Source organism: Chthonomonas sp., from assembly GCF_035294505.1.
GTDB lineage: Bacteria > Armatimonadota > Chthonomonadetes > Chthonomonadales > Chthonomonadaceae > Chthonomonas.
This window is the reverse complement of record NZ_DATGKU010000187.1, coordinates 1-42,711: the sequence shown is the minus strand read 5'-3', so window position 1 is coordinate 42,711 and position 42,711 is coordinate 1. Positions and strand designations below refer to the sequence as shown.

Below are 42,711 nucleotides of genomic sequence, written 5' to 3'. Positions count from 1 at the left end.
TCACTTGACACAACAAACACTCCTATGATATACTATAAACGAAGGTATCCTTCTTTCTCGTCCTCAATTGAAGTGTACCCAGGTGCGCGGATGCCACTTGCGGTGCTGCCCGGCTTCAATGGCGAAGCCGGGCGCTTTTTTTCTGTTGGCAGGGAAACTCTCACCGGATGGCCAATTGTAGATTCTAAGGGAGTAAACCGAAATTGCCACTACACCCAAATCTTGAATCGAGGAGTTTCCTTTATGAGCGTGTTCACCCCAGAAGACTTGGCGTTCTTTGAGGAGAACGGCTACGTCATTGCCCGAAATGTCGTGCCTGTGGAGCTGTGTAATGCTGTGGTCAACGCCATCTTCGAGTTCCTCGGTATGGACCCCAATAACCCCGAGGACTGGTATCGCCCACCCCTAAAACCTGGCGGTATGATCGAAATGTACCAGCATCAAGCTCTGTGGGATACCCGTCAATATCCTCGTGTCCACCAGGCCTTCTCCGAAATCTTCGGCACCCCGAAACTCTGCGTCACCATAGATCGTGTGAATATGAAGCCGCCCCGTCATCCCAACCATCCGGAATACGATCACAAGGGCTTTATCCATTGGGATGTAGATACCTCTAAACTACCCCTTCCCTTCGCAGTCCAAGGCGTTCTGTGCCTCACCGACACAACAGAAGATATGGGAGGTTTTCAGTGTATCCCCGGCTTCCATAAAGGACTTGAAGAGTGGATCGCCACGCAACCACCGGATAGGAACCCTCGCGTCCCCGATCTCAACGCCCTCCCACCAGGCAAAAAGGTGGTGCCCATCCCCGCAAAAGCCGGTGACCTCATCATCTGGATCAACACCCTCGCCCATGGCAACGGGCATAACGTATCGAACCGCCCCCGTTTCTCCCAATATATCTCGATGTTTCCCGCAGAGCGACTCACCGAGGAGCAGCGCCAACATCGCATACACTGCTGGAAGAACCGCCTCCCACCTGGTAACAGCGTCTTTCCAGGCGACCCTCGCGAGATAGAGCAAAAGTACCAAAAAACGGCCGAACTCACCCCTCTCGGGCGTAAACTGCTTGGTCTCGATCCGTGGGATTAGGCAGAAATTCGCACACTTACGCTTGCCCCCTCGCCAGCATTGCGAGGGGGCCTATCTCTAACTCAGCACGAGCTAAGGCTTCTGCGTTTTCTGCGCCCTCACCAGCTCCGGCACGGCCATCAACGCTTCAGAAAGCTTGGAAGGATCCCGGCCGCCGGCCGTGGCAAAATCGGCCCTTCCTCCGCCACCACCGCCCATGATCTTAGCAACCTCTCGCACCAAGTTCCCTGCATGATAGCCCTGCTGAACCAGATCGGTTGTAACTTTGGCAGCAACCAGTCCCTTCCCTTCCACTACAGTCCCCAGCACAACGATCGCCGTCTTCAAACGCTTGGCGATCCGCTCCACTAAGTCGCCCAACGTTTTGGCATCTACTCCCTCCAACGAGGTGGCCAACACGGGGATTCCATCCACCAGCGTCGGTTCCAACGTATCGAGACGCGCAACAGAGTGCTCCACCAGCAACTGACGATTGCGCTTCTCCAAGTCCTCCTTCTCCCTCATAAGACGCTCTACCGCTGCCGGCAGCTCCTCCACGCGGGTTCGCAGCAACGTCGTCAGTTGCTCGATCGTCTGTTCGCGTCGCAGGGTATACTCCCAAGCCGCCCGGCCGGTTACCGCCTCAATGCGTCTTACTCCCGAAGCGATGCCGGTTTCGGAAACAATCCGGAAAAGCCCCACTTGGCTCGTTCGCTGTAGATGCGTTCCGCCGCAAAGTTCAAGGCTAAACCCCGGAATCTCAATCACACGCACGCGATCCCCATACTTCTCTCCAAAAAGAGCCATAGCACCTCTCGCCTTGGCCTCCTCAAGGGGCACATCCCAGTGAACCTCTAGCTCCACATCGTTAAGAATTTCGGCATTCACCAGCTCTTCTACCTGTCTCAACTCATCGGGAGTCATTGGAGCGGTGTGGGTAAAGTCGAAGCGCAGCCGGTCCGGTGCTACTAAAGAGCCTTTTTGATATACATGGGTACCAAGCACCTGCCGGAGGGCCGCCTGCAAAAGATGGGTCGCCGTATGATTTCGCATGATGTCGAGCCGGCGCATTCGGTCAACCGTCGCATGAACCTCCTGCCCTACTCGCAACTCCCCTTCCTGCACTATTACAGAGTGGAGATAGACACCTAATGGATTTTTCTGGGTATCGCACACCTCGGCTCGCAGCGCGCATGTGGTCTCTCCCTGCGGTGCCACCAATGTGCCTGTGTCACCAACCTGTCCGCCCGCCTCTGCGTAGAACGGAGTCCGGTCGAGCACAACTGTCACCTGCTCGCCGGCTCGTGCAAACTCCACGGGCTGCTCTCCTACATAGATGGCCAACACCTTCGCCACCGCTTGCAGTGTATGATAACCGAGAAACTCCGTCGGAGGCAGATCGGAGCCGATGACGCCCTTTAGCACAGAGGCCGAAAAGACCTCTCTATCCATTTTGCTCGACTGCTGTGAGCGCACACGCTGTGTCTCCAACTCCGCCTCAAAACCCTCCAAATCAACCTCCACGCCCGCCTCTGCCGCCAGCTCCTGGGTAAGCCTTAGAGGAAAGCCGTAGGTATCGTAAAGGCGAAACACATCGTGGCCGGGGAGACGTTTCGTCGCCTGAACCTCCACCGAGTGCAACATCTCTGTCAGAATGCGCATGCCTCTATCGAGAGTGCGGCGGAACTGCTCCTCCTCCGTCCGTATCGTTTGGAGAATTAGGGCACGTCGCTCCTCAAGCTCCGGATAGAAATCGCGCATCTGCGCGATCACATGAGGGGCTACCTCATGGAGGAAGGGTGCGTCGAATCCTAAGGCCATTTTGCCGTAACGCACGGCACGCCGCATAATGTAGCGCAGCACATACCCGCGTCCCTCATTGGAGGGCAAAATGCCATCGGCGATGCAGAAAACCATGCAACGCGTATGTTCGGCAACCACCCGAAAAGCGAAATCGGTGGGCGACATGCTGCCCTCATATCGCAATCTGGCTAATTTCTCGATAGCCTCCAGTGTAGGGCCGAACAGATCGGTCTCGAACACACTGCGTTTCCCCTGTGCGATATATGCGATGCGATCAAGGCCGGCGCCCGTGTCGTTGTTTTTTTGTGGAAGGGGTGTTAAAATCGGCTTGCCATCCGTGTCTGTGCTGCGGTTGTACTGGGTAAACACATTATTCCAAATCTCTAGCCACCGCCCTTCCGCCTCATCTTTCAGAAAGCGCTGCGTCGGCGTCAGCTGGGGGTCGGAGGTTAGCTCTTCTACCGGCACAAGGCGATAGTAGACCTCCGAACAGGGGCCGCAAGGCCCATCTGGGCCTTCGCTAAGAACGTTGGCAGGCCAAAAGTTCTTGTCTTCATCGAGGCGATGGATGCGATCTTCAGACAGGCCTATCTTTTCGTGCCAAATGGCATAGGATTCCTCATCGTCCTTGTAAACTGTTGCGCAAAGGCGTTCAGGCTCAAGCCCGACCACCTGGGTTAAGAACTCCCACGTCCACGGAATGACTTCGGATTTAAAGTAGTCGCCAAAGCTAAAGTTGCCTAGCATCTCAAAGAAGGTACAATGCGAGTAGTCTCCTACGCTATCAATGTCGCCGGTGCGCACACATTTCTGAACCGTTGTAATGCGTCGTGAGGGCGGGGTGGCAACCCCGGCGAAATAGGGTTTAAACTGCTGCATTCCCGAACCGGTAAAGAGGGTCGACTCGTCAAGATGGCCGAGCACATCTATGGGAATCAGCGGCGCTCCTGGCAAATGCAGATGCCCCCGCTCTTTAAAAAACTCGATATAGGCCCGTCGCAAAACATGGGCTTGCATCTTCTGCTACCTCTTTCCTTTCCTACGTTCTAAGCATAAGTATACAACAAGAAAAGAAGAGGGCAGCCACAAGCCTATGTTGTCTATCACCTCGTTTCCAGAACTGAACTAATCAGTTTCATATCCTCATGTATGTACTCAACTAATGTATAAACGCAACTGCAGAATTTATGGTAGATTGATAACAATATTGTAGGTCAATACTGTCTGGGCAATAGCTCCTGATCCAGAGCCTAAACCTTGTCCACTCACGATGGCATCATCCCGCAGATCCCATGAGAGAGTAAAGACTAATTCCCCAGCACTGCCGGCCGATGTGGAGTAGGTAGCCGCATCGGATATCGGCCAATCATAGTTATACTGAAAACCACCGGGTGGTGGACCTGAATAACTGAATGAAAGATAGGGAGGTTCATCCCTTAATTCGGGTTCAGAAGGTATTGGCTGCTGCAAAGTCGCATGCCTACACTGGGGTGTATCTCCAGGCAGGAGCAGATTCCATTGGGTTCCCAAAATGGAAGTCGCTGTACCAGAATTCCCAATGTAAGGAAAAGCATAGACCTGATCGCCCACAGTGTCTTTAATATCAATTGATCGGTTCCAAGAGATATTGCCACTCGGAGGCAGGGAAGGATCACCCTGATAATCGGGCATCCATTCCCAATAGACTGTAAGTATAACAGGAGAACCAGGATTAGGAGCATATCGATCTGCACTGCAAGACCAAGCAAAAGAATCACCGTTTGGCACAGTCTAAGAACTATGAGAAATCTGCAGTTGAATTTGAGCTGTGTTCCCATCAATAGAGGTCACCGGCAACAGCTGTGATAAGTTAATCGAAAAAGGCCCATGAAAAGTAACGGAGTTAATCTGTACTGATGACTGATCCCACGGAGCATTACCGACTTCTGCATCACCATATACGATACCATCATATACAACTGTTATATGCCAATGTCCAGCTAGAGCCTTCTGTGGCACTCCGAGAAAAACTACTACTGCAAAGAGACTGTATGCACAGATGTACCTAAGACCTGTTATCATGGTGATTTCTCCTCGCTTCTCGTCTAAAAGTTTGTAAGCATATAAGCACAGTGCTTATCTATAATAATAGAAATTTTATCGGTTGTCAATCAGCCAGTAAGAGATACTATCCAATTGCTCCTACTCTTTGAATTCTCTGTTTATAGAAGAGATTGCATCTATGTGATCTATTTTCTGTTCAGTTTATTTTTCATGCGTTTTGCCTGTGTATTCGTGCTTTAGGAAAGCATATAAACCTACTTGACAGTCACTGTCGGGCTTTGCATCCGATTCCTCCGCTAGGACTTTACAATCGGTTTCCCCATTATGACTGAGGATTTTCTCATCGCCCCATGTTGAAGCTGGTATTATTATAACATGCTAACTTGTGCCCAAGGAGCCGCCCATGCAGATAGAACTGCCTAGCCATCTGTTCACCTTCCCTGAAGTGCCTCTGCCTACCGTCTGGAGAGTGCGCCAAATAGAACGCACTCCAGCCCTCTCCCAAGAGCAGATTGAACACCGCACCCGTGAAGCCCTCGAGACCCTGCTTGCATCTCGGTCGCTGCCTCGCCGCGCCTCGGTTGCCGTCGGCGTTGGCAGCCGTGGTATTGCCAATCTCGCCCTCATCGTCCGCACGGTCGTCGGCGTGCTGAAAGCGCACGGATATTGCCCCTTCATCGTGCCCGCCATGGGCAGTCATGGAGGAGCAACCGCTCAAGGACAAACGGAGGTGCTCCTTAGCTACGGAATCACCCCGGAAAACGTTGGTGCCGAAATTAAAGCTACCATGGAGGTCTCTCCCATCGGAGAACTCACGGAAGAGGCCGAAGGCTATAAAGGCTTCCCCGTTGTCTGTGACCGCAACGCCCTCCAGGCCGATGCGATTTTGCTGATCAACCGCATCAAACCGCACACCGATTTTACCGGCCCCATCGAAAGCGGTATCGCAAAAATGCTGGCCATCGGGCTTGGCAAACAACAGGGCGCCGAACGTATCCATCACTATGGAGCCGCGGGCCTTCGGGACCTCATGCCCCACGTAGCCCGCTACATGGCCGCACACCTTCCCGTTTTAGGCGGCATCGCGCTCATCGAGAACTCCTTGGGGCACACCAGCGAAATCCATCCGCTCCCCTCTCATGTCATTGGGCGAGCGCCCGAACAGGCGCTCCTCGAAAAGAGCCGCAAGCTCATGCCCCACCTGCCCTTTAGCTCTCTGGACCTCCTCTTGGTGGATGAGATGGGAAAAAACATCAGCGGCTCCTGTATGGATACGCATGTCATCGGCCGTGCCGTTATGCCCTCCATCCCCGAATCGGAATGGGACGGCCCCAACATCCGCCTCATCGCCGTTTTTGACCTAACCGACGCCTCTCATGGAAACGCTGCAGCCTTTGGTCTCGCCGATATGATCACGGAACGTCTTGCCAAAAAGATCGATTTCGTTGCCTCCTACATCAATATGCGAACCAGCGGCGAAGGTGGTACCCAACGTGCCCGATTGCCCCTTATCCTGCCTACCCCGGAAGATTGCGTGCGTACCGGCATCGCTACCTGTGGCCGAGGCGACCGGACAAAAGTTCGCCTTGCGCGCATCCGAAACACGGCCGATCTGCAAAACCTTGAAATAAGCCAAGCCCTGCTCGAGGAGGCAAGAAGGAACCCAGACCTCGAGGTCGCCCAAGAGGGACACCCTCTTGACCTAAGCCGACCACTTCCTGCCGGACGATAGCACGGCTTTACAAGACCGTCTTAGAAATGGATGGCCAACTGGGTGGTGAACACAGAGTTGCCTGTAGAGCGCGAGGTGTCTAACAGAGGAGAGGAGCTGTTCCCGTATTGATAAAGCAGCTGCAACATGGCATTGCGGGTGAGGTTTAAACCGGCTCCCAACGTGATAAACTGTTGCGAGGAGAGAGAACGCCCACCTAGGCCGGAAGCGGAAGAGAGATCGTAAAAAATGCTCTCAAACCCCGCACTTAGGTGCAAGCCCGGTAACGGATCCCAGATGACCCCCGCCTGCCCACGGTACACTCCGTTCAAAACCAACTCAGAAAGGGCATCCCGACTATTTGTATTCATCAGGATTTCGCCCATCAAATAGCTTTGAAGCGAGTGAGATAGCCGTAACGAAAGACTGGTAAACGGCCCCTCCAGCAGGGTGCTGTTCGGTAGCAGAAGGCTACTTGCTAAAAGCGAGTTATTATCGAGCGCAGGCGCTACAAACTGAAAGCCCAATTCCGCACTTGCCGGCCCATTGGCATACCCCACGCGAACACGATAGGCGTTGCTCCCTAGCAAGGTATAGCTGCTCCCCTCCAGAATCGGCACCAAATTGCGCAGCGCTTCAGCTTGCAGTGTAATATTAGACAGCGGGCGATAGGTGAGGCGTGTCATGTAAGACAAGGCTCCGGGGCTAGAAGGCAGCAACGGATCGAGGGCCGTGGCATCGCCAAGCTGCATCTGCAGTTGCGCAGCGCGAGCCAGGGAGAGCTGAAGGGCAACTCCAGGGCCAGAAGCGTTGGCCAAGCGCAAAGTGTTCCCCAGTTCCGCGAGATTCAGTGTGGGAAGACTAGCTCCACCAACGGCTCTAGAGGGCGATCCGACAACCGCATTGGAAGAGGGCAATGGCGTTTCAAGGAGGGGCAGCTGAGGTTCTACATGGGTGGTCACCTGCAAAGAGGGGCTAGGTGCCGGCCCCGACGAACCGGAGCTTGTAGAATGGGAAAGAGACGCTTCCACAGCGGCAACACTCGCATCGGCAGCAGCGCGCGTCTCCCCCAGCATCTTCAACTCCGGCTCGAATTCGACCACCAAACGCTTGAGCGGCTCCATATCTTTGAGGGTCACATGCGTCGCCGAGCTAGCTACACTAAGCCTGTCCAGAGCACGCTTCAAGGCCACAGCCAACTCGTAACGAGACCGAAGGGTTTTTCCCTGGAAATAGTCGGTGGGATAGCCGGTAATCGCCCCCTCTTGTTGAAGAGTCGCCAGCGCCGCATACGCCCAGTTACCGGCAGGCACATCCTGGAAAGGATTCGTCGCCTGTTGCGCCAAGCCAACCCGTGTCACTATCAAGAGAAGCAGGACGGCTCCAAAAATCAGAAACCTATTCCATTGTAAACCCGCTCGTTTGACCATGTTCACCCTAACCTGGCACCGCCTCACCAACAGCAAGGTATTTAAAACCATTGGCAACCTTTATATATAATACTAGTGTCGCCGTCGTTCTGTCAACAGGGTTTTTTTGCCACTATCACAGCACACTTAACCCTTCAGAAAGATACGAGCACTATGTGCAGGAATCGTCACCGCACTCACCGGTCGTCTTACCAATTTCCCGGTCGGCATACCAGAAGCGGGAACCGGTCCTCCCCCCCTCGCCTCTATCAAATACTCGGTACGCCCTAAATCTATCCTTACAGGCCGAGTACCGGGGTTCACTAAAACCATCCCTCTAGTGAAGTCGCGGCGATAGACTCCCCAGGCTGCATCCCAGTTGGCCGAAATCGTCCTTGCCGGCTCTGAAAGAGGGGCACCCAGCGGCACCGTGTATTCGGGATACCACGATAGAGTGCTGGTATCGAACATGTTGATAAACGTATGCCGCCCTTTGATCAGCAGATAGGAGCCGATAACAAACCATCGCGCATCATAATCCGAATCGCGTATGTAAGACTGACAGATCACGACCTTATCGGCACGGATGAGGGCTAAAAGTCGGTTCATCTGGAGTTGCCAATCGCTCGGGGCATAATAGTTTTCCGGCCCTGCCAGTGCAAAACCCTCGTTCATTCCTCCATCCCCAACCGCATAGTTCGTGGTGTCCCAGGCATTTACTAAACCGCCCAAATTCGGCAGATAGTAAAAGTGCTCCGGCTGGTCGTGCAGTGCCTTGCAGCAATAGGCACCGTATAGGTTGAGGTTTGGAATCCAGTTCTGCTTGCATGCTTCAACATTGGAGAACCACACAAAGGGAGGGTTCACCTGGTTCATGAGAATATCCTGCGTGTAGCTGTCGGCGAACACTCCGTCGTCTTCGTTATCGCGTAGTCTTTTCAAAGCCGTTTCCACCCAATACGGAGGCCATCCGGAAACGGGTTTGCCGTTCCTAAAGAGAATGTTCATTACATCCCAATGATAGACATTTTGGGAAATGGGACTTCCGTCGGCAGTCCTTAAAAACCAGTTTGGATGTTGTTTTATATAGTCAAAATCGTTCGTCCAGCGCTCCCCATCCAAGAAAGCCGCCGTTCCGGCCCCCACAGCAAGCTGATAGTGCAGCACAATGAAATGCGGATTTAACCTGCGAATGGTCTCGGCCCAGCTACGTGTCTCCTTCTGAGTACCCGCATAATGGTCTGCGATAAAACGCCACTGAGCCTGGCTTAAGGAGGCGGCCGATGGCAGCTGATCGGAGAAGACCACGATTCTGTCGGTCGTATCGGGAAAGGGATGTGCCTCGGCACCAATAGGTGGTAAGGGGCGCGCAGCCAGCGGCCCCAAAAGCCCAACCCATCCTAGGAACACCATCGTTAAGAGACAACTTCGACGGTTCATAGGGCGTGAGAGGTATGAGACGATGTTGGAGAAACCCATTCAGTTACCCCCTCCGCGCCACTCGGCACTATCTACCCACACGATTCCCGGTGTTAAGCTGCGTTTATGGCCGGTTCTTATATCCATCATCCAGAGCGGCGTTCCCCATACCACGCGCTCGGTGCCGTCCCGATGTTTCCCATAGGGAACAAGGTCTCTATCGGCCCACATGACCTTTGTACCATCCGGTGACCACAACAAGAACTGTCCATCGGTGATCGGTTTGGCCTTTCCCGTGTCTATGTCCACATAATAGAAACCGTATAAAGGTCTCACGGTGCTGTTTCCTTCATCGCTCCACAGCACGAGATGGCTTTTGTCTTGAGGAATCTTTTGCAATCGTGCAACGCGAATATCTTGTAACGATGTATAGGCGCCCTCTGGGGTCATTTGCGAGGGCTGAAAGCGAAGCCGACGCGCTATCTTCCCATCTAATCCGACTGTGCAGATTCCCGGAACGGTCTGTCCGCTATCGTCAATATAATCACAAGCTCCTACAATCGTGCGGTTATTCCACCACACGGGACAGTCGAGATGAGTTTCCACTCTAATCTGCTGCTGGGTGGTTAGGTTAATCAGCACATCCGGCTTACCGGAGTCGGGATCGGCAGAAACATAGAGATAGCGCCTATTTGGAGAGACCACCGCATTGGGGTTTTTCTCCCAAGGTGTTAACGTGTGCTGCTGTCCAGACAACGGGTACAGCTTGCCGTTCACGATCAATGCACGGCTATCCTCAGTCCAAGAGAAGGTTAGAAAACCAAAGGAGGTGATTTTAGCGATTCGCTTCAAATGGTGTCCCCTAGCGTCCATTACATAGACAGCGTTCGCATAGGCATCGTGGCGCTCATATTCACGATCAAAAGCAATCAAACGACCATTTGGCGACCAGAGCGGGCCGGTATCGTCTGTAGAGCCATAGGTTAACTGAATACGTCCGGAGCCATCGGGGTTTATTCGATAGATATGGAAATGGCTCAACCGATGACTATGAGGCGGAAAATAGTAACGCGCCGCATACACAATGTCCCGCTCGGCTCGCGACTCAAGTCCCAAACCGATCAAAAGCAAGCCAAAAATCAGAGTGAATGCCCTTTGCATTTTCCTACACGCCCAAAAGAAGCAGGATCGGGGTGAGGTTTCTCCTCACCCCGTAGAAAGCGGATATCCGATTGTTCGAGCCGAACCTGCTAAGAACGAGAGACGCCGGTTAGATTCGTAATGGTGCTCGTTCGCACGGTTATGGCGTGGAGTTGTTCAGGAGACAACACACCGCCGGTACCGTAGGGACTGCTGCCGGGCATTCCGGGCATCGAGCTACCTCCAGCATACGGCGGTCTCCCCCCCATTCCATAGGGAGAAGAGCTACCGCCAAAGGGAGGCATGCCAGGATAGCCCCCCGGCGCCCCAGGATAGCCGCTCGGCCCACCGGGGTAGCCACCGTAAGGAGACCCACCGCCATAAGCTGGCCCTCCTACAGGAGGCCCACCGCCATAGGAAGGCCCTCCTACAGGAGGCCCCCCCGGCTTCATGCCGCCCTGGCGCCCTCGGTAAGGAGAACCCCCGTAGGGCATACCTCCATAAGGCGCACCTCCCATCGCATAGGGTGAGGAGGTTCCCCCCATCCCGTAGGGCCCTCCGGGCATACCAGGATACCCGCCTTCAGGCGGTATACCGCCCGGGCCTCCGTAAGGCATCCCATAGCTGGTAGTGGTTAGACCATTGGCTGTGGCGTTGTTGATCTGGGCAGGAGTATCTCCTTTTATCGTCAACGTGCTGACCATCTTTACAACACGCCCAGCCGTGTAGGCAAAGTAGATGTCGCGCTCGAAGTTGATCTTTGGCTTCTGAATGGGAATCCCGTTGAACATGATCGTGTCAGGCAGCTTCGCCGTCTCCGTCGTAGAGTCAAACGATTGATGAATCTTGGCTGTTGGGTAGCCGTTCTGCCACTCCAAATCTACCAGGCGACTATGCAGCGTCACTTTAGGCTGATCGCCCGACGGCAAACCGGGGATATCTATCCTCTGCTCTGGAGTTATCCATGTTTCTCCCACAGAAACGGCGGCTTCCGGCAGCGTTGGCAGGTTAAGCGCATCCAGCTCCAAAATATTGGGTTGGGCGGACATGGTAGCTCCCTGTTGGTAAGCTGCCAGCTGGCCTTGCGGCGCAGAAACGGTTTTCAAGGAGTTCGAGTCGATCTCATAGTGAATTCGCCCCAAGGTATCGAGTAGCTGGTAGACCGAAGAAGGCAGCTGATCTTGTGGATATGTGAACTGCTGTCCACCCTGCATCAGCGTTAATGCGGTAAGTTTGTCACGCACCAGCGCTTCCGGTAAAGGTTGCTCTATATCGAAAAGCAGTTTGCTTTCAACAGAGGAGAGGGGCACGTCGCTGCTGGAGCCGGTCTCTGAAAAACCTCCCACAATCACCGACGAACTGTCGCGGCTATAGTGAAACTGAAAACCCTCCGGGAACCGATAGCGCAAGCGCAAAACAGAGGGGCCATTGTGAATGATGTTGGCGACATTGACGCGAATGGAGGTCGAGCCGAGCTGGATGCTGCCGTTGGCCTGATCGGGCGCCGGGCCGAAAAGCACCAGCCGCACCGTGTGCTCACCATCCGAAACCCCCAAATCCTTTGTAGCCCAAATATAGGTGAAGGGCTTATCGGAGTTCTGTTGTGGATAGACCGCAGCGGTGAACTTTCCGTCAATGTAGACACCAACATAGCCCTCAGGCGGTATGCTGGCACGCGGCACCTCAATGGCCACGTTCTCACGAACGGTGGCACCATCCGGCGGGCGAATAATGGTGAACGGTATCCCCTGCCCTCGCGCCCACGGCGTCCCTAGAAGGCATATCATAGGGAGCAAGGAGACGCCTAAGCGCATCATGCTACGGTAGAACATCGTCAACGACCCCTCCTTCAGAAATCTCTTGCTGCTTCCAAACGTGTATTTCAGTGTATCATAGTTCCTTGTACAAGTCAAGCATCCATTTTAGCTTATACGGATGAGCGAGGATAGAGTCAATATTTGGATATTTCTATCCAAATATTGACTCTGCCTGCCCTAATGTTGGATACTATTTTAGTAGGGAAAACCGTTCGAAGGGTTCATTGCCCTTCGTCATCTAGGAGGTAAAACATGGAATACCGTGTGTTAGGAGAGACAGGCCTTAAAGCTTCCGCCGTCGGTTTTGGAGTCTGGACCGTTGCCACAACCATGTGGGGGATCAATGACGATGAGGTAGGCATTCGCCTGCTGCGTCGCGCCTTTGATCTCGGCATCAATTTCTTCGATACCGCCGATGTCTATGGCGACGGAAAGGGCGAGACGTTGCTCGCCGATGCTCTCGAAAACCATCGCCATGAGATCGTTATCGCCACCAAATTTGGCTACGATTTCTACAACTACCCCGGCGTTCAGCCCGGCCAGAGAGAAAGGCCTCAAGACTGGACGCCAACGTTCGTGCGTCGCGCTTGTGAACAGAGCTTACAACGCCTGCGCACCGACCACATAGACCTTTATCAACTTCACAACCCGCGCCTCTCCGCACTTCAAAGCGACGATCTTTTCGCCACGCTCGAAGCGCTTAAGCAAGAAGGCAAAATCCGCTCCTATGGCGCAGCTTTAGGGCCGGCACTGCGACCTGAACGACAGATAGAGGAGGGCCTCTACAGCGTTAAAGAGCGCCGCATGGCCGTCCAGATCATCTATAACATGCTGGAACAACAACTCGGCGAGCCGATCTGCCCGGCAGCTAAGGAGACCGGTGTTCCCGTCATCGTGCGTGTTCCCCACGCTTCCGGCATTTTGGAAGGGCGCTACACCACCGAAACCACCTTCGATACGAACGACCACCGCAGCTTCCGCCTCACCAACGATCAGATGCGCCAAGAGTGGCTCATCAATGGGCTAAAGAAGCTAGAAAAGCTGCGCTTTGCCGCCGAAACGGCAGGACGTACACCTGGCCAGATGGCCATCCAATGGCTGCTTGCCCAGCCTGCCATCGTGTCGGTGCTGCCCAATATCTACGACCATGCTCAGTTGGAGGAGTTTGCCAAAGCCCCCGATACTCCCTCCTTTACCCAAGAAGAACTGGACAAAGTGGCCGATCTCTATGCCAACAACTTCTACCTAGAGCCGATGGAAGCTACCTCCTAAAGAGGCCAGGTTCAAAACGCCAAACCGCCTATGTCCTCTCCGTACCCAGAGTATGGAGAAGTGGCTGAAACTTGTTGTTCGATTTGGGGTCTAAAAAGGAGGTGATGCATCGCTATTGATCGTGCTGAAGGAAGGAGCAAGGAGTTGGGCGTTACTAGATTGCGGTTTGCATGGACGCTATCTACGCGCGATATTGCAGTAAAAACGCTGTTCATTTTGTTCGGCCTGGCCTTTGCTTGGCCGGCTCAAGCACAGCTTGGCCGCTCGCGTGCATTAAGCCCTTCCAAACCGACCCAAACTCCCACACCCCCTTCTGCTCCAACTCTCAATCTTATGCCGCTGCCAAAAGTCATCTCGGCGAGCAGAAACATCAAATTGTGGGATACCAGCGGCCAACCTACTCTTCAGATCGATCCGAATACCGGCGACATTAACGCTTTGGCACTCGGCACCAAAGACGGGCAGCAGATGTTGATCTCCGGCGGGGCGGATGGTGTTGTACGCCTGTGGAACCTGGCCTCGGGTGCCCCCGGCGATACATTTGCTGTGAATCATGGCCCCATAACCGCACTGGCTCTCTCTCCCGACAACACGATTCTTGCTGTAGGCGCCGCCGATGGTTCCATTAGCCTGTGGGCATGGCAACAGGGGCGTTTGCTTGCCGCTGTGCCCGCCCATAGCGACGCGGTTACAGGCCTCCTCTATGCTCCCGATAACCATACCCTCATTAGCGCCGGCGCCGACCGACAGATTCGGGTATGGCTGCTTTTCGATAATGGGCGCAGAATCGTTTTGCGATCCAGCATCCTAGCCCACGATGCTCCCATCACCGGCATCGCCCTGCTTGCCGGAGCCACCCAAGTTGCTAGCGTCTCTGAAGATGGCTATCTGATGACCTGGAACCTCGCCACAGGAGCACAGATTCGGCGTATTTTTGTTTGCGAACGCGGTGTCACCGCCCTCGCCGCCTCCCCCGACGGTAAAACCCTGGCCACCGGCGATTCCAACGGCCATATCCGCCTCTGGAATGCCGCCACAGGAATGCCCCTTGCTTTCCAAGGGAATCTCCCTCAACCACCCCGTACCCTCCTCTGGAGTGCCGATGGCACTATGCTCATCTGCGGCGCTGCCGATAATACTCTCAGCTTCTGGAACGTAAATACAGGTAAGCAGGTCGCCTGTATCGCTGCCCATGACGGCCCGGTACGGGCGCTCATACTTGCACCTTAATTCCGATCTGCTAGCAAGGAGATGAACAATGGAAAACCGTGGCCGTACCATGGTCGAATTCGCTTTCTATAAAGTTGACCCCGCTTGGCGACGCCAACCCGATGAAGTTCGGGAAAAGGATAAGGCCGATTTCGCCTGCGCGGTGGAAGAGGCCGCCGACGAAATGATGATCCGTAGCTACTCCCTTACCGGCATCCGAGGTGACGTAGACCTCTTGCTTTGGATGGCCTCACCCGATCTCGACCTCCTGCGAAACCATGCGGCGCGCTTTCTACGAACCGGCATCGGCCGCTGGATGACCCAGCCCTACTGTTTCCTCTCCATGACGAAATCCTCCCAATATAAAGACCCAACCGCAAAAAACGAACCGGAAGGGCGTCGCCTCATCATCCGCCCCACCGGGCGCAAGTTCCTCTTTGTTTATCCTTTCGTCAAAACACGCGCCTGGTATCGAATGCCTTACGAGGAACGCCAAAAGGCCATGGCGGAGCACATAGAGCTTGGGCATAAATATCCAACGGTTAAACTCAACACCACCTACTCTTTCGGCATTGATGACCAAGAGTTCGTGGTTGCCTTTGAAACCGACATTCCGGCCGACTTCCTCGATCTTGTACAGCATATGCGGGAATCGGAGGCGAGCGCCTATACCCTCCGGGATACCCCAACCTTTACGTGCGTGCAGGTGCCGTTGCGTGAAGCACTCGATGCGATTGGCTAAAGCCGTTCCCGCTACAACATGCAGACCACGCTAACACGCGAAGAGCAGATTAAAGCCTATGCCAAAGAGCTAGGCTTCGATCTTGTCGGGATCGCGGAGGCCACCCCATCGGTCTTCCAACAAGAGTACCGCGACTGGCTCGCAAAGGGATATGCCGGTCAGATGGACTACCTTGCCAGAAATCTAGAGCGACGGCTAAACCCCCAAGAGCTTCTGCCCAACGCACGCTCTCTTATCGTCGTCGGTATGAACTACTACGCCGACACACAGGAGGGGCCGGCAACTCCCCCTGTACGTCCAAACCATGCCATTTTCGCCCGTTACGCTCGGGGAGACGACTACCATGATGTTATGACAAAACGTCTCTATCAACTTTTGGAGCACATCAAAAAACACATCGCGCCAAACGTCGCCGGGCGCGTCTACGTAGATGCCGGCCCTCTACTCGAAAGAGAGGTGGCCCAACGTGCCGGTCTGGGCTGGTTCGGCAAAAACACCATGCTGATCAACTCGCGTCGCGGCTCCTATTTCTTTCTCGGCGCTCTGGTAACCGATCTCGACCTTGAACCCGACCGGCCGGCTGAAGGCCACTGCGGGCGATGCATGCGCTGCATCGAAGCCTGCCCTACAGGTGCCCTTATCGCTCCGTATCAGCTCGATGCCCGTCGCTGCATATCCTATCTCACCATAGAACTCAAGGAGGCCATCCCCGTCGAGTTGCGCCCCGCACTCTCGGCCAACGGCAATCGCGTTTTCGGTTGCGACATCTGCCAGGAGGTCTGCCCCTTCAACCAAAAGTTCAGTACCCCCACCACAGAGCCGGCCTTTCAGCCCCGTGAGATCACCCGAAACAGCCGCTTAGTAGACTTATTGCGATTAAGCGAACCGGAGTTTCGAGAGAAGTTTCGAAAAAGCCCCGTGAAACGGGCAAAACGCAGGGGGCTGCTGCGCAACGTGGCCGTTGCCCTTGCCTATAGCGATGACCCGGAGGCCGAATCCGCACTTCAAAACGCCGCCGAACACGACCTCGACCCCCTCGTGCGCGAGCACGCTGCTTGGGCGCTCGATACATTAAGAAAGCGTAAAACGACCCCGTCACGCCCTCACCCCAAGCAGGGCTAAGCAGCCCTTTGTCTCCCTATGGTAAGAGGCCTACAATAAAAAGACACCCCCCTATAAAAACTTCCTCTTGATTTTCCTATGTGGACGTGATATAATCGCATCTAGTTTCCAGGGAACAAGTCAGAACAGGAACGAAACGGGGTCCGCTCAACGCCATTATCCTTGGTTATGATGACAATAGAACCCCGAAAAAACCTAAGGGAGACACGCATGACAATGAGCTGCTTAGAAAACAGCATCCTGGAACGTGGCATCGCCTATAAGAATGAAGGCCAATATGATGAGGCCGTCGCTGCCTTTAAAGAGGTCTTGGAAAAAGACCCCAATTCTTGCGACGCCCACCATCAACTCGGCCTCGTATACGGCTTTACAGGTCTCTTTGACGAATCGCTCGAAGAGCTTCAAAAAGCCGTGCAACTTGCTGCCGAGCGCGTAGATATCCGGCTCGACCTCGCCCTCACCTACTCCATGCTCGGCATGTACGACGAAGCGACGGCGGAGTTCCAGGAAGTGCTGCGTCTTGATCCGAATAATAAACGCGCCACCGATAGCCTGAAATTCATCAAGGAGATGCTTGGATAGCGAACGCCGCATTGTCCTACACTACCCCGCCCTCCCGCCAAGGTGTGGCTCGCTTGGACAAGTTTTCTACCTGGTTCCCGCCCGTTTTTTATCTCTTCCTTGCCGCCATTTTCCTCTACCGCACGACCTTTGTAGGGGATGTTTTTTTGCCTGCCGGGTTGCTGGGCTATATCGCGCCCTACCAGACTGCGATTCACACCAAATTGCTGCCCCCCTGGAATCCGTTGCGCTGGGATGGTATCGCCCAGTTCTATCCATGGCGGCTGTTTGCCGCCAGAACGGTTCGCTCTGGATTTCTGCCCCTATGGAATCCCTACCAGTTCTGTGGAGCGCCCTTCGTTGCCAATAGCCAATCCGCTGTTTTCTACCCACCTAACCTCCTATTCGATCTTTTTCCAACAACAATCGCATTCAACCTTAACGCCCTCTTGCACCTTACCCTCTGTGGCTGGTTCACCTACCTGTTTCTCAAACAGCTTCGGTGCTTTCCCCTTGCCTCCCTGCTTGGCGGCTGCATCTATGCCTACTCGGCCTGGCAAGTGCAATGGCTCCAGCTCCCCACCTTTCTCGCCACGTCCTGCTGGTTTCCCCTCCTGCTACGTCAGCTTTATCGGCTTCTGCGCACACCCGGTTCCTCCGGCACCTCCCTTACCTCCGCAGGAGCCTCCCTCGGTCTTATGCTGTTGGCCGGCCACCTGCAGATCGCCTTCTATGGCTTATTGGCCGCCTTTCTTTGGGTGCTCGCCCTCCTCATTCGTACGCTACAGGAACAAAAACCCATCGGAAAACTGCTTGCGCTATCTGCCGGGGTTTTTCTACTCGGCGGCCTTCTCTGCTCCATTCAGCTCCTACCAACGCTCGAGCTTTCGCGTCTCTCTCACCGCGCAACACAGGCGACACCGGCCGGATATCAAGAGTACATCGCCTACGCACTTCAACCCTACGAACTTTCTACTCTCTTTTTGCCCAATCTCACCGGCAACGATTACGATCCGCAAAACCATTATTGGGGCTTTTATCTGCAATCCGCCGGCAACTCGCTGGTGGCCGTGCGACATAACGCTGCAGAAACCGCGCTCTATGTGGGCATTCTCCCTCTGCTCTTGGCTGCCGTGGCGGTCTATCGCGCGTTGCACCGCCGTGCCCCAAACTATCGGGCGCTGTTCTTCGCCATTCTTGCCGTGTTTGCCCTCCTCATGGCGCTCGGCACCCCCTTGAACGCGCTCTTCTATTTCGGTATTCCAGGCTTCGGCGCTTCCGGGTCGCCAGCACGCATTTTGGTGCTTTGGGCATTCGCCACAGCCTGTTTGGCCGCGTTTGGGTTAGACTATCTTCTCGAATCGCCGCTCGAAAAGCGTGCCTTCCTCGCCCTGTTTGCCGCTCTACTGGCCGGCTTTGGACTTTGCCTCTTTTTGGTCTCTCAAGCGTTGACCGTTCCGCTTCCGGGTTTTGATCTGCTCGATGTACCGTCCTTCGCTCGCGCGCTCTCTCGCATTCCCTACGATTGGGTTCGGCTTGGGGCCGGTCTCACTCTGTCTGCCGTTCTCTTCTGGCGGACACATCGTCACCCCGTGTCCGGCTCCTTTCGTTTCGCCCTCGGCTGTCTCGCTATCACGATCACCGACCTATTTTGGACCGGTATGCCGGTCAATCCGGTTGCCCGCTCTACTTGGGTCTATCCGCTCACTCCAGGCATTCGCTATCTTCAAACCCACCTCGGCCATGAGCGTATATTCCCCATAAACCGTTTTTGGAGCCTTAATACCCCCCCGCCGGCCGTTCTACCCCCCAACGGGGCTATGGTCTATGCGTTGCGCGATGTGCAGGGCTACGATTCTCTATTTCCCGGCCAATTGAAAGCCTACGCCGACCGCTTTGCGCGTCCCAACCGCTTCGGCGTGAGCGACGCCAGCCCTCCAGAAGTAGGTAATATGGTGTTTTTTCAAAACCCGAACGCCCCTCTTGTTCCAACAACCGGTGCCCGCTATGCGGTGGCCCTACCCACCGACAACCCTGCCTTTGCCGATGTCACCCTTCCTCCCCAAACGCCGCCGCTGCCGCTCTCAAGCGATGACCTTACTCTCTATCCCCTATCCTCCGCACTACCACGCGCTCGCTTTGTGTCGGATAATCCCAAACTCCCAAATCCACCGGTAACGTATCTTCAAGACCTCCCTACCCGCGTATCCTTGCAGGTTACAGCTCCCACCGGTGGCTTGCTTATTCTAGCCGACGAAAACTATCCCGGTTGGGAAGCAACGGTAGATAAATATAGGGTGCCCATTCTCGTCCCACCGCCCTCTCAAGGCTCGCTGTTTCGCGCTGTGCGCCTCTCTTCGGGCGAGCATATCGTCGCATTCCGATTTCGCCCTTCAAGCTTTAACGTCGGGCTTTATCTGAGCTTAATAGGCCTTTTGTTCTTCTGCTGGCAATCATCCAAAAACCTATTCCGTAGTCGCACTAATATGTTAGGAGGTATCGAGTGTCGGAACCAATAGCATTACATAGCAAACAGTACGTCTATTTCGATATGATGGATCCGCAGCATCACCTTCACAATGCGGAATATCTTGTGCTCTTTGAGAGGGCACGATTTGAGCTGTGGCGTGCTCTCGGAGAAGGGGCTTACCCGGAAAATCCCGATCTCGATTGGCCTTATGTGGTCGCCCGCAATGAGATCAACTACCGTGCCCCGGTGGAGCGTATTCAACCGGTGGATATTTTTGTGACGGTGAGTCACCTCGGCAATAGCAGTCTTACGCTCTCTTTCAAAATGTATCGAGAAGATGGGGAACTAGCGGCAGAGGGTCTCACGGTGATCGTAAGAGTAGACCCTCAAACGCGCCGACCGCGCCCATGGTCAGAGAAGTTCCGCTCCCTCATCGCGCCCTATTGTGCAGACGCGAAAGACGCATAGATCGTTTACGTTCGCGATGGGCTACTCACGAGGCGAGATGATGATGCGTCGGTCTGGCTCCTCGCCCTCGCTGTAGGTACGCACATCGGGGTCATCGGCAAGGGCTTTATGGATAATACGGCGTTCGTGAGGAGGAAGAGGCTCTAGCTCTGCCTCCTGATTCATGGCTTTCACCTCTTGCGCCAACTCCAGGGCACGCGCGCGCAACGCAGCCGCCCGTCGTTCCCGATAGCCGTCCGCATCTAGCACAAGCCGTAGCTCACCGTGAACGCGCCGAACGAGAATGTTATTGGCTATAAACTGAAGGGCATCGAGCGATTTTCCCGCATGCCCCCAAAATCGTTGCGCGTCTTCTCCCACAAGCTCCACGTAAAAGTAACACCCCTGCATCTCGCGTCCTACCGGACGCACATCATGCGGCAGCCGATCGCATATCTCATGCATCAGCTGTAGGGCTATCCGCTGCTGCTCGCTTAGCGCTTCGTCATCTATAGGCTCGCTCATTTGCCAGGCTCTCTCCTTCGTTGAGTTAGCAAACCGACATTATCTCTTTTTACGCCGTGGACGCGGCGCAGGCCGTGCGCTTGGAGAACGCGAGGACGACGAACCCGCCGATTGAGGTGCCGTGGCCGATGGAACAGAAGTAGATTGGCCATCGCGCTCGACACCTTTTCCGTTCTCCCCTATCACTTTCAGCGTGATAGCTCCGTTCCCGCCTGTGGCCTGTGCCAACTTCGTGGGGCGATAGATGTAGTAGTACTGTTGAGCCGCGGAGATGAGGTTCAGCACCAGCCAGTAGAGCAAGAACGCGGAAGACCATCCCTCCTGATAGAAGAAGTAAATCATGATGAAGGTCATGATAAGCGAGCTTGTCTGCTGTTGCTGCGCCATCTGCGGATCGCTCACAGGAGTGAGCTTAATCGAGAGATACATACTTGCCGCATAGATCAGCAGCAGCGGAACATCCATCTCCGCTAGGTTATGAGCCACAATGCCGGGAAACCGGTCGGCCAAATGGCTGCCGATCCACAAAAAATGCCCGTTGGCAAAATGGATTTCATAAGCGCGGATCCATTCAAACATAAGGATCAGGAGAGGATACTGAATGAGCATGGGAAGACACGAGGCAAACTGGTTCACCCCATGCTCCTTATAAGCCTCCTGCACCTTACGAAACATCACCTGTGGGTCGTCTTTATAGCGCGCCTGTATCTCACGGATGATGGGCTGCATGCGCTGCATCTCGCGCTGATTGGCGTAGATGCGCAGCATGAGCGGAAATGTGAGTGCCCGCACAATGATCGCCAACAAAACAAGAGCGAACCAGTAGCTGAAATCAGGTTTCCGACCTGTTATAGCCACAAGAGCATCAATAAACTTGTAGCCCAGGCTGTGCGAGTTACGCCGGTCTATGCGTTCATCAACAACCTTCAACAACTGGTCTACCTGCGGATTCTGAGCGACTTTCGTGTTGGCAAAAGAGCGCTTCAGCTCGATAAGCGCCTGCCGTGCCAGTAAATCGCCTTGGGCGTGCTTTTCATCTAGCTCATGAAGGGCCTCGGGCGTGAGATGGTTAGGGTCAACGGCATGAATTTGCGCCGGCGTACCATAATAGTTCGGGTTGGAGGTGAACTGTGCCAACTCCCAAAGCGCCTCGGCAGCAAGCTCCGGATCACGGCTTGCATTCTGGTTTTTCACCGCCATAAAAGTGCCTACAGCGGCATCGGGATCGGTCGCTTCAAGTTGACGTGCGTGTTCTAAAGTATAGGGGGGTATGCCTTGAGGTCCTCGGTTGCACCCCGTTAGTAGGGCGCCGAGAACAACGAGAACGACACTAAACACTAAGAAACGCTGTGTAATGTTCAACGACAATCTCCTCATAACTTTATGCGGAAGATGCAACGACCATCCCTACGGTACCGGGTCGTACCCTCCTATCGAAAGAGGGTTGCAGCGCAAAATACGTCGTAGCCCTAAAGCCACACCGGTGTAAACCCCGTATTTTTCGATGGCCTGTATCATATATTCGGAACAGGAGGGGTGGTAGCGGCATACCCTTGGGCGATAAGGGCGTGTCGCTTGATATAGCCTGACCAAGCCGATCAGCCCCTTGCGAACGAGCCAACTCATTCGCGCCAAAAGGCTTTGCTGTGCCATCCTAACTTCCTTCTCTCGCCCCCTCACTGTTGCTATACTCCCCCTCAGCCTCATCGAGAACACCTGCCTGCCGTAAAACCGTATTCACCGAGGTCAGCACGTCCGGCCATGGTCTCTTTAACAGAGACGATCTTGCGATAAATATAAGGTCATACGGCTCTTGTTTCAGCCTATTTATCTGTAGACGCACGGCCTCACGCAAACGCCGACGCAGACGGTTGCGCACCACAGCCTTGCCCACTTTCTTGCTTACCACAAACCCGATGCGCGGATGCGGGGGGTTTGAAGTGTCATCTCCACTGCGTTGTCGCAGATAAAGAACCACGTCTCGGTTTGCCCACGAACGCCCCTGCCGATAGACGGCCTGAAAATCCTTACGAGCACGCAGGCGCAACGGACGTGGCAGCATGGTTGTCTCTAGCAAAGTGGCATTCTGTAGTGCATACGGAATGAAGGCGCGAACGGTTTCCTTCTTTCAGGCTCCTCTTCGCGCCTCCTGTATGACCTTAGAAGCCCCAAACAGCACCTTTAGTGAACAAGCAGATGACGCCCCTTCTGCCGACGCCGACGCAACACATTGCGCCCATCGTGTGTGCGCATTCGGCTGCGAAATCCGTGCACACGTTTGTGTCGCCTGTTATGGGGTTGGTATGTTCGCTTCATTTCCTCGTCTCCTCACGAACAATTGTCTCCTATTATAGCATGTTCAGAGCCTTTTTCGGAAGGGATGTTTGCCATTATTACCATACTGAAAACGTAAACGCCAGGGCATCTGCACCGACTCCCAAATAACCCGCCGTGTCATCTTCGAGCGTCCATGGCGTCTATCGGTAAAAACGATGGGCACCTCCACAATACGCAAGCCCGCTCGGTAAGCCCGAAAGACCATTTCCACGGCAAACGCATAGCCCTCCGAAACCACCCCCTCCAGGTTAAGTCGCTGTAAGGCCGAGGCGTGCCAACAACGAAAGCCCGATGTGGCATCCCTAACCGGAATGCCGGTGATGAGATGGACGTAGAAGTTAGCCCATCGGCTCAGCAGCACGCGATGAAACGGCCAGTCGCGCACACCGCCTCCTTTTACATAACGCGATCCTAGAACAACATCCGCCTCCTCAGCAGCCTGAATCAAATCGGGCAGGTAGCGCGGATCATGCGAGAGGTCGGCATCCATTTGAACGATGTATTCATAGCATCCCTCCTGCAAAAGGCGCGAAAAAGCCTCACGGTAGGCACGCCCTAATCCGCGTGGTCCCTCCCGCCGATAGATGCGAAGCCCCTCATACTGAGAACGTAGTCCTTCAGCTATCTCGGCCGTACCATCCGGTGACCCATCATCCACAACCCATAGGTGCGTTTCAGGCAATGTCAAATACACCTGTCGAACGACCTGCTCGATGTTCTCCGCCTCGTTATAGGTCGGTATAACGACCACGACCCTTTTCAAGCGTTTGCACCTCTCATCCCTTTGCTTTCGACAAGGAAAGCCAACTTCGGAATATAGCCTATCGCATCCCTATTCCGCGCCACACCACGCGCCCTCGCTCTTCAGAGGCCTCAGCATGAGGTTACGGATGATCTCTTCCGGTGAAAACCCTTCAAACAGCAGGCGATGCAAAGCCTGGCTTAGAGGCATCTCCACCCCATAACGTCGTGCCAGGTCGCATAGAACACGCGTTGTAGGCACCCCTTCGGCCACCTGCCCGATTTCACGGAGAACCTCTTCAAGCGCTTTACCTTGCCCGATTCCATATCCCACCCGATAGTTGCGTGACAAACGACTATGGGCCGTGGCAATAAGGTCACCCACTCCAGAAAGACCGGAAAAGGTCTCCGCTTTCGCTCCCTGCGCTCTGCCGAGCCGGATCGTCTCCATCAAACCACGTGTCATAAAGGCGGCCCGTGCATTATCTCCATAACCGAGGGCATCACAAACCCCTATGCCGATGGCGATGGCATTTTTCACGGCTCCTCCCAGCTCTACCCCTACCACATCGGTGCTGGTATAAACGCGAAAAGTGGGCATGGCCTGTTGCGCAAAAACCTGCTGAATGTGACGAGCGGTCTCCTCATGAAATGCGGCCACCACGGTGGCCGTTGGAACACCTCGCGCCATCTCAACTGCCAAATTGGGTCCAGAAAGCACGGCCAACCGAGTCTCTATTCCAGGAAGCACTTCCATGAGAACTTGGCTCATGCGAAAGCCCGTCCCCTCCTCCAGCCCCTTGGTGGCAGAAAGCACAAAGGCGCTCGGCGGCAGCAACGAGCGAATGGATTCGGCCACCGACCGTACCGCGTCGCTTGGCACGGCGAAAATAACTCCCTCGGTTTCCGCCAGAGCTTCCTCAAGACACGAGGTAACCTCGACGCCGGAAGGCAGAGGAAAACCGGGAAGATAGCGTCGGTTTTCTCGCTCACGCCGTAAAGCCATAGCATGCTCCTGGCTGCGCGCCCAGAGGCAAATGCGATGGGCATTGTCGGCCAAAATAAGGGCCAACGCCGTCCCCCAGCTCCCTGCTCCCAAAATAGCCAGGCGCCTCTCCGCAACCCTTCGATCCATTAGGGAAGCCAAATCTCCTCTCTCCATGCCGTTACCGCGAAATTCTATTTCCATTGCAGACGGCCTAAAACCGTCCCCATAGAGCCTTCTTAGGCGCCGTCAAAGTCTACCCCAATTTCCTAAACTGCGCCTCTAACGCAGCCACCTCTATGCCACCGAACCTCGCGGCGCAGGGTGCTACCGCCTTGGGGCGGGGGGTGGAGAAGAGCGCCCTACCCCCAGAAAATCGCAAGATTTTCTGGAGACCCCTGTATCGGCCTTGAGGGGAAGGGCGTCGGCCTTGAGGGGAAGGGCGTCGGCCTTGAGGGCAAGCCCCATCTTCAGACGTGGAGTAGTTGACAACAGACATGAGGAGAAGAGCGATGATAGCTTCATCTACAATACAGCATCCACTATTCTGCGGAAACAGCCTTTAAGCAGAAAACGCCAGGCACACACTCACACCACCGGCCCGCTGGCCACTTCATACTCGCCCTGAATGCCCTTGACGATGCGCGTGACCCTGCGACGCCAGTAGCTGCCGAAATAAGATGCCAAACGCACCGCCTCTTGTGGATGAACATCTATCAGGTTGCGGGTTTCACGCGGGTCTTCTTGAAGGTTATATAGCTCGTCTGTCTCCCCTTCAGGCCTCTGGATATAACTCCAAATGCCGTCACGAATGCAGCGATCGACCCCAGCATAGTAGCCGGCAATCACAGCCTCCCGATGCCCGTCCTCCTGACCCAAGAGAACAGGAGCAAACGATCTTCCATGCATCGAAGTTATGTTGTTCTTTAATCCCACCAGTTCAAGCAGCGTCGGCAGAAGATCGGGAAACTGCACCAACGCTTTCGTTCTGCGCGGTGTGCCATTGGGCAGGCGCACCAGGAAAGGCACCTTAAGTAGTTCCGAGTAGAGCCTATCCGCTCCCTTTAAAAACTTTCCGTGATCGGCTAATGGATGCCCATGGTCGGCCAGTAGCACAATGATCGAATCGTCAAAATAGCCGTTCTCAGCTAGGCACGTAAATAGCGGCTCAAGACAGTGATCTACAAAGCTCACCTCGCCAGCATAAAGCCCGCGAATGTGGGCTATCTGCTCCTGTGTAGCCCACGTAGTGGCCTGCCCACCCATTGGCATAATGAGGCGTGGGCCTCTGTAAGCAGGGTCGGTGTAGGTATCAAAGCGTTTCGGCGGATCCCAAGGCTCATGAGGGTCAAAAGAATCGATCCAGCAGAAGATTTTTCCATGACATCGGTTTTTCTTCAACCAATCGCAGGCCTGCTCAACGACTTTGGCTGGGAACCAGTCGGCCTCCTGAGTAAAATCGTCGGTGTTCGCCAGAAACTGTGCCACCAGTTGACGCCATTGAGGAGGGTAGTTTTCGTTGACATAGGCCGTAACATCACGTCGTGTAGGAGCGGAGTTGTAGGGATCATACTCTTGTCCCCGAATCCAGTGATAGGCGTTGAAGCCGCGATGGTAGTTCATTCCAGGCGCACGATAGTGATAGGTGTCTGAGATCAGGCCGCAAACATACCCCTCCTTTCGCAAAATCTCGGCCATCGGAATATCGGTCGGAGCAAGCGGTTGCCATGGACGATAGGGCAAGGAGAACTGGCCGGTCATCAGCTCCATTCGTATGGGGATGGTCGGTAGGCCACAAGGATATGCGTTTTCAAACGCTATACACTGTTGCGCGAAAGCGTCTATATTGGGCGTTTGACAAGCCGGAATTCCCTCAAAGGCCGGTTTGCCTTGATGGTAGAAACTGACATGATCCTGACGAAGCGAATCGAGGCAGATGATAATGATGTTCACACGCTTTCTCCATGGGCAAGTCTTTGCATTTTTAAGTTTCTACGAACCCCCAAGCGTTCCCTGCCTAATACTTCTAGTTACCGTGGGAGGCACGAACGCAAAGACCAATCTCAATGAGCGCACGAAATAAGCCCTAAATCGCAACTTATGGAGCGAAATCGCAGTTAACAGCCCTGCGCCCAAGGAGCGGTTTTGATGATCTCTCGCATGGCCTCCGGGGTAAAGCCCAACTTCTCCGCTCCCCGAATAACATCCTCAAAGTCAACGCCATATCGGTTTTGCTTACGCGGATCGCAGAGGCCCGCTACGTTCAGCCTCTCGATGGCCTCGGCAACAGCCTGCTCGAAACAGGATAGAGCTGCAGGGTCTGGCTGCTCCAAAACCGCATCAAGCATCGCCTCGCATCGCGCCCAGCCTGCCATGAAGTCTTTGCAGTCCTCCGCCAAATAGCGAGTAGCCAACTGCGGGCACTGAAGCCGCCGTGCCATTTCGGAGAAGCTGGCGGCCGCGAAATAGAACATGCTGAGGGCGGCAAAGGCGGGAAAGCAGCGCATCGCCTTACGGCAGGCGGCCACATAACGCGCTGTGAAATCGGCCTCAGCCAACGCAACCTCGGCGTAGGCCTGTAAGGCGTGGGAAAGAGAAGGCTCTTCTAAACCGCGCTCCCAAATTGCGGCCAGCCGCAGGATGCCTAGCAGGTTTAGCGGAAACCCGGTTGAGAACAACGGGTCAATAGAAGCCATCGCCGAAGGCAGCATCGCCCAGCGCTCTCCAACCACGCTCTGGCTTCGCCACGTTAGGCTAGGCACGAAAACAAAGGGTCTTATCGCTTGCGCCTCATCGAAAAGCGCTTGTAGCGAGGGATAGCGGGCTAGCAGCCGCTTCCATCCCCCTTCTGGATCGGCAGCCACTCCCAATTGCAGCGCCAGTGACTCATCAAGCGCAGCGCCGGCACTTGTTACGCCGTTATTAAATCGCAACACCCATACCCAACCGCCATCGAAAAGATGATGTACGGCCGCATCGTCCATCGGATAAGGCTCTGGATGAGGCAAAACGTAGTCGGAAATGCTTTCGCAGCGCTTTACACCGGTAAAGTGGGTATAGACCGCCTGCGTTTTTGGATAGTTGGGGAAACCCTTATTCGGAATACTCAAAGCGCGCGCCAGACACCCTCGAGGGCCGCTCGCATCTACTAGAAACCGGCAGGAAACGACCATCGCTTTGCCTAGCCGTTCCCCCTCAAGTCGCCATCCATCGCCCGATTGCTGCTGTAAACGAACGAGTTCGGTGCGGTCGGTATACTCCACGCCCATCTGTTGAGCCTCTTCCACAAGCAGCGCATCTACGTCGGCTCGGTACCAATGCGTGTCGGCCACCTCATCACATGGGCTAGCGGCCACCATCAATTGAGCGGTCGGATTGGTAGAGGCATCGCACCGACGTCCCTCGATATGTTCAAAGAAGGTAAATCCGCGTTTGAGGCCACAAGCGACTTGGGGATAAGTGCGTTGCCAGCTGCCGTAAGCGCTCAAAATACGCAACACCGGTAGCTTGTAGCGCTCTGCAGTCTCTTCCAATAAAAGGTTGAATAAGGGCGACGTGGACTCACCGATGGCAAAGCGAGGATGGGCTTCCCGTTCTATCAAAAGAACGCGATACCCTAGACGCTTTGCGATCATCCCCAGGATCGAGCCACCAAAGCCCGATCCCACAATGGCTATATCAAAATCCATCTCCGTCTGTTGAACACCTATCTCCACATCCATTTTACCTCTCGGCTACGGCTCGAGCAGGCACCAGGAAGGGGTTCAACAAAGCAGCCGAGCCAATTGAGATAAGAAAACAATCTGGCAGGCCTAGACGGTGATCTTTTTCCAACTGCCGCAACGAAACAGTGCGAGCATCAACAGCCCGGTGAGGATGGTGCTTGCTGCCATAGAGAGCCATGCCCCATGGGTCTGCAAGCCTAGCGGGAAAATGAGCCACCAGGCCAGAGGCAAACGAATAAACCACATGGTAAGGATGGTAATAAGAGTGGGTCGCATGGTGTCACCCGCCCCCTGCAGCCCCCCTGTCAACACCATGGCAAGCGCCAAAAAAGGCTCGCTGAAGGCATTGACTCGCAGATAGTCACTTCCCAACGCGATCACACTCGCATCACCGGTAAAAAGCCCAGCAAAGGAACGGGCGCAAAGATAGAAAATGGCGGCCATCATCGTCATGATGCCCACTCCCTGCCACATGGCCGCGTAGGCGAAACGCTCCGCGCGTTTGGAGTCGCCCGCTCCCAAGCTTTGCCCAACCAGCGCTTGGGCTGCAACACTGTAACCCACCCCTGGCATGAACGCGATGGCTTCCGCTCTTACCCCGATATTGAGTGCGGCGATGCCGGCGCTCGCCGTAGCTGCCCGCGCCAGCATCCCTGTAAACGACATCATCCCCAACTGTCGGATCACTGCGTTAACCGAAGCGGGTATTCCCACCCGTAGAATTCGTAGCCACCAGCGAGAATCGGGCAAGAGATGCTCGAAGCGATAGGCATCCGGCAAACCGGTAGGCCTGCCCAACGCCAAAAGATAGAGCACCGTGCCCACCGTAATCGAGCTGGCCAGAGCCGTGCCCGCACTGTAGATACCCAATTTCGGTAGGCCCACATGCCCGTAGATGAGCAGCCAGTCGAAACTCATGTGAATGGCGATCATAACCCACTGAATACGCAAAGGCGTTCGCGTGTCGCCAAGCCCCCGAAAAACGCCCATGAGCGCATTGAGGAGAAAGATGCATGGCGTGGCCAGCAAGGCGACATGGAGAAACTGCTCACAGAGCCTCGCCGACAATACATCGCCTTCGCCCCCTAATAAAAGATGGGCCATAACGCCACGAAAAGCAAAGAAAAGCAAACCGAAAAACAGCCCCATGGACAAGCCAAGAGTCAACGATTGTCCCGATGCCTGTGCTGCCGCCTCGCGTTCCCTCGCCCCCACGAAACGGGCAACCAAAGCCGTCGAACCTACGGAAACGCCCATCGCCAACGAGATCAGCAGAAAGATAACCTGGCCTCCAACGCCGGTTGCAGCCAGCGCTTGGGCCGCGTAGGGCAAATGCCCCACGAAGAGCGTGTCCATGAGGCCGTTGAACGTCTGCAAAAGCATTGTGGCCACGGCAGGCCAGGCCAGTTGCCAGACCACCGTGTGCACTTCACGCCCACTTTGAGCCGGTCGCGCCACCAAATGCGTTTCGATGGAAGCTTCCGCGGGTTCAGAGACCGGCTCCAGAGGAAAGGCCTCTTCGCCTTGCAGACTCAACAGTTCCTCCTAAGAATGCAACCTACAGGTTGCGCATGATGATGCCTAAACTCTTCGCGTCGAGGCGGTTGATGTCGGGGAATTCAAACCGGTTGCCATCCACGTCCGTAATTAAGAGGCGCGTGGAAGACAGCTCCTGAATGTTATCGCGCAGATTACGAACGATAAACTCCTTTTCGCCACGGTCGGTCTCCACACGCCAATAGACGGCCCCGTACTCTTCTTTTACCGAGATAACACGCTCCACAACGGGCACAAAGTAGCGCTTCTCTAACTCTTCATCCAAAATTTGGCGCGATTCGGGGTCTAAGTGGGATGGGTCAACCAAAATGCCAATATCCTTCCCGGCCCCGTCCAAAAAGCCGATATAGTGGTCGGGGTCGGAGAGAGGGAAAGCGCGAGCGGCGATGATGCGCAGATAGGTGCACTCATCCTGCAGTGTGAGGCGGGTTACGCCTCCGGTCCGGAAAAGCTTTATGCGCTTCGGGTCGAGTATCCGCAGTTCATAGGAGGCCGTTGGTCGCTCCGATGAACTCTCTAAACCGTTTTGCGATGCCGGCATTCTACCCTTTCTCCTTTAGCTGAAATTAGATGCAGCTCTGCATACTCTCAGGGAAACAGGTCTCTATTGGTCGCTCCACTCCTCTACCCGAATCCAGTTAGAAACCTCTACAACCACCGGCAGATGCCGAATGATATCGAGCGCTTCCCGAATGGCCCTGCAAGGCGACTCGTGCATCACCCACACGATATCGGTCTGTTTCCCCTTGATGGTTTTTTGGATCATCGCCTCGATGTTGATGTCGTAGTCGCCAAACACTTTCGAGATAGCCGCCAGCACACCCGGGCGATCATGCACCACCATACGGATATAGTGGCGCGTCTCCACCTCATCTATGGGCAGTATCGTGCGTCGCTCAAAACAGGTGCAGCCCACACGTCCAGTAGCACCAAAGCGCAGGTTACGACAAGTATCTATGATATCGCCTACGACGGCACTGCCTGTGGGCCCCGCGCCGGCCCCTCTGCCATAAAACATCACGTCCCCAACAGAATCGCCCCGCACGAAAACCGCGTTGTACACATCATGGACGCTGGCCAAAGGATGGTTTTTCGCCAAGAGCGTGGGGTGTACACGCACCTGCATGCGGTCTTCACCGACGCGCCGAGCGATGCCGAGCAACTTGATGGTGTAGCCAAGCTCTTCGGCATAGGCGATGTCAGCAGCTTCTATATGCTCGATGCCCTCCACATAAACGTCCTCCACGTTAACGCGGCTCATAAAGGCGATGGAGGCCAAAATGGCGATTTTATAGCGTGCATCATGGCCGGCGATGTCGTTCGTGGGGTCGGCCTCGGCATAACCGAGCGATTGTGCCTCTTTCAAAGCCGTGTTCAAATCGGTCTTTTCCTCTGCCATCGCCGTGAGAATATAGTTCGTCGTGCCGTTGATGATCCCCATCACCTCTTCGATTCGGTTACCCGCCAAACTGTTTTTCATCGGCTGGATGATCGGAATCCCTCCGGCTACGCTCCCCTCAAACTGAAAGTCAAGGTTGCGCCGTGCGGCCTCCTCCATGAGTTCATGGCCGACGCGGGCGATCATCTCTTTGTTGGCCGTTACCACCTGCTTGCCCCTCTGCAGCGCTCGCAACACATACTCGCGAGCCGGTTCAACCCCCCCGATCAACTCACAGATGATGTCTATCTCTGGGTCATCAATCACCTCGTAGGCATTATCCGTCAGCAGGGCTGCATCCACTTTCACCGCTCTGGGGCGGCTCTTGTCGCGTACGGCAATCCGACGCACCTCAAGAGGCAAGCCGATTTTTCGTTCAATGGCATGACGATTACGCTGCAGAAGGGATAGGGTACCGGAACCCACCACACCCAGCCCTAGCAGCCCAATACTGATTTTCTCCTTCTGGAAGGGATGCATCCTCACTCCTTAGAGCCTTCTTTTTTGTATTAGTTATCGGTCTGAATCACCATGAGCGGCGTGCCGGCCTCTACTAGCCGACCATCCTCCACTAGAATGGCCACCACAACCCCCGCATATTCCGATTTAAATTCTGAAAAGACCTTCATAGCTTCCAGCACGCCAACCGTTTGGCCCACCTCCACCCGATCGCCCACATTGACAAGAGGGGGTGCCCCGGGCTTTTCCGAACGATAAAAAACCCCCACCATCGGTGAGGTAAGACGAACCTGTCCCGGCACCTCCTCGGTCGCGGCGACGCGACGTTCCGCCCGCTTTGTCGGAGCCGGAGAAACCGCTTGCGGCTTCGCCGGATCGGGCGCCGCGATCATCGGGGTGTTTACCAAAGCGGCGGGAACTTTCGTCTGCTCTGCGAAAGGCCCTCTTACCCGCAGGTAGCGCCCCTCCTCTTCAATCACCAGCTCGGCTAAACCGCGCGACTCCACGAGCGCCACGATACGGGCGATCTCCTCTATCTCAAACCCAAGTATCGCCATAGGGAACTATCGCTCCACTTGGAAAGGCAACATCATGCGTTGAACCTTCCTCCTTGCAAATTTGGGGACATCATGACGAGTATACAACCTAACGCACAGAAAATCAAGAACAAGCATGGGTGGTGCGCGCTATGCAGGAAAGAGGGCGCCACAACGCTCCTCCAATACGTGCCGGATACGTTCTACCGCCGTGTTCACTTCAGCCTCTGTTAGCGTGCCCGTCCCAGAGCGAAACGTAAACGAAAGGGTCAGACTTTTCCATCCTTCCGGCAACGGTGGGCCTGTAAAGACATCGGTTAGCCGAAACGCCTCTAGAATGGGCACCTGCAACGTTTTCAGCGCCTCCTCCACCTCCCCATAGGCCACCTGGAGAGGCAAACGAGGTGCTAGATCGCGCACGACCGCCGGGAAGCGCGAAGGTGGATGATAGCGCTCCTCCTCTTTGGGCAGAGCTGCCTGTAAGGCTTCCACGTTGAGTTCAAATAGATAAAGACGTTCGCGAAGCTCCAGCTCCTGGGCAAGTCGCGGGTGAAGCTCTCCAAGAATACCATCGGCGTGAGGCGTCTCGCCCAGCCGAAGGAGAGCCGTGCGGCCAGGATGAAACTGCGGAAAGCGCTCCGGCTGCTCAAGGGGAAGGAAGGCGGCTTGATCTATGCGCAGCGACCGCAGGAGTTGCTCCACAATCCCGCGCAGGAGGTAAAAATCGGCCGGCTCTCGTTTGCCATGGTGCGTCCAATCCGGCGAGCGCAGGGCACCATATAACAACCCTCCAACGGCCAGATACTCCTTTGGCTCCGGGGCTCCTTCCGTCGTCTCTTCCCATTGCCAAACACGCCCTACCTCAAAAAACGCGAGATTGGACTGGCCACGCGCCAGGTTGCGACGGGCCGTCTCCACTAATAGGGGCAACAGAGAGCGTCGTAACAGGCTTACCTCCGAAGAGAGTGCGTTACGTACCTGCACTCGTCTCGTGGCGTCGTCCGGTGCATCGAGGGGTGAAGGGCCGGAGAGGCTATGGTTTACCACCTCCTGTAGCCCGCAGGCCACCAAGGCCGTCCGGATACGACGTAGCAACTTACTCTCATTGCTATCTCCACCTAACGTGGTGGTTCCAACAGGCAAGCGCTCAGGGATGGCTTCATAGCCATGAATGCGCCCGACCTCCTCGATAAGGTCTTCCTCCAGTTTCAGATCGGGCCGAAACGTGGGAACTTCCACCTGCAGTGTCTCCGCATCCCCTTGAAGTGTGGCATTGAGACCAAGTCGGCGCAAACAGTTCAAACAGATTTCGGCCGATACCGGCACACCAAGCAGCAGCGCAGCGCGTGCAACCCGTAAGGTCAATCGGAGCGGTTGAATAGGGAGCGGATAGATGTCCACAACCCCCGAAACAGCCTCCGGCTGGCCGATCTCGGCGAGCAACTGACAGGCTCTATCGAGAGCGCGGATCACCCCGTTAGGGTCTACAATGCGCTCAAAACGATAGGAGGCTTCGGTGCGAAGGTTCAGCTGCCGACACGCGCGACGCACGGCTAGAGGGTGAAAATGGGCCGATTCCAATAGAATATCTGTGGTAGTTTCACTCACTTCCGAATTGGCTCCGCCCATCACACCGGCAACCGCCACCGGTCGCTCGGCATCGGCGATCACCAGAATATCGGGAGTCAATGTGCGCTCCTCCCCGTCGAGGGTCGTGATCGTCTCTCCCGCTTTCGCTCGCCGCACAACAATGCACTCTCCATGAAGCTTCTTGAGATCGAAGGCATGCAGCGGCTGTCCTAACTCAAGCATCACATAGTTAGTCACATCCACCACGTTATTGATAGGGCGCTGTCCGGCAGCACGCAGTCGCTCCTGCATCCATTGGGGGGAGGGGCCAATACACACGCCCCTCACGATTCGGGCGGCATAGCGCGGGCAGAGGTCCGGCGCCTCAATCCTTACCGACGTTTGTCGAGCGGCCTCTCCACCGATTTCCGATGCGGGAATGGCGGGCAGGGTGAGAGGGAGATCGGTAAGTGCGGCGATCTCTCGTGCTACACCCACCATCGAGAGACAATCTCCGCGGTTGGGCGTGACGTAGAGGTCTAAAACGGGAGCCAGAGGGCTTTCGGCGGTAGGCTCCAACTGCACCTCTTCCACCTCCAGCCCGCCCATTGTAAGGCGAGTCGCCAACGCTTCGGCGCTCTCTTTGATCTCCACAAAATCCTTCAGCCACTCTAAAGGCGCACGCATATCCTGCTCCCTCGACTAAAACTGCTGCAAAAATCGAAGATCGTTTTCCAAATAGAGCCGCAAATCATCCACCCCAGTTCGCAGCATGTGGATGCGCTCGACACCCAGCCCAAAGGCAAACCCTGTGAAGCGCTCGGTATCTATGCCGTAGGCACGGAGAATGTTGGGATGGATCATGCCGGCCCCTCCTATTTCAAGCCAACGCACGTTCCCGTCGGGCATGCGCCAAGAGATTGCGTAGTCCACCCCTGGCTCAACGAACGGGAAGAAATCGGGGCGAAAGCGCACCTGCGTATTAGGCCCAAACATAGCGCGAGCAAAGGTGCCGAGAGTACCTTTTAGGTCGGCCATGCTCATTCCTTCGTCCACCATGAACACATCTACCTGATGAAATGTGTGGTGATGCGTCGCATCCACAGCCTCATAGCGAAAGCAGCGGCCAATGGTGGCGATACGAAAAGGCGGATGGCGCCGCTCCATGACACGCCCCTGAATGGCGGTGGTCTGCGTGCGTAGCAGCTTGGTCTCCGTTATGAAAAACGAGTTCTGCTCATCCATGGCCGGATGGTCCTCCGGATAGTTGAGCACGGCAAAATTATAGTGGTAGTCCTCAAGTTCGGGCCCCTCAACAAACTCGTAGCCCATGCCAATCAGCGTCTCGCGTATCAGCTCGGCCGTCTGGGTAAGCGGATGCAGACGCCCCATCGGCAATGCGCGGCCTGGGAGGGTTACGTCTAGGGTTTCATGGCTTAGGCGCTGCTGCAACTCCTGCTCCATGAGAGCGGCGCGACGCTCCCGAATCAGGGCCGTAAGGGTCTCAACCGCCTCGTTGATGCGGGCACCAAAGAGAGGTCGCTGCTCTTTAGGCAACGTCCCTATGGAGCGCCTCAACTCGTTTAGCCCTTTATTCCGGCCCAGATAGCGCGTTTCGACCTGTTCCAGCTCGGCCAGGTTCGGTGCGGCCTCGATGGCCGCTCGCGCTTCTTCCACTAATCGGCTAATTGGATCGCTCACGTGATGAACCTCTCAAGGAAAACGCCTCGCCTCCTGCTGGGGGTTCTGGAAATCGCAGGAGAGGGCGAGGCGCTTTAACGAAATGGCAAAAGGGTACCCCGATTAGGCGGCATCTCCTGCAGCGTTAAGAGCGCTCGTCGCCTGCGCAACGAGCTGTGAAAACGCTTGCGGGTCATGAACGGCCATATCGGCCAGCACCTTCCGATCAAGGGCGATGCCGAGACGTTGCAGCCCCTGAATGAAACGGCAGTACTGCAGCCCTTCCGCTCGACAGGCGGCGCTGATGCGCGTGATCCAGAGGCGTCGAAAATCGCGCTTGCGGGCACGCCTATCCCGATAGGCGTAGTTGCCCGACTTGAGAACCTGCTCGTTGGCGGGGCGGAAGAGGCGATGTTTCGCGCCCCAGTAGCCTTTGGCAGCCTCGATGATCTTTTTATGGCGTTTATGAGTGATCGTGCCACGTTTAACGCGCGGCATAAAACCTACTCCTTCCTTTTCTTTTTAGCTAGATAGGGCAGCCGGTTGCCACATTAAAGCGCCGTGCCGAGCAAACGCTTAATGCGTTTGCGATCGCCCTTGTAAAGCTCATCACCGGCAAGAAGCGCCCGGCGGCGACTGCCATCTTTCTTGCGCATAAGGTGGTTTAAACCGGTCTTACCATGCAGCAGTTTACCGGTAGCCGTCTTTGTGAACCGCTTGACAGCGGTTTTCCTGCTCTTGAGTTTCGTCTTCATAGTCCCTTGTACAAGGCGGTGCTCTTTAAAACCGCCGTCCATGCGTTTTAGGTTCGCCCGATTTTGGTTGTCAAGCGCTCGTTTTAGGGCTTAAGATCATAATAAGCTGTTTGCCCTCTAAAACCGGAGGCCGCTCCACTTGGGCGCAATCGGCGAGTTGCTGGACGATCCGCTCCATGGTCTGTTTGCCCAGCTCCGGCCGCGTGATGCCGCGCCCGATGAAACGGAAGGTGACCTTCACCTTATTGCCCTCTTGCAGAAAGCGGGCGATGTTTTTGACCTTGATCTGCAGATCATGGTCGCTGATCATGCCCGAACGAGGGTCAATACGAACGTCTTTTACCTCGCCTTGCTGTCGCTGCTTCCTCTGTTGCTCCCGTTCACGCTTTGTCTGCTCATACTTAATGCGGCCGTAGTCGCCGATTCTGCAGACGGGAGGCTGCGCCATAGGCGCTACCTCGATCAAATCCAAGCCCTTTTCTTGGGCGAGTGCGAGCGCGTCTCGCACATTCATGATTCCGAGCGCTTGGCCGTTTTCGTCTATCACGCGCACATCGCGCACACGCGTTTCCCGAGGCCCGCGCAGAATCTGCTCGTTAATACGCAGGTCTTTGTTGATGTTAGCAACCTCCGTTTCGAACCTCACCCGACATTGCGGCCGGGTGCGACGTAAAACGGCTTCCCCAAGTTATTCCCATAGAGTTTGGCGTAATATACCACTCCATCACGTTTTTGTCAAGGACGCCTCCACGAGGCTTGCCCTCTGCAGCGTTTCCGCGAAATATTTTGATGCCGTTTTACGATCTGTTCCGTCTAAATCTATAGGTGTAGAAGCTACCAGCATTAGTATCGGTACCTTACAAGCTTTTACGAAAGACTAGAGAGCAACCAAAGCAATCTGGTTTCTGATGCGTTCTTTACAAGGGCTGCAACGATGACCCGTTCATCTACCCTGAAACCAATCCTGTTGTGGGCGCTTGCCTCATTCGGTATGGTGCTCCTTCTTGGCTCCTTTATACTGGTGATGCGGAAAGCCCACGCCAACGACCCAAGTCTCCTTGTAAAAGCCAAGCAACTGGCTTTCCTTCCCGCCGGTCAAGTGTATTACTGGGCCTCCCCAAATGAACTCGTGATGTGCCAAGATACATTTCAAGCAGGACGTGAGACCTTTCTGCCTGTTCGTGTTTTTCATCTCGATTCCAAAACGTTCGCCCCGCCGGTTCCCGAGCATCCCTCAGCCTCTAACCTCACACTCGAAGCGGTTCCGTTATCGCGCTTTCGACCCAAGTTCACCTATCAACGCACCTCAACCGGCACCCGGGTCACGGGCACGTCTCCTCCGCAACCCTTTTTTGGCTGTATCCTCATCAACAACAAAGTTTTTCGACGTATAAAGGTAAACACGCCTCCATTTTACTTCGCGTTCCCTTACACAGGCCGATTTCAGCCTACAAGCCTTATCGCTAACTTACAGTTCGTTGTTCTCTATCAATTGAGGACTATTCTTTCCGAGGAGCTTGCCACAGGCTCCTTCAACAACTACGATGAGGCTACTCGAAACCTCCTTAGCCTAGCAACCCAGGCGAACGCTTGGCGCCCGTTTGCCGCTGTACCCAGCCGCAATCCTCAGAGCTTTCTCAGGCGGATGGGAGGTTTAAGCCGCATATTTGCAACCTGTATAGACTATAGCTCCAATCAGTACTTCTATCTCACTACAGAGGATCACCCGTCATCGGCCTTCTTAGAATGGTTGCACCATCTTCTGCCGAAATGGTTCAAGTCGCCGCCTATAAACCATAGCATCGGGGTATGGATGGGCGTGCCCTCTCAATCCAGTCTCCTCTATCTAGGGCAACTACCCGCAACCTCATCGCAAGCGCCGGTAACCGCCCCATCCACGCTACCAATGCGTGTGGTGACCAGTCCACCCTTTAACAACCCACCTAAGATGTTTTGGAAGGTGCCCCAACGTAATGCTGTGAGCTTTGTCTACCAAGGCCACATCTACCTACTATCGCTTCGCAATTCTATGGGCACCAAGAAGAAAGTCATGCACTACCGTTTGCAAAAATGAGGAGTAAGCCTATCATGAACGCCCCTTCGTGCTCCATAGGTTCTACCGCTCCTGCAGAGAAGCAGCTCAATATAGACACGATGCCATTGGAGGAACAAGCGAGAAATGGTCTCTAGGACGTCTGGTCATGCCTTCCCGAAAACCGCCAACACGCCGGGGATAGTGAGTTGCTCGCCAATTGCGCGATGGCGACGTAGGGCGATTATTCTTTCCTGCATCGCTTTACTCATCGGACTGTCAGCCCTTTTTCTCTACGGCATGTCGAGGCTAAGTGTCCAGAAAAGCACTCTCCTTGACCGCTCCCGCGAACTGATCGCCCTCCACCCAGGCGAAAAATACTACTGGGCCTCGCCAAACGAACTTGTAGTCTGTAAAAGTGTCATTCGGGTGGAAGGCGCAGCAACCGCTCACCCCAAAGTGGAATGCACCCTGGCACCCCAGCGCGTATTGATGGTGGATAGCGGCAAAGTTTTTACGCCTTTACCAGGGCAAATCTATACCCCTAAACTTGAGCTGACCGTCCATTCCATACCTCATCCACTACAGTTTATCGGCTCTGTCTACGTGAATGGTAGGCTTGTTCAACGCTTCCCCATTGCGCCGCCAAATACGCACGCCTTGCCCGCCTCGCCATCAGTAACCCTTCCCCCAAGCTTCATGCCCACATACGCCATCTACGCCCTCATGACAGAGATCGTGCCTCAATTCGCCGAACGCACCTTCATCCTCTACGACAGAGCCGTTCGTGGGGCCGTCAGCATAACCCTTTCGGACGTTGTCTATCCACCTAAACTCCGACCTATGAAAGAGGGCGGGCGGTCTCTGCAAATTAACTCAACCCCCAATATTTTTGCCGTTTTTTGCGACCGAAATTCTAACCAAGTATTCTATCTCACCAACCACCCACGCCCCTCCTCCATCTTTCTGGTGTGGCTGCATCGCCTCTTTCCGCGCTGGATACCTTCTTCACCCACCAAGCCTGTCATAAGCGTCTGGCTAGGTGTACCGTATCAAAAAGGGTCTGTACTGCTTGGAACGGTCATCCCATCAGTCCCTTCCTCATTGCCGCTACGCTCCGGCCCTCCACCAAAACGCAACGTTGCCATTAGCCTCATTGTTCCTTATCCGCCCTACGAGGCATGGCCGCGCATGTTTTACAAAGTTCCCGGTCGCAACGCCATCAGTTTCTACTATAAAGGCCATGTCTACCTACTACCGTTGCCCACTGTAAAAAGTAAAGCAGGAGAATAAAACCGTTTTATTGAATAAAAAGGAGTAGGAGCCTATTCATGGAACGGATAGCCCAAACGACATTCCGCAAACGCAAGAGTTATCTCGGTGTTTGGCTTTGCGTCATCTTGTTGACGTTTGTGGCCGGCGCTGTCACCTTTTCGGTTCTTGCTCACTCATTTAATGACCCAAACACCCTGCTCAGAAAGGCTCGTCGCCTAACCCCTATTCATCCCGAAAACGGTGAGATATATGTCTGGAAATCGTCGCATCAGGCGGTGATCTTGGTAAGCAGAGCCGCCAATCCGGGCAACGCCGCCCTGCCAATACGCCTCTACGACACGCAAAGCCATCAGACCATTCTGCTGCCCCAGAATAGTGTCCTATTTGACCCCAGCTTAGACACAGCCCTCGCACGAACCGCCGTGCAAGCAGCAGACGAGCAAGCCCATCTTCTTCTCTATCAATCCCTCGGAAACTGGCTGCCGAACAATGTACAATTGAACTTCGGTGCGCTCAGAATAACCATACGTGCCTCTGTCTCTCCAGCTCTCAAGGCCCCTACGCCACCCGGCACGACACTGATCGGCTGCATAACGGATACTTCTCAACCGGATGTCTACCTAACGACACAGCCGTTGCCCCCTCCGCCTTTTCTTATGTGGCTCAAACGAATGATTCCGAAACTGCCCATGCCCCAGAACACTCTTGTCGTTTTGTGGATGGATACCCGGCAAAATGGGCAACTGCTAAAATTAGGCCAGCTGGTTGTGAACAAATTGCCTCCCAAAGGCAAACTGTTAAGCGGTAGAACCGATCCCCTAGACCTTCGCGAGGTGCCCGATGCCAATGCCGTTAGTTTCGTCTATAACGGCTGGCTTTATTACCTCCCGCTACCTACTAACCCACAACATACAACACAACAATGAGGAGAACCATGACATTCCCGAAATTTCCAGGTAACAAGCGAACATGGGTGTTCGGCCTGATCGCTCTTGGCCTCGTTATCCCATTCGTCTGCATCCTTGTCGTTCGCCAGCACAACACGCAGGACGGCTCCAATACCCTCCTCCTCCATGCCCAACGGCTAATGCCGATTGCCATCCCCGATCCAGGCCTCCCACAGGAGGCCTACCTGTGGTTTTCTCCAAACGAGATTGTCGTTTACAATATCCAAAATGACACCCCTGTCAGAGCCTATCTATTAAGACAAAAGAGAGTGCTTCAACTGAACGCCACCTCGCCCGAAGCGCTGGATTTTGCTAATTACATGAACTTAAAAAATCGTACTCAGTATCGAGCGGAAATGCCCGTCTTAGAATGGTCTATTCTCAACTATATCAAATACAGCAAATCATCAGCTATACGGTCGGGGTACTTCTCGCTTGCGGGTGTGTACTATCCTGTGCTTTTGCATGTGAGTAATGGCAATCAAACGCTGTCACCCACTCAAGTGATCAGAAAACCACAAGGAGTATTCCAGGTTGTCTTCGGAAGCGCAAAAGACCATTGTGTGCTGCAGCTAACCGATGTGATGCCTCGTCTACCGGTGCCTCCAAACCAGGAGCTTCATAAATGCTACCCGCTACCGAATGGCAGTCTCTACCTAACCAGCACCGATAGGGTGTACGAAGAAACCCATAAATTCAACCTACCACGATTTTTCAAAAGGTGGCTTCGACGTTTGGGTATAAAAACCGATACGGACATAATACACTTCGCCACCGTTTATACTCTTTGGTACTCCCAAACCGGCAGCAATAGGCTTCAAAATCTGGGCTGCATCGTGTCGGATAGTGGAACAGTAATAATGAGCTATTCCATCTCAGCAGAGGACTTCCCTCACGGAGTCGTTCCAGCAGATGGAAGTAACTTATGTTTTGGGTACATTACTGAACCTATCTACCTACTGCCCTCACCCGATGGAAAGGCTGTCTGTTTTGTCCATAAAAAGTGGCTCTACTATCTGCCGTTGCCTTCCAAAATGTAATCCTGACAATTCAGTGAGAGGAACAACATTCAATGCGACTCCCAAAACCCGCGCCTCTTGTAAAACTGGCAGCTTTGCTGCTAGGTTGTGTCGTGCTGATAGGTCAGGTTTGCCTTTATCGAAAGCGCGGCCAAAGCCCCCCTGACACGCTACTCCTCCACGCACACCCCATTTACAAGAATAATCTGTTCCCCTGGACAATGGGCTACTACTGGTTTACTCCGAACGAAGTGGTTGTTTATCAGGACTATGATTATCGTCTAAGATTAACGGCTCGGCCTATAGTTGCCTATTTCCTCAATCAACAGCGCCTCGTATCTCTGAGCAGCGCATCACCCGAGGCCGTTCAATTTTCTGCTTCCCTCGTCACCAAATATAACGCGGAAGCCACGGCTTACCTGCCTGTCATCGAGGCCTTCAACGGTGTCACCTACCTAACGAATTATCAACGCCCCAGATAGCCATACTCGTCGGTTTACCTACCTCCGTTTGTGCGCCCCCTCCTACAACACATTGGACTTGGAGTTCCATATTGCGCATTCTTATGGCCTTGGCGTTAGTTGCCCCAGCATCTCATAGACGCGAATAACGGCCTGATTCACGAGCCTCTCACCGGCTCCCACTTCTATCCAAGCTGTTGGCCCGCTCGCTCCATACCCCCCATACGCCGCCGCGCGAATCGTGGGAAAATAGCCGAAGTAGCCGTTCGCATAACCTAATAACAAACCGTCTTGAACCGGGCAGCACTCCCGCCAAAGCTGTTGAAACGCAACGAAAGGTTCCCCGGGAACGGTCATAAGCGCCAATCGCTTCCCGATAAGCACGGTGGTTAGAGGCACTTGACTTTCCCGCTCCATGCGCGGCGTAAACCAAC

General features: G+C 54.7%; 39 protein-coding genes and 1 pseudogene. 14 read left to right on the top strand and 26 right to left on the bottom strand.

All coding sequences use genetic code 11. The features are described from left to right. Positions 1-243 precede the first annotated feature (243 nt). Positions 244-1,092 carry a phytanoyl-CoA dioxygenase family protein gene (locus VKV18_RS11620; RefSeq protein ID WP_324204367.1) on the top strand — a complete coding sequence of 283 codons (849 nt, stop codon included), beginning with the start codon at positions 244-246 and terminating at the stop codon, positions 1,090-1,092. A 72-nt stretch (positions 1,093-1,164) separates the two neighbouring features. Here VKV18_RS11620 and alaS read toward each other — a convergent pair whose 3' ends face one another. From alaS to VKV18_RS11605, 3 genes are all read right to left on the bottom strand, one after another. Next, complete coding sequence (gene alaS, locus VKV18_RS11615; RefSeq protein ID WP_324204366.1) at positions 1,165-3,891, bottom strand: alanine--tRNA ligase; 2,727 nt, start codon at positions 3,889-3,891, stop codon at positions 1,165-1,167. Positions 3,892-4,059: 168 nt separating this feature from the next. Then, complete coding sequence (locus tag VKV18_RS11610) at positions 4,060-4,545, bottom strand: hypothetical protein (RefSeq protein ID WP_324204365.1); 486 nt, start codon at positions 4,543-4,545, stop codon at positions 4,060-4,062. A gap of 99 nt (positions 4,546-4,644) precedes the next feature. Beyond that, positions 4,645-4,935 carry a hypothetical protein gene (locus VKV18_RS11605; protein WP_324204364.1) on the bottom strand — a complete coding sequence of 97 codons (291 nt, stop codon included), beginning with the start codon at positions 4,933-4,935 and terminating at the stop codon, positions 4,645-4,647. A 385-nt stretch (positions 4,936-5,320) separates the two neighbouring features. Between VKV18_RS11605 and VKV18_RS11600 the strand changes: the two genes are divergently transcribed. Then, on the top strand, positions 5,321-6,649 hold the full coding sequence (locus VKV18_RS11600; RefSeq protein ID WP_324204363.1) for a hypothetical protein: 1,329 nt from the start codon (positions 5,321-5,323) through the stop codon (positions 6,647-6,649). Between the two features lie 20 nt (positions 6,650-6,669). Here the strand turns inward: VKV18_RS11600 and VKV18_RS11595 are convergent, their stop codons facing one another. The 4 genes from VKV18_RS11595 to VKV18_RS11580 form a co-directional block, all read right to left on the bottom strand. Continuing rightward, positions 6,670-7,995 carry a hypothetical protein gene (locus tag VKV18_RS11595; protein ID WP_324204362.1) on the bottom strand — a complete coding sequence of 442 codons (1,326 nt, stop codon included), beginning with the start codon at positions 7,993-7,995 and terminating at the stop codon, positions 6,670-6,672. 189 nt (positions 7,996-8,184) lie between these two features. Then, a complete protein-coding gene (locus VKV18_RS11590; RefSeq protein WP_324204361.1) occupies positions 8,185-9,516 on the bottom strand; it encodes a putative glycoside hydrolase family 15 protein in 1,332 nt (443 codons plus the stop codon). Next, positions 9,517-10,617, bottom strand: a complete 1,101-nt coding sequence (locus VKV18_RS11585; protein ID WP_324204360.1) for a hypothetical protein — start codon at positions 10,615-10,617, stop codon at positions 9,517-9,519. An 89-nt stretch (positions 10,618-10,706) separates the two neighbouring features. Continuing rightward, the gene (locus VKV18_RS11580; protein WP_324204359.1) at positions 10,707-12,428 is read right to left on the bottom strand and encodes a hypothetical protein; all 1,722 of its coding nucleotides are present in this window, start codon (positions 12,426-12,428) and stop codon (positions 10,707-10,709) included. A 237-nt stretch (positions 12,429-12,665) separates the two neighbouring features. Between VKV18_RS11580 and VKV18_RS11575 the strand changes: the two genes are divergently transcribed. The 7 genes from VKV18_RS11575 to VKV18_RS11545 all read left to right on the top strand — a co-directional run bounded on the left by VKV18_RS11575 (position 12,666) and on the right by VKV18_RS11545 (position 20,257). Next, positions 12,666-13,685 (top strand): aldo/keto reductase, encoded by a 1,020-nt coding sequence (locus VKV18_RS11575; RefSeq protein WP_324204358.1) that lies wholly within the window; start codon positions 12,666-12,668, stop codon positions 13,683-13,685. 144 nt (positions 13,686-13,829) lie between these two features. After that, positions 13,830-14,915, top strand: a complete 1,086-nt coding sequence (locus VKV18_RS11570) for a WD40 repeat domain-containing protein (RefSeq protein WP_324204357.1) — start codon at positions 13,830-13,832, stop codon at positions 14,913-14,915. 28 nt (positions 14,916-14,943) lie between these two features. Continuing rightward, complete coding sequence (locus VKV18_RS11565) at positions 14,944-15,636, top strand: chlorite dismutase family protein (protein ID WP_324204356.1); 693 nt, start codon at positions 14,944-14,946, stop codon at positions 15,634-15,636. Positions 15,637-15,654: 18 nt separating this feature from the next. Beyond that, a complete protein-coding gene (gene queG / locus VKV18_RS11560; RefSeq protein ID WP_324204355.1) occupies positions 15,655-16,758 on the top strand; it encodes a tRNA epoxyqueuosine(34) reductase QueG in 1,104 nt (367 codons plus the stop codon). A gap of 216 nt (positions 16,759-16,974) precedes the next feature. Next, complete coding sequence (locus VKV18_RS11555) at positions 16,975-17,340, top strand: tetratricopeptide repeat protein (protein ID WP_044948861.1); 366 nt, start codon at positions 16,975-16,977, stop codon at positions 17,338-17,340. Between the two features lie 53 nt (positions 17,341-17,393). Then, on the top strand, positions 17,394-19,838 hold the full coding sequence (locus VKV18_RS11550) for a hypothetical protein (RefSeq protein WP_324204354.1): 2,445 nt from the start codon (positions 17,394-17,396) through the stop codon (positions 19,836-19,838). Beyond that, positions 19,823-20,257, top strand: a complete 435-nt coding sequence (locus tag VKV18_RS11545) for a thioesterase family protein (RefSeq protein WP_324204353.1) — start codon at positions 19,823-19,825, stop codon at positions 20,255-20,257. Before VKV18_RS11550 ends, VKV18_RS11545 begins: the two co-directional genes overlap by 16 nt. A 21-nt stretch (positions 20,258-20,278) precedes the next feature. On the opposite strand, the gene VKV18_RS11540 is transcribed toward VKV18_RS11545, so the two are convergent. The 18 genes from VKV18_RS11540 to infC form a co-directional block, all read right to left on the bottom strand. After that, a complete protein-coding gene (locus VKV18_RS11540; protein ID WP_324204352.1) occupies positions 20,279-20,761 on the bottom strand; it encodes a protein jag in 483 nt (160 codons plus the stop codon). Positions 20,762-20,800: 39 nt separating this feature from the next. Then, positions 20,801-22,123, bottom strand: coding sequence for a YidC/Oxa1 family membrane protein insertase (locus tag VKV18_RS11535; RefSeq protein ID WP_324204351.1), 1,323 nt, complete (start codon positions 22,121-22,123; stop codon positions 20,801-20,803). A gap of 45 nt (positions 22,124-22,168) precedes the next feature. Beyond that, entirely contained in the window at positions 22,169-22,414 is a 246-nt protein-coding gene (gene yidD / locus VKV18_RS11530) for a membrane protein insertion efficiency factor YidD (protein ID WP_324204350.1), read from the bottom strand. 1 nt (position 22,415) lies between these two features. Further along, a complete protein-coding gene (rnpA, locus tag VKV18_RS11525) occupies positions 22,416-22,838 on the bottom strand; it encodes a ribonuclease P protein component (RefSeq protein WP_324204349.1) in 423 nt (140 codons plus the stop codon). A gap of 104 nt (positions 22,839-22,942) precedes the next feature. Next, complete coding sequence (rpmH, locus tag VKV18_RS11520) at positions 22,943-23,077, bottom strand: 50S ribosomal protein L34 (RefSeq protein ID WP_016482257.1); 135 nt, start codon at positions 23,075-23,077, stop codon at positions 22,943-22,945. Positions 23,078-23,120: 43 nt separating this feature from the next. Then, complete coding sequence (locus VKV18_RS11515; RefSeq protein WP_324204348.1) at positions 23,121-23,861, bottom strand: polyprenol monophosphomannose synthase; 741 nt, start codon at positions 23,859-23,861, stop codon at positions 23,121-23,123. 69 nt (positions 23,862-23,930) lie between these two features. Then, positions 23,931-24,974 (bottom strand): NAD(P)H-dependent glycerol-3-phosphate dehydrogenase, encoded by a 1,044-nt coding sequence (locus VKV18_RS11510; RefSeq protein ID WP_324204347.1) that lies wholly within the window; start codon positions 24,972-24,974, stop codon positions 23,931-23,933. A gap of 438 nt (positions 24,975-25,412) precedes the next feature. Then, positions 25,413-26,777: a sulfatase gene (locus tag VKV18_RS11505; protein ID WP_324204346.1), complete on the bottom strand. Its 1,365-nt coding sequence runs from the start codon at positions 26,775-26,777 to the stop codon at positions 25,413-25,415. 164 nt (positions 26,778-26,941) lie between these two features. Beyond that, positions 26,942-28,546, bottom strand: a complete 1,605-nt coding sequence (locus tag VKV18_RS11500; protein WP_324204345.1) for an NAD(P)/FAD-dependent oxidoreductase — start codon at positions 28,544-28,546, stop codon at positions 26,942-26,944. A gap of 90 nt (positions 28,547-28,636) precedes the next feature. Then, entirely contained in the window at positions 28,637-30,085 is a 1,449-nt protein-coding gene (locus VKV18_RS11495; protein ID WP_324204344.1) for an MATE family efflux transporter, read from the bottom strand. 22 nt (positions 30,086-30,107) lie between these two features. Beyond that, positions 30,108-30,647 carry a DUF1854 domain-containing protein gene (locus VKV18_RS11490; RefSeq protein ID WP_324204343.1) on the bottom strand — a complete coding sequence of 180 codons (540 nt, stop codon included), beginning with the start codon at positions 30,645-30,647 and terminating at the stop codon, positions 30,108-30,110. A gap of 63 nt (positions 30,648-30,710) precedes the next feature. After that, on the bottom strand, positions 30,711-32,024 hold the full coding sequence (locus VKV18_RS11485; RefSeq protein WP_324204342.1) for a homoserine dehydrogenase: 1,314 nt from the start codon (positions 32,022-32,024) through the stop codon (positions 30,711-30,713). A gap of 29 nt (positions 32,025-32,053) precedes the next feature. Continuing rightward, positions 32,054-32,560 carry an acetyl-CoA carboxylase biotin carboxyl carrier protein gene (gene accB / locus VKV18_RS11480; RefSeq protein WP_324204341.1) on the bottom strand — a complete coding sequence of 169 codons (507 nt, stop codon included), beginning with the start codon at positions 32,558-32,560 and terminating at the stop codon, positions 32,054-32,056. Between the two features lie 129 nt (positions 32,561-32,689). After that, positions 32,690-34,795, bottom strand: a complete 2,106-nt coding sequence (gene pheT / locus VKV18_RS11475; protein ID WP_324204340.1) for a phenylalanine--tRNA ligase subunit beta — start codon at positions 34,793-34,795, stop codon at positions 32,690-32,692. A gap of 15 nt (positions 34,796-34,810) precedes the next feature. Beyond that, on the bottom strand, positions 34,811-35,809 hold the full coding sequence (gene pheS / locus VKV18_RS11470; RefSeq protein WP_324204339.1) for a phenylalanine--tRNA ligase subunit alpha: 999 nt from the start codon (positions 35,807-35,809) through the stop codon (positions 34,811-34,813). A 102-nt stretch (positions 35,810-35,911) separates the two neighbouring features. Further along, a complete protein-coding gene (rplT, locus tag VKV18_RS11465) occupies positions 35,912-36,286 on the bottom strand; it encodes a 50S ribosomal protein L20 (protein ID WP_324201134.1) in 375 nt (124 codons plus the stop codon). Positions 36,287-36,339: 53 nt separating this feature from the next. Then, positions 36,340-36,543: a 50S ribosomal protein L35 gene (gene rpmI, locus VKV18_RS11460; protein WP_324201135.1), complete on the bottom strand. Its 204-nt coding sequence runs from the start codon at positions 36,541-36,543 to the stop codon at positions 36,340-36,342. A gap of 70 nt (positions 36,544-36,613) precedes the next feature. Continuing rightward, positions 36,614-37,189, bottom strand: coding sequence for a translation initiation factor IF-3 (infC, locus tag VKV18_RS11455; RefSeq protein ID WP_324204338.1), 576 nt, complete (start codon positions 37,187-37,189; stop codon positions 36,614-36,616). 288 nt (positions 37,190-37,477) lie between these two features. On the opposite strand from infC, the gene VKV18_RS11450 reads away from it, so the two are divergent. The 5 genes from VKV18_RS11450 to VKV18_RS11430 all read left to right on the top strand — a co-directional run bounded on the left by VKV18_RS11450 (position 37,478) and on the right by VKV18_RS11430 (position 42,298). Beyond that, the gene (locus tag VKV18_RS11450; RefSeq protein ID WP_324204337.1) at positions 37,478-38,617 is read left to right on the top strand and encodes a hypothetical protein; all 1,140 of its coding nucleotides are present in this window, start codon (positions 37,478-37,480) and stop codon (positions 38,615-38,617) included. Between the two features lie 105 nt (positions 38,618-38,722). Beyond that, positions 38,723-39,868 carry a hypothetical protein gene (locus VKV18_RS11445; protein ID WP_324204336.1) on the top strand — a complete coding sequence of 382 codons (1,146 nt, stop codon included), beginning with the start codon at positions 38,723-38,725 and terminating at the stop codon, positions 39,866-39,868. Positions 39,869-39,906: 38 nt separating this feature from the next. Next, positions 39,907-40,776: a hypothetical protein gene (locus tag VKV18_RS11440; RefSeq protein ID WP_324204335.1), complete on the top strand. Its 870-nt coding sequence runs from the start codon at positions 39,907-39,909 to the stop codon at positions 40,774-40,776. Between the two features lie 8 nt (positions 40,777-40,784). After that, positions 40,785-41,837 (top strand): hypothetical protein, encoded by a 1,053-nt coding sequence (locus VKV18_RS11435; protein WP_324204334.1) that lies wholly within the window; start codon positions 40,785-40,787, stop codon positions 41,835-41,837. 32 nt (positions 41,838-41,869) lie between these two features. Then, positions 41,870-42,298, top strand: a complete 429-nt coding sequence (locus VKV18_RS11430; protein ID WP_324204333.1) for a hypothetical protein — start codon at positions 41,870-41,872, stop codon at positions 42,296-42,298. A gap of 81 nt (positions 42,299-42,379) precedes the next feature. Here VKV18_RS11430 and VKV18_RS11425 read toward each other — a convergent pair. Continuing rightward, positions 42,380-42,711 (bottom strand): annotated as a pseudogene (locus VKV18_RS11425) (hypothetical protein); the annotation flags it as partial.

Coding starts and splice junctions, on each gene's coding strand:
- VKV18_RS11620 (WP_324204367.1), top strand. CDS start 244: ATGAGCGTGTTCACCCCAGAAGACTTGGCGTTCTTTGAGGAGAACGGC.
- alaS (WP_324204366.1), bottom strand. CDS start 3,891: ATGCAAGCCCATGTTTTGCGACGGGCCTATATCGAGTTTTTTAAAGAG.
- VKV18_RS11610 (WP_324204365.1), bottom strand. CDS start 4,545: ATGCCCGATTATCAGGGTGATCCTTCCCTGCCTCCGAGTGGCAATATC.
- VKV18_RS11605 (WP_324204364.1), bottom strand. CDS start 4,935: ATGATAACAGGTCTTAGGTACATCTGTGCATACAGTCTCTTTGCAGTA.
- VKV18_RS11600 (WP_324204363.1), top strand. CDS start 5,321: ATGCAGATAGAACTGCCTAGCCATCTGTTCACCTTCCCTGAAGTGCCT.
- VKV18_RS11590 (WP_324204361.1), bottom strand. CDS start 9,516: ATGGGTTTCTCCAACATCGTCTCATACCTCTCACGCCCTATGAACCGT.
- VKV18_RS11585 (WP_324204360.1), bottom strand. CDS start 10,617: ATGCAAAGGGCATTCACTCTGATTTTTGGCTTGCTTTTGATCGGTTTG.
- VKV18_RS11580 (WP_324204359.1), bottom strand. CDS start 12,428: ATGTTCTACCGTAGCATGATGCGCTTAGGCGTCTCCTTGCTCCCTATG.
- VKV18_RS11575 (WP_324204358.1), top strand. CDS start 12,666: ATGGAATACCGTGTGTTAGGAGAGACAGGCCTTAAAGCTTCCGCCGTC.
- VKV18_RS11565 (WP_324204356.1), top strand. CDS start 14,944: ATGGAAAACCGTGGCCGTACCATGGTCGAATTCGCTTTCTATAAAGTT.
- queG (WP_324204355.1), top strand. CDS start 15,655: ATGCAGACCACGCTAACACGCGAAGAGCAGATTAAAGCCTATGCCAAA.
- VKV18_RS11555 (WP_044948861.1), top strand. CDS start 16,975: ATGAGCTGCTTAGAAAACAGCATCCTGGAACGTGGCATCGCCTATAAG.
- VKV18_RS11540 (WP_324204352.1), bottom strand. CDS start 20,761: ATGAGCGAGCCTATAGATGACGAAGCGCTAAGCGAGCAGCAGCGGATA.
- yidD (WP_324204350.1), bottom strand. CDS start 22,414: ATGGCACAGCAAAGCCTTTTGGCGCGAATGAGTTGGCTCGTTCGCAAG.
- rpmH (WP_016482257.1), bottom strand. CDS start 23,077: ATGAAGCGAACATACCAACCCCATAACAGGCGACACAAACGTGTGCAC.
- VKV18_RS11510 (WP_324204347.1), bottom strand. CDS start 24,974: ATGGATCGAAGGGTTGCGGAGAGGCGCCTGGCTATTTTGGGAGCAGGG.
- VKV18_RS11500 (WP_324204345.1), bottom strand. CDS start 28,546: ATGGATGTGGAGATAGGTGTTCAACAGACGGAGATGGATTTTGATATA.
- VKV18_RS11490 (WP_324204343.1), bottom strand. CDS start 30,647: ATGCCGGCATCGCAAAACGGTTTAGAGAGTTCATCGGAGCGACCAACG.
- VKV18_RS11485 (WP_324204342.1), bottom strand. CDS start 32,024: ATGCATCCCTTCCAGAAGGAGAAAATCAGTATTGGGCTGCTAGGGCTG.
- accB (WP_324204341.1), bottom strand. CDS start 32,560: ATGGCGATACTTGGGTTTGAGATAGAGGAGATCGCCCGTATCGTGGCG.
- pheT (WP_324204340.1), bottom strand. CDS start 34,795: ATGCGTGCGCCTTTAGAGTGGCTGAAGGATTTTGTGGAGATCAAAGAG.
- rplT (WP_324201134.1), bottom strand. CDS start 36,286: ATGCCGCGCGTTAAACGTGGCACGATCACTCATAAACGCCATAAAAAG.
- rpmI (WP_324201135.1), bottom strand. CDS start 36,543: ATGAAGACGAAACTCAAGAGCAGGAAAACCGCTGTCAAGCGGTTCACA.
- VKV18_RS11450 (WP_324204337.1), top strand. CDS start 37,478: ATGACCCGTTCATCTACCCTGAAACCAATCCTGTTGTGGGCGCTTGCC.
- VKV18_RS11445 (WP_324204336.1), top strand. CDS start 38,723: ATGGTCTCTAGGACGTCTGGTCATGCCTTCCCGAAAACCGCCAACACG.
- VKV18_RS11440 (WP_324204335.1), top strand. CDS start 39,907: ATGGAACGGATAGCCCAAACGACATTCCGCAAACGCAAGAGTTATCTC.
- VKV18_RS11435 (WP_324204334.1), top strand. CDS start 40,785: ATGACATTCCCGAAATTTCCAGGTAACAAGCGAACATGGGTGTTCGGC.
- VKV18_RS11430 (WP_324204333.1), top strand. CDS start 41,870: ATGCGACTCCCAAAACCCGCGCCTCTTGTAAAACTGGCAGCTTTGCTG.